This window comes from Antarctobacter aquimaris (assembly GCF_900184945.1).
GTDB classification, from domain to species: Bacteria; Pseudomonadota; Alphaproteobacteria; order Rhodobacterales; family Rhodobacteraceae; genus Maliponia; species Maliponia aquimaris.
On sequence record NZ_FXYF01000001.1, the window covers coordinates 56,680 to 113,740 of the forward strand.

Here is a 57,061-nt window from a genome sequence, read left to right on the forward strand (position 1 = left end):
CAGAAAACCCCGGCGCGGCCCGCTCTGCAAGTCCGGCAACCCCCCGGTCAGTTGCTCAGGAACTTGCGGCTGATGTAGCCCGTGGTCCCGTTCTGACCGATGATCTCGTACCAGAGCATGTTTTCATCGACGCAGCCCTGTGCCTCGTCCGCGACGCCAGCGGCCGACGGGCTCTCGGTCAGCACCTCGCAGATCGACAGGCAGGTCCGGGCGCGGTCATTGTCGCGCAGCGGCAGCAGGCGACCGGTGTCGGGCACCTGGACCCGCTCGGCCAGCCGCACCTGGCCGACCACCGGCGCCCGCAGGCCCGGCGCCGCGCGGATGTTGACGAATTCGTTGACGTTGACGATCCGCGCATCCGCCCCGATCAGGCGGCACGAGTTGAACCCGCCGACCTGGCCCGCCGCCCCCGGCGACCGCGCCGCCCGGAAAAACGCCTGCGCCTGCGCCCGATCACCCGCCTGCGCAACTGGCAGCGACGCGATCTTCTGATCGGTGGGATACAGCATGTAGGGGTAGATCAAACCGCTGACGTCCTGATCGGTGGCGCCGCCGGTATACTGCGCGCCTCCCGAGGCCACGACCGGGCTGTAGTCGTTGAAGCTGCCCGATGCGTAAAGCCGCACCTCGCATTGCGCCGAGCCTTCGTAACGGAAATCCCGCGTGCTGAAGGCGGTCAGACCCTCGTCGGTGATTTCCTCGAAGCTGAACTCCAACGGCGGACTGTCGAAATAGGGCGCATAATCCAGCAAGCCCGAGTCGACGTGCCGGCAGGCATTGGTCAGCGCCTGCTTCACGTCGATCTTCGGCATCTCGACCGGCGCCACGTCGATCTGCCAGCGCGCGGCCTGGCCCACCGTTTCGACATAGGACATCTCGAACGGCGGGGTGCCCAGCAGCTTCAGGAACAGCGAATCCGGGATCGCCGTGCCCCAGTTCGCCCGGTGTTCCAGGATCCCGGCCATGCTGACCAGAGCGATGGCATAGGCCGTGTCGACCTCTGACCGGGAATAGCTGCGGTCGCCCAGCAGCAGCGAGGGCGCGTGGAACCCCAGCTTGCCCCGCGGGTGCAACAGCCGGTCGGTGCCAAAGGCGCCGCCGGCCTCGGGGTTGTTGAAGCGTCCGGCCATGAATGCCACGGCGCAGGCACTCTCACACGCGGCACCGTCGGCGATGGCGGTGCCGTAGTTCCATTCGGCGATCAGGTCGGCAAGCAGCAGGCCCTCGCTCAGCAAGCCGCCGGGCGAATCCAGGCAGATGCGGCGCCCGATGGGCGAATAGCCGGTGGGATAGCCCAGTTGTTCGAACAGCGCCCGCAGCGTGTCGGTGTCTCCGGCGGCGATCTGGCCCGTGATCTCGATGCGGCAGCCCATCTCCTCGGAGCCGCCCAGCCGGATCTCGGCCGCCTCCGAACCGGCGGCGAGGGTGGAAAAAATCAGGCTCAGGGCCACCAGGATGGCGCGCGGAAAAACGGGCATGTCATGTCTCTTTCTGAAAATGTCCGGGCCAAGGCTAACATGGCCGCCCGCCTCGACAAAGGCGGATCGGCCGCCAGGGCCTTTTCCGGTGCGGACCGTGGCGTACGCCGGAAAGCGCCCTCACTCGTCCAGGAACTGGCGGCTGATGTAACCCGCCTGCCCGCTGCCGTCGCGGATCTCGTACCAGAAGACGTTGTCCTCGATGCAGGCGTTGACCTGCGCGCGCAGGCCTTCGTTCGCGGTGTCGAGCGCGAGGTCGTTGCACGCCTTGAGGCAGGTGCGTGCCCTGTCGCCGCCCTCGGGGGTCTGAAGGTCCTGCGTGGCGATCACGCGGACGCGTTCGCCCAGCGGCACCTGCCGCACCACCGACGAGCCAAAGCCGGGACCGTCGCGCAGGTTGACGTATTCCCGGACGTTGACGATCCGTGCCTCGGGCGAGAGCAGCCAGCAGGACCGGATCTCGACCTCGGACAGTTCGCGCCGCGCGGCCGCCTGGATCGCGGCAAAGAACGGTTTTTCGCCGATGGCGGCGGGGCTGTCGGCGACCGGCAGCGCCTCCAGCGGCAGGCGGGGGTCGTGGAACTGGTAGGCGTAGACCTCGCTGCGGGTGTCCTCGTTGGCGAGACCGCCCTCGATGGTCAGGTAGCCGATCGGTCCCAGCGGGTCGCCCGTGGCGGCCAGGGTCAGCTCGCATTCGGCCGCGGCCTCGGCCCGGAACCCGCCCAGCGAGGTGGCCTGCGCGCGGTCCGGGCCAAGGTTGGCATAGGAAAACGGCAGGTTGGCCGAGCCGTACAGGTAGGTGTCCGAGGGCCGCTGATCCAGCATCCCGCCATCTGCGTTCAGGCAGGCGTAGCGCAGCGCGGACTCGATATCGACGGCGGTCAGGGCCACCGGCGCGACCTCGATCTGCCATTGCGCGGCCTGCTCGACGGTCTCGACGTAGGTCATGTCGTTGGCCGGGGTGTTGAGCATGGTCAGCAGCAGCGAATCCGCGATCTGCGTCCCGGTTTCGGACCGCATCCTCAGCACCTCGCCCAGGGTCGACAGGGCCAGGGAATGGGCGGTGTTCACCTCTTCGCGGGCATAGGGGCGGTCCTCGGTCACCAGCGCGGGGGAATGAAAGCCCAGCGTGCCGCGCGGGTGCAGCAGGCGGTCCGGCAGGACGGCGGTTTCACCGACGATGTGGCTGAAGCGTCCGGCCAGGAACAGCACCGCGCAGGCGCTTTCGCAGGTGGCACCCTCGGGCACGGCGGTGCCGAGCGAACGGCGCGTGATCTCGTCGGCCATGCGCACCGCTTCGGCCAGGGTGCCGCCGATGCTGTCCAGGCAGATGCGGCGGCCGACCGGGCTGGCGGGATCGGGTTCGGGCAGTTCGGCCAGCAGCGCGGTGAAGGCGCGCGCATCCCACAGCCCGATCGGGCCGTCGATGCGGGCAAAGCACCCCATGCCCTGCCCGTCCGAACCGGTGATGGTGGCCGCCTGCGCGGCGCCTGCCAGTGTCCAAAGGGTGGCGGCCATCGCCAGCCGCCCAAGCACCTGTTTCATGTCCTTCTCCGTCTGCCCGGGCCTTTTGAGCAAAGACTAGCACGGCAAAACCGGTTTGTGGGCGGGGAAATGCCCTTCCGGGCGCTGCGGCGCGTGATTGCCGAATCGGGTGGCGGCCGGGGATGAAACCGCCGCGACGGCAGGCTGCGGCGTACGGGTCAGGCACGTTCCGGGAAGGTGTAGACCTGCGCGTTCCTGCCCAGGATGCCCAGCGCCGTGGCGCGGATGTGTTCCACCGTAAGGCCGGCGTCGGCATACATCTCGTCCGGGCTGGCCTGGTGGATGAAACGGTCCGGCAAGGTCATCGGCCGCACGGCCAGGCCCCGGTCCAGCAGCCCCTCGCGCGCCAGCGCGTGCAGCACGACCGACCCGAACCCGCCCTCCGCCCCCGGCTCCAGCGTGATCAGCCCGCGATGGTGCCGCGCCAGCTGGCGGACCAGGTCGAGGTCCAGCGGCTTGGCAAAGCGGGCATCGGCGACGGTGACGCTGTGGCCTTCGGCCTCCAGCAGGGCGGCTGCCTCCAGCGCCTGCGGCAACAGGCTGCCATAGCTGAGAATGGCGAGGTCGCTGCCTTCGCGGATCACCCGACCCTTGCCCAGCGGCAGCACCTCCCCGCGCTCGGGCAGTTGCACCCCGATGCCGTTGCCGCGCGGATAGCGGAAGGCGATCGGGCCTTCGTCATGCGCGGCGGCGGTGGCGACCATGTGGACCAGTTCCGCCTCGTCCGCCGCTGCCATGACGGTAAAGCCCGGCAGGTTGGACAGGTAGGCGATGTCGAAGGACCCGGCATGGGTGGCGCCATCTGCCCCCACCAGCCCGGCCCGGTCGATGGCAAAGCGCACCGGCAGGCGTTGCAGCGCCACGTCGTGCACGATCTGGTCATAGCCGCGTTGCAGGAAGGTCGAATAGATCGCGCAGAAGGGCCGCAGCCCACTGGCCGCCATGCCGGCGGCAAAGGTCACGCCGTGCTGTTCGGCGATGCCCACGTCAAAGACGCGCTTGGGGAACCGCTGCGCCATCAGGTTGACGCCGGTGCCTTCGGGCATGGCCGCTGTGACGGCGACGACCCGCGGATCGCGCGCCGCCTCTTCGGTCAGCGCCCTGCCAAAGACCGAGGTGTAGCTGGGGGCGTTGGGCCTGGACTTGGCCTGTGCGCCCGTCTCGAGGTTGAACTTGGACACGCCGTGGTACTTGTCGGCGCTGTTCTCGGCCGGGGCATAGCCCTTGCCCTTGACCGTGCAGCAATGGATCAGCACCGGCCCGTTGGCCAGCGTCTGCGCCGCGCGCAGCACGGTCAGCAGCTGGTGCATGTCATGGCCGTTGATTGGCCCCATGTAGTCGAAACCCAGCTCGTCGAACAGGGTCGAAGACCCGCCCTGCCCCGTCACCAGCTGGCGCGCACGGCGCGCGCCTTCGCGCATCGGCGGCGGCATCAGTTTCTCAAAGCTGTCGGCCAGGGTCTTCATCTGCGCCATGGGCTCCGAGGCGTAGAGGCGGGAGAGATAGGTCGACATGGCGCCCACCGGGGGCGCGATGCTCATCTCGTTGTCGTTGAGGATGACGATCAGGCGGCGGCCCTCTGCACCGGCGTTGTTCAGCGCCTCGTAGGCCATGCCCGCGCTGATGCTGCCGTCCCCGATGACGGCGATGGCGTCGCCCGTCGGGCGACCCATGTCGCGACCCACCGCAAAGCCCAGCGCCGCGCTGATCGAGGTCGAGGAATGCGCCGCGCCGAAGGGATCGTATTCGCTCTCGTCACGCCTGGTAAAGCCGGACAGGCCGTCCTTCTGGCGCAGCGTGCGGATGCGGTCGCGCCTGCCGGTCAGCACCTTGTGCGGATAGCACTGGTGGCCCACGTCCCAGATCAGCTTGTCCATCGGCGTGTTGAACACCGCGTGGATGGCGACGGTCAGTTCGACCACGCCCAGCGAGGACCCGAGATGCCCGCCGGTTTCCGACACCGCCGAGATCACCTCGGCGCGCAATTCGCGCGCCACCTGGGCCAGCTCGCGGTCGCTGAGGCCCTTGAGGTCGGAGGGGCCGGCGATGCGGTCCAGCAGCGGGGTGTCGGGGCGGGTCATGACGGGTCCTCCATGGGGGTGGGGCGATTGGCGCCACGCTCTTTGGGAGGGAACCCTGGGAACGTGGCGCCAGGTTCCTGTCGCCAACAGGAAGGGACGGGGATGTTGGGCCCCGCTTCCCGTCCGCTCATGGGACCAAGCGGACGGGAACTTGGCGCGTCGGGGGGCGGCGCACAGCGGCGCCGCCCGCCCGCGTCATTGCGTCGGAGCCTCGTAGACCGGGGCGCCGGTGGTGGCGAGTTCCGGGTAATCCCGGATCACGTTGGTGCCCTGCAACGGCTGCTGATAGCCCTTGTGGCAGGTGCGGCAGGCGGCCTTGGGCGCATCGCCGTGGATCGGGCCCAGGCGGTTTGCCGGGTAGACGTCCGCCAATGGCACGAGGTAGTCGTTGTTCAGCTCCTGCACCATGGCGATGCCCAGGGTGGCGGTCGCCCATTGCGGCGTGACCTGCCCGCCGTCGTAGAAGGCGCGGCTGTTGTGGCAGAACACGCAGTTCACGCCCAGCGAGTTGGCCACGTAGTTCATCAGCGAATAGGTCCGCTCGGCGTCCTGGATCGCCGGCACGTCGGGGTCGCTGACCCGCTCCGAAACGCGGCTTTCCAGGTTGTGGACACCGATGCGGTTGTAGTCGAGCAGGTAGTGCTCCAGCGCATCGGCGGGCAGCGAGGTGTACTGCGACCGCAGCGTCGCCCGGTTCTGGATGGCTGACCAGCCTTCGGCCGCCATGTTGACCGGCGCGATCTTGAACCAGATGTCAGACGGCACGTTCTGGCCGCGGTGGCAGGTGAAACAGGTCACGCCCACCTGCTTGTTGGCGTTGACGTGGCCGTCCCAGCTTTCGTTGATGTTCTGGGTCATCTCGATCATCCGCCGCGCGACGACCTTGGTATAGAGGTCATCGGCGCCGTAGGTTTCGACATCGCCATCGCCGTGGCAGTAGGCGCAGCCCTGCTCGGGTGACACCCAGAGCGTCATGGCGTTCATGACGCGCAGAAAGTTCGCCTCGGTCAGGTCGCCCAGCACCTCGACGTTCTGGTAGATGTCCCTGGCCAGCGCCTCGCCCGCCTCGGGGATCAGCGGCGGATCCTCATAGACCTCGGCGATGTCCGGATCGGGCACCGCCAGGTCCGCGACGAACTCCGGCACGCTCATGCCGGTGCCGCGCGGGCCGGTCTGAAGGCTGTCGGTGGCATAGGGCTGGCCCAGGCTGACCAGCGCCGCCGCCACGAGGACCGCCGCCCCCAGCGCCCCCACCAGGATGGCGGGGCCGTAGATATCGACCGGGTTCTTGCTGTTCCAGTCGTTGAACCACTTGGGTAGCATGGGCCTCACTCCTGTCCGATGAAGGCTTCGTAGGACCCGAAGGCCTCGTAGCCGTAGCTGCCGTCATACATGGGCGCGAAGTGGTGCTCCTGGGCCCAGATGAACCAGTTGTCGACGACGGTGCCGGTCAGCAGGATGCCGATGCCGCCGGTGATCGGCGTCAGCACGGCGAACCACCAGGCCCAGCGGTGGATGCCCTCCATCGTGGCGTTGAACCCCATGGTCCAGCGCCAGAACAGCGCGGCGCGTTCCGTGGCGGTGCCGCGGTCCACGATCTGTTCCAGCTCGCGGTCGCCGCCATAGCGGGTCACGGCCAGGATTGTCGCGCCGTGCATGGCGAACAGCAGGACCGAACCGTATAGGAACACGATCGAAAGGCAGTGGAACGGGTTGTAGTAGAGGTTGCCGTAGCGGATGCTGAACGCCGTGGTCCAGTCGAGGTGCGGGAAGATGCCATAGGGCACCGCCTCGGACCAGGATCCCATCAGTATCGGCCGGAACAGGCCCAGCACCAGGAACAGCCAGATCGCCGCGCCGAAGGCCCAGAAGACGTGCTTGCCCATCTTCTGTTCCGCCGCCAGCTGCCAGCTACGGTACCACCAGGCCATGACCGAAAACAGCAGGAAAAAGCTGGCGATGATGTACCAGCCGCCGTCCTGCAAGGGCGGCATGCGCAGCCCGTATTCCGGGCTGGGCGGCTCCAGCGCCAGCCAGAACAGCTGCCGCAGGAATTCCGGGATCGACCAGTCGACCTGCGCCAGCATGTTGATGCCGATGATGTTGAGCCAGATGATGCCGCTGGCGATGGACACGACACCGGCCATGCCGATGTTGATCGGTCCGATCTGCGCGTTGCCCAGCCAGCCGGCCAGGTTCAGGAACCAGGGCTTGCCGGCGCGATCCGCCATCAGGGTGCCGTGGTCGTCGGTGCCCATCTCGGGCTCGCCGCGGACCTGCACCTGGGTAAAGATGTTCTGATATTCGATGCTAAACATGGATCACATCCCCAGGTTGGAGCCCCAGATGGGCAGTTCGAGCCACCAGTTCCACCATTCCGGCCATCCCTTGGTCCAGACCGGCCCCGAGATGATGATGCAAACCGCCGAGAAGAAGACCGCGTTGATCGCCAGCAGAAAGCCGAGCCGATGGATGCCCAGCGTGCCGACCGAGTAGCCGATGAAGTCGCGAAAGAAGGTGTCCTCGTGGTCGGGCGTGAGCATGATCTCGCCCTTCTCGGGGTTCGCCGCCGACAGGATCAGGCCACCGTGCAGCGACAGCGCCAGCGTGGTGGTGAAGAACAGCGTCACCGCCAGCATGTGCGCCGGGTTGTAGTGGAAGTGCAGGTAGGCGTAGCCGGTGTTGCTGACCCAGTCGAGGTGGCTGAAGATGCCGTAGGGGAATCCGTGCCCCCAGGCGCCCATCAGCAGCGGCCGGAAGATCACCAGCGTGACATAGGCCAGGATCGCAAAGCTGAAGGCGAAGGGCACATGATAGCCCATGCCAAGCTTGCGGCAGATTTCGACCTCGCGCAGCGCCCAGCTGACGAACGAGGCGGTGGCGCAGATCGTGATGAACTGCCACAGCCCGCCCTCGTTCAGCGGCGCGATGCCCAGCCCGTAGGACAGGTCGGGCGGCGCGATATTGATGAGCCAGGGGTTGAAGGTGCCCTGCTGGGCCGCTCCCCAGAAAATCAGGATTGTGCCCAATGAGGCAAAAAAGGCGGTCGTGACCCCGAAAAAGCCCACGTAGAAAGGGCCCACCCAGAAGTCGAACAGATCGCCGCCGATCAGCGTCCCCCCGCGGACGCGATACTTTTTTTCGAAGCTGAGCAACGCCATCTTCTTGTCTCTCCGCGTTTGGCGGCTCGTTCGGCGGTGGGTGCGTGACCCTGGTCCTCAAGCCGTCGTGTCAGTTGGATTTGCCGCGGGCGAAACGGGCCGCCCGCAGCAGTCTTTGTGAAAGAGCGTGAGGCCCGTGGCTCAATCGGATGCTGCGGCGCGTGCCGCGGCGGCGTTCTCGAACCAGTTCACACCGTTCGAGAGCACCACCAGGTGGATCATCACTGCGAGCAGGAAGAGGAAGACACCCTGTGCCACGAACACACGGCGCGGATCGAATACGAGCCAAATCTTGTAGAATTTTGCCATATCCGTCTCCTCAGAACCACGGTGCCCAGATGTAGGTTGCCAGGTGGGCAACCACTGCGACCGCCGAGAACAGCCAGAGGCCGCTCATGTAGACGGAATGCAGTTCCTGGGCCTGCTCATCGGTAAGACCTGTGAAGGACAGGTCACCATTATCAGACATGTACTTTCCTCCGGAACGTGTCGTCTGACGCCGCACCCCCTGCGGCCGGGGTCGACAGGCATGCGCCCGCCGGTCTGTCCGCCACGGGGGCGGGCAGGTCGTGTCGGTCCGATCGGCCTGCGATCAGAGCGAAAACAGAAGCGGCGTGATCCGGTCGGCCTCGGCCCAGGCGCGGGCCAGCGGGCCGCGCAGGTTCAGCGTGTGCCGCCGGGCGATCTCGAGGATCCAGTCGACCGCCGCAAAGGGCAGCGCCGCGATGAAGATCAGCGCGAAATAGGTGTAGAACTCGGCCCCCCGCCGGCGCGGTGCGTGGTGGTGGGGACGCGGGGTGTTCGACGTGACGTCGGCCATGGATCAGACCTCCTCTGGTGAACTGTGTGCGCCGGTGCGGGCCGGCGTCGGTTTCCTTGGGGCGCTGTTCAGCGCCTGGACCGTCTCGACGACGACCCGGTCCGCCCCCTGTTCAAGGGCGACTTTCTCGGCGGCATCGCGCAACTGCTTGGCCGCCGAGATGCGGGTGAGAACGGGGTGCTGCGAGACGATGCGGTCCAGTTCCATCTGCGCGTCGGCGTCCCAGGGCATGTCGCGGCGCAGGCGCGTCGGCGTGGCCGAGGCCGCGTCCATCTGGGTGCCCAGCGGCAGGATGTGGAACAGCGCGTCGAAGAGGCCGTTGCAGACCTCCTGAAGGATGTAGGTGGCGCCGCCGTAGCCCATGAAGGGCGTGCCGGTGTGGCGGCGGATCGTGGCGCCCGGAAAGCTGGCCGGGATGAAGGCCGGCGCCGGGCCGTGACCGGCCTTGAGCTCGGCCAGGTACATCTTTTCGTTGATCGACCCCATGACGATCAGCGGTCGGTGTTCGGCCATCAGCGCGCGGGTGCGGTCGTTGTCGGTCTTGGCCCCGGCGCATCGCGCCACGGCAAAGGCGCAGGGCAGGCCCAGGTCGCCCTCAAGATAGTGCCGCACGCCACGGGCATAGGTCTCGTTCGCGACGATGCCGAAACTGGCGGTGGCAAAAAAGTCCTGCGTGACCGAACGCCAGAGGTCCCAGACCGGCTTGATGGTCGAATGCTTCTCGCGCGCGATGAAGGGCTCGGGGTCCAGCCCCAGCATCTCGCCCAGCTTGCGCAGGAACCTGGTGGTCGAGTCGATGCCGATGGGCGCTTGCAGGTAGGGCTTGCCCAGCACCTCGGCGAGGCCGCGTCCGAACTCGCGGTACATGCAGATGTTGACGTCCGCATCGACCAGGTGGCGCATCTCGTTCAGGTGCGCGCCCAGCGGCATCACCATGTTGACCTCGGCGCCGATCCCTTCGACCAGGCGGCGGATCTCGGCCAGGTCCGAGGGCATGTTGAACACGCCGTACATCGGCCCCAGGATGTTGACGCGCGGCCTGGCGTCGTCGGGGCGCCTGGTCTCCTTGGGCATCCGGCCCTTGGTCATGCCGAACTCGGTGAAGATCCAGGTCATGGCGCGGTCCGCCGCTTCCCACTGGTCCTCGTCGATGGTCCGCGGCAGGAAACGCTGGATGTTGGTGCCCTGCGGCGTGACACCCCCGCCGATCATCTCGGCAATGGAGCCGGTGACGACAACGGCGGGCAGCGCCGGGTCCAGCGACTTCCACGCGCGGGCCATCGCGTCTTCGGTGCCCTTGCCCATTTCCTCTTCGCCAAGGCCGGTCACGACGATCGGAAGCTCGTGCGGCGGCAGCGCGTCGGTGTAGTGCAGCACCGAGGTCACCGGCAGGTTCTCGCAGCCCACCGGGCCGTCGATCACCACTTGCAGGCCCTTCACGGCGGTGAAGGCATAGATGGCGCCCCAATAGCCGCCGGCGCGGTCATGATCCTGGATCAGCATGAGGCGCCCCCTCTGGTCCGGGTGCCAGAAAGGGCTTTGGAAAGCCCTTTCCAAGGCGCTTCAAAGCGCCTTGTTCCGCGGGGTGTCACCGGAAGCGCCCTCATATCATCCGCTCCGCTTGGGCCGCGCGCGCCTGCTTTTCCAGTTTCTTGAGGTAGCGGGCGCGGAACTCCGGCTGGCGGTTCGGTTCACCTTCCCAGATGCCGGCGGTCTCGCCTTCGCCGACGCCCTCGAAAAAGGCCTTCATGCCCTCCATCCGGCCCTTGTTGCCGATGGCCGCATTGACCACCTGCGCAAGGCTCCCGGCCCCGGCGGGGCCCATCAGCGGCCGGGCCGAGATCAGGTTGGTGAAATACAGGCCGGGCAGGCCCAGCGTCTTGGCCTTCTGCACCACGGGCGTGGTGCCGATGGCGAGGTCAGGCTTGATCGCCTCCATCGCGGCGCAATCATCCTCGAGCGAGGCGCGGTACTTCACCTTGACGCCATGCGCCTCCAGCCAGGCGGCGTCATGCGCATTGTACGGCGTCCTGGGGCAGGCCGTGCCGACGTAGGGCACCTGCGCGCCGCTTTCGATCAGCAGCCGCGCGACCAGAAGCTCGGAGCCTTCGTAGCCCGACAGGGTGATCGTGCCGTCGATCCGCGCACCTGCCAGCGCGCCCTTGATGGCGGGCAGGAAGGCGTTCTGCGCCGCGGCCACCCGTTCGGCCGCGATGCCGAAGGTCTCGCCGATGCCTGCCAGCCAGTCGGCGGTGCCGTCCACCCCCACGGGGGCCGAACCGACGACCGGGCGGCCAGCGGCTTTGAACTCGCGGATCGCGGCGGTGTAGAACGGGTGGATCGCCGCCACGGCGCCGCAATCGAGCGCGGCATAAAGCTCGCGCCATTCGCGGCAGGGCACGACAGGCCCGGCGGCCAGGCCCATGGGCGCCAGCATCGCGCCGATCATCATCGGGTCGGCCGGGAACATCTCGCCCAGCAGGGTCACGGTGGGCCGGTCGGACCGCCCGCCTTCGGGGGCGGCGACGGGGCCGGCCTCGATCTCCTTGCGGGCGTAGTTCAGCATCGCCCCGGCCAGCACGTCCTTGGCCTCCGCATGGGTCGGCACGCCGAAACCGGGCACGTCGATGCCGACGATGCGCACGCCGTCGATCTCGTCCGGCAACAGCCGCAGCGGCACGCCCGAGGCGGTCGGCACGCAGAGGTTGGTGACGACGATGGCGTCGTACTTGTCGGGGTCGGCCAGCTGGTGGACAGCCTCGCGGATGTCCTCGAAGAGCTTGCCGGTGACCAGCGTCTCGGAGTTGAAGGGCACGTAACCCACCGACCGGCGCGCGCCGTAGAAATGCGACACGAAGGTCAGGCCGTAGACGCAGCAGGCCGAACCCGAGAGCACGGTCGCCACGCGGCGCATCCTGAGACCCACGCGCAAAGAGCCGAAGGCCGGGCACATGCTTTGCGGCTTGTCGTGCGGGCCTTGCGGGTAGTCGCGCGCGAACTGGTCCAGCAGTTCGGACTGGCCGGCCATGCGGGCCGCCTGTTCCATCTCCGATCCGGAATGACAGCCGAGGCCGGGCGCCTCTTCCGTGGCGGGCAGCGGGTCGGCGCGGCCCTCCGCTTTCAGAACCTCCACTTCGCCCGCATCGTCGTAGACCTGTTCGCTCATGTCGCTGTCCGCCCGTCGTCCCTGGAGTTCTTGCTATCCTCGAGAAGACGCCGCAGCGGGTCGGGCGTCGCCCGGTCCAGCATCCTGCGGATCTCTCGCCGGGGGGTGTCAGGCGTCGTCATAGACAACCTCCAGGCTTTCCTTCGACTTGGCGTACTTGCCGCGCATGTCGGTGTCGGTCGCCGGTTCCAGCACCACACCCGCGCCGGTGTCGGAGCCGTCGAACAACCCCAGCAACCCGTCCTGATCCAGCGGGCGCGGCCGCACCGGTGGTGCTGCGGCGGCGTTCATGCCCAGTTCGGCGAACAGCGCGCCCCACTTGCTCTGCGCGGTGCCGACAATCTGGTAGTTCGCCGATTTCTTGCGCAACTCGTCATCGGCGGGGATGGAGGCCAGCACCGGGATGCCAGCCGCCGCGGCAAAGGCCTGCGCCTCGCCGGAACCGTCGTCCTTGTTGATGACCAGCCCGGCGATGCCGACGTTACCGCCCAGCTTGCGGAAGTACTCCACCGCCGAGCAGACGTTGTTGGCGACATACAGCGATTGCAGGTCGTTCGAGCCGACCAGAATCACCTTCTGCGCCATGTCCCGCGCGATCGGCAGGCCAAAGCCGCCGCAAACCACGTCACCCAGGAAATCGAGCAGCACGTAGTCGAAATCCCAATCGTGAAAGCCCAGCTTTTCCAGCAGTTCAAAGCCATGGATGATGCCGCGCCCGCCGCAGCCGCGACCGACCTCCGGACCGCCCAGTTCCATCGCAAAGACGCCATTGCGCTTGAAGCAGACATCGCCGATCTGCACCTCCTCACCCGCCAGCTTCTTGCGGGTCGAGGTCTCGATGATCGTCGGGCAGGCCTTGCCGCCGAACAGCAGCGAGGTGGTGTCGGATTTCGGATCGCAGCCGATCAGCAGCACGCGCTTGCCCTGCTCGGCCATCATGCAGCTGAGGTTGGCCAGGGTGAAGGACTTGCCGATGCCACCCTTGCCGTAGATCGCGATGATCTGCGTCTTTTTCGTCGGCTCTGCGTGCTGGATGTCGGCGAGATCCGCGTGGGCCTCGTCGCGCAACCGCTGGTCGAAGGCCTTGAGGCTGGGCGCCTCCTTGCCGGTCACTTCGTCCTTCATGCGACGTTCCTCCAGTCCAGGATCATTTTCAGGCAGGTCGGGTCCTCGAAGGCCGTCGCATAGGCGGACGGCGCGTCACTGGCCCCGGCGGTGTGGGTGATGAGCCCCTTCAGCGACAGCGCGCCTGCGTCGATCAGCGCGCGGGTGGCGGCCAGGTCGCTGCGGTTCCATTCGGCGGCGATGCGAAAGCGGGCCTCCTTCATGAAGGCCGGCGGAAAGGCAAAGCTGAGCGGCTGGGTGTAGAACCCGGCCAGCACGATCTCGCCGCCCCTGGCGATGCGGGTCACGAGGTCGTTCAGCAGGCCGCCGTTGCCGGAGGCGTCGTAGATGGCGCGGTAATCGCGGCGCGTGTCGGTGTCGGGGCGGATCACCTCGTAGCCCGTCGCGCCGGACATGCGGCTGGCGTCAATCTCCCAGACGGTGGGCGCGGGTGCGCCGCTGGCCAGGGTCAGCCGTGCCAGCAGGCGGCCCAGGACACCGTGGCCGACGATCAGGTCCGGCACCGCACGGTCGATCCCGGCCATGGCGTGACGGGCGGTGGCGGCCAGCGCCAGCAGCGCGCCTTCGGCGCCCATGCCGCCGTCGACCCGGACGACCCGGCCGGCATCGGTGACCATGCCGCGGGCAGCACCACCGAACAGGCCATGCGCGCCGTCATAACAGTTGGCACCGGGGACAAAGACCGTCTCACCGACGGCAAAGCCGCTCTCGGCACCGGCCTCGACCACCTCGCCAAAGGATTCGTAGCCCGGCACCAGCGGGTAGCCCATGCCCGGAAAAGGCGGCATCTGGCCGGACCAGAACAGCTTTTCCGTGCCGGTGGAGATGCCGGAATGGCTGATCTCGACCACGAGGTCATTCGGACCGGGATCGGTCAGGAACAGGCGGTCAAGACCGAGGTCCCTGGGGCCGTTCAAGAGGACGGCTGTCGTGTCCATGTCGTCACCTCCCGGTCCTGCAACTCGAATCGTCCCCAAGCTGGGTGACGCCGCGTCGTCTGCCTCTGTAAGTCTAGCCTTACACTTCTAGTTGTCAATCAATACTGACATATCGTTACCCGATACTGTCAGGAAGACCTGACAGCCACCACCACGGCGGTCACGTAGGGGCGGCGCGCGCGGGGCTGCCGGATCTCCTGGAACCCCGCCGCCCTGCACAGCGCCGCGATCTCGGCCTGCGACCGGGTGCGCCCGGTGCGCATGGCCAGCGTGTAGAAGGCGAAATAGACATCGGTCTGTGGATCGGGGCGGGCGCCGCCGGACATCGGCTCGGACACGATCAGGCGGCCGCCCGGGGGCAGCGCGTCGTGCACCGCGCGCAGCAGCTTGACCACGGTCTCGTCGGCATGATCGTAGAGCACCCGCACCAATGAGATGGTGTCAGCCCCGCGCGGCAGAGGGTCATCGCGGAACGATCCCGGCTGGATCGTCACGCGCGCTGTCAGCCCCGCCTCGGCAAGGCGCGCCTGCGCCCCGGTGACGACAGCGGGCAGGTCGAACAGCACCAGCCGCGCCTGCGGGGCGGCGCGCGCCGCCTCGACCAAAAAGACCCCGGTGCCGCCGCCCACGTCCATCAGGCAGCAGGTGTCCTTCAGCGGCACCTGCGCCAGCGTGTCCTGCGCCACCAGGCGCTGCGACTGGGCCATCAGGTCGGAATAGGTGGCGGTGACCTCCGGGTCCACCGCCCCCGCCGCGCCAAAGACATAGGGCCAGAACGCCGCCAGTTCGGTCTGCGTCTCGCCACGCAGCAGGGCGACGGGGTCGCCCATGTCGCGGTAGAACGCGCCGTGATGGCGGATCATCGCCTCCAGCCCCGGCACCCCGGTCAGCGCGGCCCCCTGGCGGGTCAGCGCAAAACGGTCGCCGCGCTTGCGGCGCATGAGGCCCATGGCGGCGCCTGCCTGCAACAGCAGGCGCATCCGCTCTTCTGGGAGACCGCAGTAGCGCGCGAGGGCAGAGACCTCTTCGGGGCCGTTCAGCAGGCGGCGCGGCAGGTTCAGATGAACCAGCGCCAGCAGCGCCTGAGACCGGACAAACCCCTGAACCAGATCGAAAATCATCGCGCCATCGCGCCGGGCCACGCCCCGCGCGATCGGCCAGCGGCTGGCGCGGCGCTGAAAGCCGGGCGAAGCGATCAGCCGGTTCAGCCAGCCCGCCCAGCGTTTGCGCCCCAGCTCTGGCGTGGTGTCGGCCACGGGTCAGGCCCGCTGCGCGGCGGTGGGCTGCGGCATGATCTTTTTCGCGGTCAGGGTGACCATCTGCGCCAGCGACGCCTCGCCCGGACAGGACGGGATCGACGAGATCGCCCCGGCCAGGATGTTCTTCAGCCGCTCCGTCGCGCCGCCGACGCCCAGCTGCGCCACCGCGCTGGGGCGGCCATGGCGGTCGTCCTGGCCCACCGGCTTGCCCAGTTCGGCCTCGGAACACAGCGCGTCGCGCAGGTCGTCCGCCACCTGGAAGGCCTCACCGATGCGGTCGCCCAGGTCGAACCAGGGCTCGGCGTCCTGCCCGGCGGCAATCGCCCCCATCTGTGTCGCGGCGATGAACAGCGCGCCGGTCTTGGAGCGGTGATAGGCGGTGAGGTCGATCTTGGCCTCGCTCTCCCAACCCTGCCCGGCGCAGATCCCGCCCGGCATCCCGGTGCGCTGCGCCAGCGTCACGACCAGCTGCGCGGCGCGCATCGGATCGACCGCCGCCGCCCGGCCCAGCACCTCGAAGGCCAGCACGATCAGGCTGTCGCCGGTCAGCACCGCCAGCGACTCTCCGTAGGCGCGGTGGACCGAAGGCTTGCCCCGGCGAATCTCGGCGTCGTCGAAACAGGGCAGATCGTCGTGCACGAGGCTGGCGCAATGAATCAATTCCAGCGAGGCGGCAGCGGCATCGGCCACCTGCGGGCGGTCGTCGCCGCAGGCCATGGCCACCGACATCAGGATCGTCGGCCGGATTCGCGCGCCCCCCGGCGTGCAGGCATATTCCAGCGCCTCGGACAGCTGCCGCGGCGCGGCGCCCGTCCCCTGGCCCAGCGTTATGGCCCGCATCACCGCCATGTCGATCCGTTTCGTCAAGCTCATCGCCCAGGTCCTCGCCGGTTTGCGCCGTTTTGTCATCTCAACATGACGCCGTTGTGTAAATTAGACTGGACACATTTCCGGAACGAGTCAAGAATTCGGATATGAAGCCCGTGGCCCCAGCGACATTCGACAGACGGCAGGTGCTGGTGATCGGCGCCGGTGTGGGCGGGCTTGCCTGTGCGCTGCGGCTTCAGGCGGCGGGAATGCAGGTCACGGTGCTGGAGCGTCACGCGACGCCGGGCGGCAAGATGCGCACCCTGCCCTCCGCCGCCGGGCCGGTGGACGCAGGGCCGACAGTGCTGACCCTGCGGCCGGTGTTCGAGGACCTGTTCGCAGCCTGCGGCACGCGGCTGTCCGACCATGTCACGCTGATCCGGCAAGAGGTGCTTGCGCGGCACTTCTGGACCGATGGCAGCACGCTGGACCTGTATGCCGATCCGCGGCGCAGCGCGCTGGCGGTGCAGGACCTGTGCGGCAAAGGCGCGCGTGCCGAGTTCGAACGCTTCTGGACCGAGACGGAACGGCTGTTCGACACCTTCGACGGCCCGATGATCCGCGCCGCAGAGCCGTCGCAGCTGACCCTTGCGGCCGAGGTGCTGCGGCAACCCTCGCTGCTGCGCGCCATGGCGCCGCGCGCGACCCTGGCGCAACAGCTGGCGCGGCGCTTTTCCGATCCCCGGCTTGCGCAGCTGTTCGGGCGCTACGCCACCTATGTCGGCGGTTCGCCCTACGAGGCCCCGGCGCTGCTGTCGCTGATCTGGCAGGCCGAGGCGCGCGGCGTCTGGTACGTCGCCGGCGGGATGCACAGGCTGGCCGAGGCGATGGCGCGGCTGTTCACCCGGCTGGGGGGCGTGCTGCGGACCGGCTGCCATGTCGCCGGGATCACCGTCACGGATGGCGCTGTCCGTGGGGTGACGCTGGCGGACGGCACACGGATGTCGGCGCCCACCGTGGTCTTCAACGGCGACCCGCGGGCGCTGGCGACGGGGTGCCTTGGCCCCGGCGTGACGCGGGTGGCGCGTCGCACGGCCAAGGACGCACGCAGCCTGTCGGCCCATGTCTGGAGCTTTGCCGCCCGCACCTCGGGCGCGCCGCTGAAGCATCACAACGTCTTTTTCGCCGCAGATCCCCGGTCGGAATTCCGCGACCTTGCCCGGGGGAGGATGCCGGCGGAGCCCACGCTCTATGTCTGCGCCGAGGATCGCGGGGCCGAGGCCCTGCCCGGCGGCGTCGAGCGGTTCGAAATCATCCTGAACGCGGCCCCGCTGACCACGGCCCGGGCCATCGACCCCCACGAGGAGGCGATCACATGTCACCGACGGACCTTTCGGACACTGGCCCGTTTCGGCCTGCGCTTCGATCCCGAGCCGGGGCCGGAGAGCCTGACGACACCGGAGGGCTTCGACCACCTGTTCCCGGCGACGGCCGGATCCCTCTACGGGCAGAGCCCGCATGGGCTGACGGCGGGGTTGCGGCGGCCCAGGGCGCGGACGGAGGTGCGCGGTCTCTACCTTGTAGGGGGTGGGGCGCATCCGGGGGCGGGGGTGCCGATGGCCACGCTCTCCGCGCGGCACGCGGCCGAGGCGATCTCGCTGGACCTCGCTTTGACCTGAGGGTGCCGCCGAACGGCTATGCCTGGTGGTATGTCGACGGGATCTCGGACTGCGGCAGGCGGGCGGTGTCGGTCATCGCCTTCATCGGCTCGGTGTTTTCGCCCTGGTATCGCTGGTCCGGGCGCCGTGACCCGGACAACCACGTCTGCATCAACGTGGTGACTTACGGGCCGGGGGGCAGGTTCTGCATGACGGACCGGGGGCGCAGGGCGCTGCGGCAGACGCAGAACGGGTTCACTGTCGGGCCGTCGTCGTTGCGCTGGTGTGGCACGCGGCTGGAGATCGAGGTGAACGAACGCGCCGCACCGCCGCAGATCGGGCGGCTGGTGGGGCGGATCGTGGTCAAGCCAGTGGCCTTGACCGGGGTGGAGCTGCCCTTGACCGGCGACGGCGCGCATGTCTGGCGACCCTTTGCCCCGGTGGCGGACATCGACGTCGACCTGGAGGGCACTGGCTGGCAATGGTCCGGGCACGGGTATTTCGACGCAAATTTCGGGGTGCGGGCGCTTGAGGAGGATTTTTCCTACTGGACCTGGGGCCGCTATCCCCTGTCCGGTGGCGCGGCCTGTTTCTATGACGCGGTGCGGATGGACGGCAGCGTGCTGGCGCAGGCGTTACGGTTCGACCGCTCCGGCGCGGCCGAGGTCATGGACCTGCCGCCGCGTGCCCGGCTGGCGCGCAGTCTCTGGGCGGTGCGGCGCGAAACGCGGGCGGATGAAGGCTACCGGCCCCGGCAGGTGCTGGGGATGCTGGATGCGCCGTTCTACACCCGGTCCGCCGTGCAGACCTGTCTGGAGGGTGAGGAAACGGTCGGCGTGCACGAGGCGCTGGACCTGCGACGCTTTCGCTCGCCGCTGATCAAGCCGATGCTGGCGGTCCGGGTGCCCCGGCGGGCGCGCTGGACGTTCCGCGACGCGGTGCCGGTCTGACCTGATCCGGGCGTGGCAGGGGGCGCTGCCCCCGCCGCCCCTGCGGGGCGACTCCCCCGGGAGTATTTGAACAGAGAAGAAGCCTGGGCCGCGCGCGGGCAGGCTATTGCAGTTCGATCGAGACGCGGCCAGAGGCGCCCAGCGCGTCGATCACCGACAGCGTGGTAAAGCCCGGCCCGGTGACCGGGGCCAGGAATTCGGGGCGGCGCAGGCCGGTGGCGAGCACGGTGCCGTCCGCCATCACCGTATAGGACGGCACGCCGCCGCGCAGCTTGACCGGGATGCCCGCATCACTGACGGCCAGCCGCGCGCCTTCGGGCGGGAAGGTCAGGTGCAGGTCCGGCGCGCTTGCGCGCGGGCCGAAGCGTTGCAGTTGCTCGGGCAGTTGCGCGCGCGGGACCAGCAGGGTTTCGGGTGGCGGTGGCGGCAGCGGCTCCAACCGGGGTTCGGCCCGGCCCAGCGTCTCGAACAGGAGCGGCGCGGCGAGGTCGCCGCCAAAGGCGCCGGGGACAGGCGTGCCGTCCGGGCGGCCGATCCAGACACCGGCCACGTGGCGGCCCGTCCAGCCCAGCGCCCAGGCGTCGCGGTGGCCGTAGGAAGTGCCGGTCTTGTAGGCGATGCGCCCCGGCGGGCCGGCGGAGGCGGGCGGCGTCAGGCCGGACAGGATGTCGCCGACCTGCCAGGCGCTGGCCCGGCCGAGGATACGGCGCGGCGGCAGCGCGGCGTCCGATATGTCGCGGTCGGCGCGCCATTTCAGCGGGATCGCCTCGCCGCCGCGGGCGATGGCGGCGTAGACCTGCACCATCTCCTCGAGCGTCAGGCCGACCCCGCCCAGCGCCAGCGCGAGGCCGGGCGCGCCGCCCTGGATGCCCGGTTTCACCCCGGCGCTTTGCAGCGCGGCCATCAGGTGCGCGGGGCCCAGCGCCTCGGTCAGGCGCACCACGGGGATGTTCAGCGACAGTTGCAGCGCCCGGCGCACCGAGATCTCGCCGCGGAATTCGCCGTCGAAGTTCTGCGGCGCGTAGCTGCCGAACTGCACCGGCGTGTCGAGGATCAGCGTTTCGGGATGCGCGAGTCCCCGGTCGAAGGCGAGGCCGTAGACCAGCGGTTTCAGCGTCGAGCCGGGCGAGCGTTGCGCGCGGGTCATGTCGACGAAACCTTGCGCCATGGTGTCGGTGTAGTCGGGTGAGCCGACGGAGGCGAGGATCTCGCCCGTCTGGTGGTCGGCCAGCACGATGGCCAGCGACAGCCTCTCGTTTCGGCCGGCCATGTAGCGGCGGGCGAGGTCCTCGAGGCTGGCCTGAAGGGTCTTTTCCAGGGTCAGGTCGTGCCGGCCCGGCCCTTCGGCCAGGGCGCGGTCGGCCATGTGCGGGGCCAGTTGCGGCATCAGCTGGCGGCCCAGCGGGGCGGGGTCCAGTTGATCGGTGCGGGCGGAGTCCATCGGGATCACGCCGGCGTTGGCCATCCGCTCCAGCACGCGGTTGCGGGCGATGCGGGCGGCCTCGGGATAGCGGTCGGGGCGGCGGCTGGTGGGGGCCTGCGGCAGGGCCACCAGCAGCGCCGCCTCGGCCGGGGTCAGGCGGGCCGGTTCCTTGCCCAGCCAGATCAGCGTCGCGGCGCGCACGCCTTCGACGTTGCCGCCATAGGGCGCGAGCCGCAGGTACAGCGCCAGGATCTCGTCCTTGGTCAGGCGGCGTTCCAGTGCCAGGGCCAGCCGCATCTGGCGCAGCTTGCCCTGCCACTGGCCGGTGGTGCCGTCCTCCAGCAGCCGCGCGACCTGCATCGTCAGCGTCGAGGCGCCCGACACGACCTCGCCATGCCGCAGGGCCTGGGCCACGGCGCGCAGGGTGGCGCGCAGGTCGACGCCGTGGTGGCTGTAGAACCGCTTGTCCTCGTAGGCGATCAGCATGCGAAAGAACAGCGGGTCCACCTGGTCGGGCGAGACCGCCATGCGCCAGATGCCATCGTCGATGGTGTAGGCGCGCAGCAGGTCGCCGTTGCGGTCGCGCACCTCGGAGGAGGTGGTGTGGACCAGCACCGGGATTTCGGTCGCGTCGATGAAGGCGTCAAAGCGGTCACGCGAAAAGGCGGCGGCCCAGAGCACCACCACCAGGCCGAGCAGGCGTTTCACGGCGCCGCTTCCCAAAGGCCGGGGTACAGCGTGACAAAGCCGTTGGTGTCCACGGCCAGGTGCGTTTCGTAGCCGGTTTCGACGGCGGTGTAGCGCACCAGCCCGCCCCGTTCGCGCGTGTAGGTCTGCCGCAGCGGCGTCACGTCGGGGCCGGGAAAGCGCAGCCAGGCCGATGTCGTCTCCATCCGGCCGACCTCGGGCAGGCGATTGATCGGCAGCAGGTTGGTGGCCGGGGTAAAGCCCAGGTCGATGTCCTCGGCGCCGTCCAGGTCCGGACGGGCGGCGCCATTCAGCGTCCAGCCCTCGGCGCCGCGTGCAAGGCGCAACGCCACCGGCGCGCCGGCGTGTTCGCCGGTGATGTCGGCGCTGGAGGTGCGCCAGTCAGCGCCGGTGCGAATGACGTAGTCCAGCGCGGCCCAGCCCTGCGCATCGCGGAACCGGGCGTGCCCGACCAGCATCCAGCCTGCGCCGATCCGGGCGAGACGGCACTTGTCCTCGCCGTCCCGGTCCAGCGCACGCCAGTGAATCGTCGCGACTGTCTCTCCCGTCATGGCAGGATCGTCACGCTGCCCGACGCGGTGTTCGCCCGGTATTCGGGACGATACATGTCCTCGACCAGCGCCGCCGGGTGGTGGAATGTCCCCGGCGAGACGGCGCGCACGATGTAGGCCAGTTGCAGGCTGCCCTGGTCCCCCCGGTCGAGCGCCGCAAGGAAGCGGTCCGAGCGGAACTCGGTATGGGTGGCATCGGCCAGGGTCAGCCAGTCCAGCGCCCGGACATCGCCCGCGCGCAGCAGGTTCGGGTTGTCGATCTCAAAGCCCGCCGGCAGCGCATCGTCGACGATCAGCCGCGCGTTTTCCTTGTCCGAGGGCAGGACCGTCAGCACCGTGACCAGCCGGTCACCGGCGCGGATCTCGGTCACCGGGTCGCCCGTCAGCGTGTAGTAGTCGCGCGTCAGGGCGTAGCCGTAGCCGGTCGCCTCGGTCGCGCCCGACGGCTTGCCCAGGGTGGTCAGCGTGATGTCGGTCGGCTTGTCCGAGGTGTTGGTCAGCGTGACCGGGTCGGTCAGGTCGGCGGCCCCCATCCGGCGCACGAAGGGCCCGCTGAGCGCCTCGCCGTTCAGCGCCAGGCCCGAGACGGTGGGATCCTGCACCATGGCGTGCGCCGCCAGCAGGGCCCAGGCCTTTTCCTGCGTCGACAGCGGGCGCGAGACGGCCGAGATGCGGCGCACGATGTCGTTGCGGTCCAGCCGGTCCGAGCGTGCCTCGACCGCCAGCGCCAGCATCCCGGCGGCGTCGCGCAGGGTGCTGCCGTAGTCCTCGCGGTAGCCGTCGACCTGCGACGCCGGGATCGCCGCAAGGCGGGCGGCGGCGCGGCCGAACATCGCGTCGGCGCGCGGCTGGTCGCCGTAGCTGGCCAGCGCCGCGCCCAGTTGCGCCTGCGCCAGCGGGGTGGCAAAGGCTTCGGCCCGTTCGTCGGCGTAGTAGCGCAGGTCGCCCATGGCTGCCGCGCCCTCGCGGGCCAGCACCATCAGCGCATAGGCGATGTCCTCACCGCCCTTGTCGAAATCGGGCGCATACGCGATCCGGTTGCGCAGGTTGTCCAGCGCGTTACGCCAGGCAATCTCCGGCACTTCGTGGCCCGCCGCCCGGGCGCGGCCCAGGAAGTCGGTGACATAGGCGTCCAGCCAGAAGTCGCCCGACCACGCCCCCCACAGCCCGAAGGCACCGTTGGAGGCCTGCCGTGTCAGCACCTGGGTGATCGACTGTTCGATCCGCAGGTCGATGCGGTCCTTGCCGCCCAGGCCCAGCGGTTCGGCGATGGCCGACAGGTACAGAAGCGGCAGCGCCTTGGAGGTCACCTGTTCGGTGCAACCGTAAGGATAGGCGTCAAGCGAGGCCATCATCCCCGGCACGTCAAAGCGCGCCAGCGGCCCGGCCGAGACCAGCGCCGAGGCACTTTCGGCCCGCAGCCCGGCAAACACCTCGGTGTCGAGGGTAAAGGTCTGCCCGGCGGCCAGTTCCAGACGGCGGGTGGTGCCGATGTCGGGATCGTTGGCCCGCACGCCCAGGGTCAGCGTCTTGGTCAGGCGCTGGCCGTCGGGCGCGGTCAGCGCAATCTCGATCTTGTGGTCGCCGACCGTGTCGGCGGTCAGCGGCAGCTCCAGCGCCTGTTTCTCGCCCTTGGCCAGGGTCACGGCGGCGGGCAGGATCGCGGTGTCGAGGGTCACGCCATCGGTGGTCACCTCCAGCGGCATCGCGCCGGCGTCGCCCTTGACGTGGGTGAATTCCAGCAGCAGGCGGCTCTGGTCCCCGGGGGCCAGGAAACGCGGCAAGGAGGCCGAGATCACCACCGGGTCGCGCACCAGCACATCCGCCTCGGCCGAGCCGACGCCCTTGGGCGACCAGGCCACGGCCATCAGCCGCACGGTGCCGTTGAAGTCGGGGATGTCGAACGACACCTCGGCGCTGCCGTCCTCGCCCACGGGCACGAGGCCCGAGAAGAAGGCGACCATGGCCTCGGTCGGCGGGGGCGATTGCAGGCGCATGCCGGCGTCGCCGTCACCGCCCGACCGGATGGACCCCATCGCGCCGTTCATGCCGTCGATCAGGCGGCCATAGATGTCGCGCATCTCGACACCCAGCCGGCGCTGGCCAAAGTAGTAGCCCGCCGGGTCCGGCGTGTCGAAGCCGGTCAGGTTCAGGATGCCCAGGTCCACGGCGGCGACCGTGACATAGGCGGTTTCGCCCGGGGCGACGTTGTCGATCATCACCTTGGCGGTCAGCGGGCTGCGCGGTGCGATTTCCTCGGGCGCGTCGAAGGCGACGTTCAGCTTTGCGTCGCCCGGATCGACGGCGGCATGGGTCAGGCCCAGCGCACGGGCCGGGTTCTGCCCGGCATTCACGTCCATCGGGCGGATCACCTGCGCGGTCACGTAGACCCCCGCGCCCCAGTCCGCCGTCACCGGCAGGGCCAGCGTGGTCTCGCCCTCGGTCACGTCGACGGCCTGCATCGAGATCACGCGGTCGGCCAGCACCGTCACCAGCGCCTTGCCGGCGTAGCGCGGCACCATGCGCAGGGTTGCCGTCTCGCCCTCGGCATAGGCGGGCTTGTCCAGCGACATTTCCAGCATGTCGGGCGCATCGGCGGCATCCGCCGGGGCGTACCAACCGGCCGAGAAGGCCATCGAGGACGACAGGTAGGCGCCGTCCTTGCGTTCGACCACCACCTCGTAGCTGCCCCAGTCCACGTCGGCGGCGATCACGAAGGGGTCGACCCCCAGCGTGCCGTCGCCACGCGCCACGGTTTCGCGGCTGGTCACCGGCTCCCAGTACCAACTGCCGTAGCTCTGATACCACTGGTAGCGGGTGTTCACGCGGTTGACCTGCCAGGCGATCTCCATCTCCTGCGCCTTGAGGTCCGGCCCCACGGCGATCACGCTGAACCGCGCCTCGGCCCCTTCGGCGAAATCCTCGGCCGCGGGCTTGATGCCGATCATTGGCGTCGGCGAGGCGACCGGCCGGACGATCTGGCGTTCCACCGGGCGGCCCGAGGCTTCGGACAGGCGCAGGGTAATGGCGGCCTCCATCGGGCGGCCGTTCGGGTCGATGTCGGGCATCGGCAGGGCCAGCTGCGCGTTGCCGGTGACATCGGTGGTCAGGTCGGGCGGAAAGCTTTCGATCCGCACGTCGCTGTCGTCGTCATGGCGGCCAAAGCGGTAGCCGGGGAAGGTGTCGATCACAGTCCGGGTGGCCAGCCGCAGCTCGCCCTCGATCCGCAGGTCCGCGCCCGGCGCACCGAACAGGTAGCGCGCATCGACGTTCAGCAGCGGCGGCGACAGCGGGTTGATCGGACCATCCGGCAGGTCGAGCGCAAAGTCGATCCTCTCGGGCACGAAGTCCTCGACCAGCACGGTTTCCGAGCTCAGCGCCGCGCCCTTGGGGTCGGCGTAGACGGCCACGCGCCAGGTGCCGCGCGGCACCGAGGGCGCCAGCGGCAGGGTGAACACATGCCCGCCCGAGGTGCCGCCGTCCGAGATGTGGCGCGAGTATTCCACGCCATCGGGCCGGGTCAGCACCACGGTCAGCGGCACGTCCGTCACGGCATCGGCGCGGGCGTCGCGCAGCAGGGCGGTGACGTTGATCTCTTCGCCGGCGCGATAGGCGCCGCGGTCGGTGGCGATGAAGGCATCCAGCGGACCGGCGGGCGCGCGGCCGGCGACGCCCCGGTCGGACAGGTCAAAGGCCGGGTCCTTGAGCGACAGAAAGGCAAGGTCCTCCTCGCCGCGCTTGGCCATGACCAGCGCGGGGGCGGTGCCCGCGGTGCCGCGCAGCAGGCCCGGCGCAAAGCGCGCCACGCCCTCGGCATCGGTGGTCACCGTCTCGAGGATGCGGTTGGCCGAGGCCAGCAGCGACACCTCCAGCCCCGCCATCGGCGTGGCATCGCCCAGGTTGCGGGCAAAGACGGTCAGCCCGTCGGTGCCCTGGAGCGTGGTCAGGCCGATGTCGGACAGGATGAACCACTGCGTCGCGCGGTCGTCGTCGCCGTTCTTCGGGTCCGGCACGGCGGCGGTCAGCGCATAGATCCCGGCGGGCAGGTCGCCCAGCGCCTCGCCCAGCGGCAGGCGGGTCAGCATGTCGGCGTTCAGGCGGTTCTCGACGACGCCGGTGCCGCGCCAGACCTCTTCGGCCAGCGTCTCGGCAAAGTAATCCTCGTCGTAGCGGCCCAGCGGGCGGCCGAAATAATCGTCGCGGATCGCCGCCACCAGATTGCGGTCGGTGACGCGGCGCAGCACCAGGTCGACCTCTTCGAGGTTGACCGTCTCGATCGGCAGGCCCGCATCGGCGGTGCGCGGCAGCACGTAGGCGCGGCCCGGAAAGCTGACCCTGGGGGTGCGGTCGCTGACATAGGCGGTGATCGGAATGTCGCGCACCATTTCCTCGCCCGACTGCGCGGGCAGGCCCGAGCGGAAGGTGATGGTATAGCGCGACCCGTGTTCGACCCCGGTCACGCAAAGCCGCTGGCTTTCCTGCACCACGGCCAGGCGGGCATCGGGCAGCTTGACGTAGGGCGCGTAGTCCTGCCCCGCCCGCACCAGCGGTTCGTTGAAGGTGGCACAGATGCGCGGCGCGGCGGTGTCGGCCTCGACCACGTGTTCCTCGACGCGAAAGCCGTATTTGCCCACCGCGTCGTCCAGCAGTTCGGTCACGTCGGCACGGCCGCCCAGCGTCTCGGCCAGGCGCAGGGCCGGGATCATGTCGCGGCCGCGGTTCTCGATCTCCAGCGCAAGGGCCAGATCGTACAGCGCGGTGATGCGCAACGCGTCATCCTCGGCGCGCAGGTAGCCGTTGATCGCCGCCAGCATCGCCCGGGTTTCCGAGCGGGCCTTGTCCGCGCCCTGCTCGCGCTTGGCGTACAGGGCGTTCCACTGGCCATACTGCACCCACAGCGCCGGGTCGTCGTTCTGCGCCAGCGCGGAGCCGGTCCAGTGGATGGCATCGCGCAGGTTGCCCGATTCGCGCGCCTGCGTCGCGGCATCCAGCAGCGCGGCCACCGTGTAGCGGCCGCCGGCGTGGCGGATGGCGATGTCCATCGCTTCCTTGCGGGCCAGTGCGATGTCGTCGTCGGACAGGAAATCCAGCTCGGCCCGCCGGGTCTGCGCCAGGTCGCGCAGCGTCTGTGGCACGTCCACCGCCCGCCCCGAGATCGCGCCTTCGTAGGCAGCGCGGTCCGTCACGGCTGACTTCGGGAAACAGGCATTGGTCCGGCTGTTGAAGGTGAAGGCGATGCAGTCGGGCCGGTTCAGGCAGGTCTGCTGACAGGCATCGTAGGAGCTGTCAAAAAGGCTTTGCAGGTCATTCCCGGTGTAATCGATGTCACGGGTCACCACGAAACGCCTGTCGGGCACCGCTTCCTCGGCATGAACGGAAGACAGACCGACAATGGCCAGTGCAAGGCCCAGAGCAAAACGACGCATCAAAAGCTCCCTTCGGATCAATGCCTCCCATCTTGTCATGCGACATGTCGCAAAACAACGATTCGGCAGGTCCGGGATACCCGACCCCGCCCCAGCGTCGCATGGGAGGGATTTACAGGATGTTCACCTTGACGCTGCAAGAGTCGGACGAGTCTGACGGAGGGCTTTGAATGAACCTGGCCGAACGCCTGGCAGAGGAGCGGCGCGCGCGCCTCGCCGCGGAACGTTTGCTGGAGCAGAAACAGGCCGAGCTCTTCGAGGCGAACCGCAAGCTGGGCCGTCATGCGATGCAGCTGCGCAACGAGATCCAGGAGACCCGCACCGAGGTCAAGGTCGTCCGCGACGAGAACCAGCGCGTCATGCACCAGCTGGGCGAAGCCACGCAAAAGATCGAGGTGGTGACCGAACAGCTGTGGAGCGCGCTGGAAACCATCCGCGACGGCTTTGCCATGTGGGATGAGCAGTACAATCTCGAACTGGCGAACCCGGCCTACCTGCATGTCTTCGAGGGGGTCGAGACCATCGCGCCCGGCGCGTCGTACCGCCACGTGCTCGAAATCCTGGTCCAGGAGGGGATCGTCGATCTCCAGGGCGAGGCGCCCAACGCCTGGATTTCGCGCATGCTGAACCGCTGGGAGCTGGACCCGATCCCGCACGAGACCCTGCGCCTGTGGAACAACCGCTTTGTCAAGCTGCGCGACCGCCGCCTGCCCGACGGCGGCATCGTCAGCCTGGGTGTCGACATCACCGACCTGATGCGCATGTGGGCCGCGGTCGAGGAAATGCCCGACGGCTTTGTCATGTACGATGCCGACGACCGCCTGCTGATGTGCAACCAGCAGTACCGCGACGTCTACAAGGCCAGCGCGCCAGCCCTGGAACAGGGCAATACCTTCGAGCAGATCCTGCGCTACGGGCTGGCGCACGGGCAGTACGCCGAAGCCGTGGGCCGAGAGGAGGAGTGGCTCGAGGAACGGCTGGAGGCGCACCGCCGGACCGAGACCGAGCTGGAGCAGCAGCTGGAGGACGGTCGCTGGCTGCGGGTCTACGAGAGGGCCACCCGCGACGGCGGGCGGGTCGGCCTGCGTGTCGACATCACCCAGATCAAGGAGGACCAGAAGCGCCTGAAAGAGGCGATGATCCGCGCCGAGGCGGCGAACCGGGCCAAGTCGTCCTTCCTGGCCAACATGAGCCACGAGATCCGCACGCCGATGAACGGCGTCGTCGGCATGGCCGACCTGCTGATGGACACCCAGCTGTCCGAGGAACAGCAGCTGTATGCGGACACCATCCGCAGTTCCGGCGAGGCGCTGCTGGTCATCATCAACGACATCCTCGACTACTCCAAGATCGAGGCCGACAAGCTCAAGCTGCACCCCGAGCCTTTCGACCTCGAACGCGCGATCCACGAGGTGGTCATGCTGTTGCAGCCGACCGCGCGGGACAAGGACATCTCGCTGCTGATCGACTACGACATGTTCCTGCCGACGCGGTTCATCGGCGACGCCGGCCGGGTCCGGCAGATCTTGACCAATCTCCTGGGCAACGCGGTGAAATTCACCGTGCAGGGGCATGTGCTGGTGCGCGTGGTGGGGATCCCCGAGGGCGAGAATTCCTCGGCCATCCACATCACCGTCGAGGACACCGGCATCGGCATCCCCGAGGACAAGGTCCAGGACATCTTCGGCGAATTCAACCAGGTCGAGGACGAACGCAACCGCAAGTTCGAGGGCACCGGGCTTGGCCTTGCCATCACCCGCAAGCTGGTCGAGCTGATGGGCGGCGAGGTCTGGGTCGATTCGGAGCTGGGCAAGGGCAGCTGTTTCGGCATGCGCATCCTGCTTCCGGCCGAGGAACCGGCGGTGTTCGAGACCGCGCAGCTGCCGCCGCACCTCAAGAACGTGCTGGTGGTGGACGACCACAGCGCCAACCGCGCGATCCTGTCCAAGCAGCTGGAGATCCTCGGGCTGAAGGCCGGTTTCTGCAAGACCGGGTCGGAGGCGATCGACCGCATCTGCGATCGCCCGGACCTGCTGATCATCGAATGCGATCTGCCCGACATGACCGGCCAGGACCTTGCCGCGCAGGTCGGCAGCGGCACGCAGAGCATTCCGGTGATCCTGTTGGCCGACAACCCCGCGCAGGTGCGCCCGCGCCCGGATGTCGCCATCGCCGCGGTGTTGCAAAAACCGGTGCCGCGGCGGGCGCTGTTCGCCGCGCTGGAAAAGGTCGGCGCGGCCTACTACGGCGCGACGCCCGCCATTCCCGCCCCGGCCGACCCCGTCGATGCCCCCGCCCCGGCGGAGGCAGAGCCGCCCGTGCCGATCGACCCGAATGCCCCGCTGGACGTGCTGGTGGCCGAGGACAACAAGACCAACCAGCTAGTGTTCCGCAAGATGGCCAAGGATTTCAACGTCACGCTGCGGTTTGCCAACAACGGGCTGGAGGCGGTGGCCGAGTTCCAGAAGAAACGCCCCGAGATGATCTTCATGGACATCTCGATGCCGCAGATGGACGGCAAACAGGCCACGCGCGAGATCCGCGCGCTGGAGGCGGGCGGCCCGCCGGTGCCGATTATCGCCGTCACCGCGCACGCCATGTCCGGCGACCGCGAAAGCATCCTGGAGGCCGGGCTGACGGACTACCTGACAAAACCGCTGCGCAAGGCATCGCTGGCCGAAAAGATCGACCTCTACAACCGCCGGACGGCCGGGCAGGCCGCCGAATGACGGGGCGCTTGGTGGATCAGGCCGACAGCGCCTGTGCCTCGGCCGGACGCAGAAAGGCGGGACGGTCGGGCTCGGACAGGTCAGGCTCAAAGCGGTAGCCGCCCAGGTCGAACTCCAGCAGGCCCGCCGGGTCGGTCAGACGACGCTGGACGATGTAGCGCGCCATGGCGCCCCGCGCCCGCTTGGCGAAAAAGCTGACGATCTTCGGACCGGCCGGCTTGTCCTCCATGAACTGCGGCGTGATCACCCGCAGCTTCAGCGCCTTGTCCGGCACCGCGCCGAAATATTCCTGGCTGGCGCAGTTCACCAGCACGCCGCTGCCCAGCGCCTGCCCCTGCGCGTTCAGCGCCTTGGCGATCTGGTCGCGCCAGTAGTCATAGAGGCTCGCCCCCCGCCGCGTCTTCAGCCGCGATCCCATCTCCAGCCGGTAGGCCTGGATCGCGTCCAGCGGTCGCAACAGGCCATAGAGGCCCGACAGGATCCGCAGGTGATCCTGCGCCCAGGCCATCTCGTCCGCGTCCAGCGACCCGGCCTCCAGCCCCATGTAGGTGTCGCCGGCAAAGGCCAGCGCGGCGGGGCGCAGGTCCTCAGGGCCGGGCGTGTCCGAAAAGGCGCGGAACCTGTCGCGGTTCAGGCGGGCAAGGTCATCCGAGAGGTCCATCAGCCCCTTGAGGTCCGTCAGGGTCAGGTTGCGCGCGGTCCTGGCCAGCCGCTGCGCGTCCGCCTCGAACTCCGGCGCGGTCATCTCGACCTGCCGCTCCTGCCAATCCAGCCGCTTGGCCGGGGAAATCACCACCAGCATGGGTTGCCTCCGCTTGTCCTCTTGCCACCCGATCTAGGGCCGGACAGGGCCAAGGTCCACCCGCCTCAGCCCTGTGCCGCCTCGCGCAGCACCTCGTGGAAGGCCGCGCCAAAGCGTTCGGCGCGCCGGTCGCCCAGGACCCGGTCCAGGTCTTCGCGGTCCACGGGCGGGCGTTCGGCCAGTTTCGCCAGCATGGCCGCCGTGCAGGACAGCGGTTTTTCCGTGCCGTCCGCGCCGCGCACCAGCGCCGCCTGCGCTTCCAGCAGGGCATCGTAGACCGCGCCGGTGCCACTGGCCGCCAGCTTGCGGCGGCGCGGGTGCATCTCCTCGGCGCTGCCGTTCAACACTTCGAGAAAGGCGCGGCCATACCCTTCCAGCTTTTTCGCGCCGACGCCGTTGATCCGCGCCATGTCGTCCAGCGTGGCAGGTCGCCGTTCCGCCATCTCGATCAACGTCTTGTCGTTGAAGATCATGTAGGGCGGCAGCCGGGCCTCCTTGGCCAGCGAAGTGCGCAGCGCCTTGAGGGCCGAGAACATCGGCGCATGTTCCTCGCTGACCAGCGCCTTGACCGCCGGGCGCCGCTCGGTCGCGTTGGTCATCGCGTCGCGGCGCAGCGCGATCTCCTGCTCGCCGCGCAGGATCGGCAGGGCGCGGTCGGTCATGACCAGCGCGCCGTGCCGCTCGGAATCCGGGCGCATCAGGTCATGGCCCATCATCTGCCGGAACACCGCCTGCCACTGGCCCTTCTTCAGGTCCTTGCCGACGCCGAAGGTGGGCAGCTTGTCATGGCCACGGCTCAGCACCTTGTCGGTCTCGTTGCCCAGCAGGATGTCGATCAGGTGCCCCATGCCAAAGCTTTCGTCGGTGCGCAGCGCCGCCGACAGCGCCTTGCGCACCGCCTCGGTCCCGTCGAACAGCTCTGGCGGCGCGTCGCAGAGATCGCAGTTGCCGCAATTGCCCGCCGCTTCGCCAAAATAGGCCAGCAGCGCCTTGCGCCGGCAGCCCTGCGCCTCGGCCAGCCCCAGCAGCGCGTTCAGCCGCCCGTGATCGGCGGCGCGGCGTTCCGGCGGCGCCAGCCCCTCGTCGATCTGCGACCGGCGCAGGCGGATGTCCTCGGCGCCGTACAGGGTCAGCGTCTCGGCGGGCGCACCGTCGCGCCCGGCGCGGCCGATCTCCTGGTAATAGGACTCGATCGACTTGGGCAGGTCGGCATGGGCGACCCAGCGGATGTCGGGCTTGTCCACCCCCATGCCAAAGGCCACCGTCGCCACCACGATCAGCCCGTCCTCGGTGGCAAAGCGTTCCTCGACATGACGGCGGTCGTCCGCCTCCATCCCGCCGTGGTAGTGGCAGGCGGAATGCCCCTCCTCGCGCAGCGCCCGCGCGATGCCCTCGGTCTTGGCCCGGGTGCCGCAATAGACGATGCCGGACTGCCCGCGCCGCGCCGCGGCAAAGCTGAGGATCTGCGCGCGCGGCCCGTCCTTGGGCTGAAAGGCCAGGTGGATGTTCGGCCGGTCAAACCCGCGCAGGAAGGTCGTCGGCACCACGCCGTCGAACAGCCGCGTCACCATCTCCTCGCGGGTTTCCTCGTCCGCCGTCGCGGTAAAGGCCGCCAGCGGCACGCCCAGCGCGCGCCGCAGCTCGCCGATGCGCAGGTAGTCGGGGCGGAAATCATGCCCCCACTGGCTGACGCAATGCGCCTCGTCCACCGCGATCAGCGAGACACCGGCCTGCGCCAGCATCCGCTGCGTGCCGGCGTTGGCCAGCCGCTCGGGCGCGAGGTAGAGCAGCTTCAGCGCGCCGGAATGCAGCATGTCCCAGACGGCGTCGGTCTCTTCGGGCGTATTGCCCGAGGTCAGCGCGCCGGCCGCCACCCCGGCCTCGCGCAAGCCGCGCACTTGGTCGCGCATAAGGGCGATCAGCGGCGAAATCACCACCGTCACCCCCTCCCGGATCAGCGCAGGCAGCTGGAAACACAGGGATTTGCCACCGCCAGTGGGCATGATGGCCAGCACGTTCTCACCCGCCGCCACGGCCTCGACGATCTCGCCCTGGCCGGGGCGAAAGGTCTCGAAACCAAAGATTTCCTGCAAAAGCGCCTCGGCGCCCCCGGCATCGCGCGGCATGGGTCTGTCCTGTCGGATCTGTCTGGACTGCTCTTGACGTGACAGTCTCATACCCGGATTCGGTTGATCAAGCCCTCATGACCACAAAATATGCGATCAACGCCCTGTTTCAGGCGAAACCGGCCCCGGGCAAAGCCGCGTCAGAAGCCGTAGAAGAAACCGGCGTTGTTGCGAAGGATGATCTGCAAGGCATAGACCCCGATCAGCGCGACCAGCGGCGCCAGGTCCAGCCCGCCCATCGCCGGCAGCAGGCGGCGGATGCGCGAATACAGCGGATCCAGCAACCGGTTCAGCCCGTGCCAGATCTGCGCCACCAGCGGCTGGCGCAGGTTCAGCACCTGGAAGTTGATCAGCCAGCTCATGATCACATGCGCGACGATGACAAAGACCACGATGCTGAGGATCATGTTCAGGATCTGAAAGAGCGACACCATGGCCAGGAACCTTTTTCTGCGACGACCGGACCAGACCTATGCGCTTGCGCCGGCAAGGACAAGTGTGCCGCAAGGTCGTGATTGACGCTGGCCGCCCGCGCGCACATCACGGCCCGCAAAGGAGCCCCCGATGTACCCCTTCCTGCGTCTTGCCAACAACATGCGCGCCGCCCGCCGCGCGCCCAGGCTCGGCCTGTTCGAAACCCATGTCTCGGACCACCTGTGCCTGCCCTGGGATCTCGACCTGTGGATGGAGCTCAACAACGGCCGCACCCTGACGCTCTATGACCTGGGCCGCATCCCGCTGGCCCAGCGCACCGGCCTGATCGACCTCATGCGCCGCCGCCGCTGGGGCCTGACCATCGCCGGCTCGGTGGTGCGCTACCGTCGCCGCGTGCGGATGTGGGACAGGATCCGGATCCACTCGCGCGTGCTGGGCTGGGACCGCCGCTTTTTCTACATAGACCAGTCGATGTGGCGGCCGGACGGCACCTGCACCAGCCAGGCGGTGTTCCGCGCCGCCCTGACCGACGATGCCGGAATCGTGACCACGGACCGGATCGCCGCCGCCATGAGTGTCGCGCCGGACAGCCCGCCGCTGCCGGCCTGGGTTCAGGCCTGGTCGGATGCCGAGGACCTGCGCCCCTGGCCCCCGGAACGGCACGGCTGACGGACCCCAGGTTTCTTCTGGCCGCAAATATCTCGGGGGAGTCGACCGCAGGGAGACGGGGGCAGAGCCCCCTTTTTTCCGGCAAGGCCGCAATCGCCGTGCATCCCCCTTGCCACCGCACCACCCGGCCTGTTCTATCGCGCCATTCCGCAAAGGGGCAGCCATGTCACATCCAACCAAGAGACAGCGCATCTGGGGCTGGATGTTCTTTGACTGGGCGCAACAGCCCTATGCGACGCTGGGCCTGACCTTCATCTTCAGCCCCTATTTCGCCGCCGTCGCGGCGGGGTATTTCGTGGCGCAGGGCGTGCCGCTGGACGGCGCCAAGGCCAATGCGCAAAGCCTGTGGTCCTCGGCGCAGACCGTCGCCGGGCTGGCCATCGCCTTTTCGGCGCCGCTGCTGGGCGCCTGGGCCGACGCCACCGGGCGCAAACGGCCCTGGTTCTGGCTGTTCACGATCCTCGCCATCCTCTGCGCCTTTTCGCTGTGGTTCCTGGAACCGGACGGCACGGGGCTGATCGCGGTGCTGGCGCTGTTCTGGATCGGCTTCGTCGCCTCGGAATCCGCCTTCAACCTGAACAACGCGATCCTGCCCAGCCTCGGCACGCAGGAAGAGGTGGGCCGCATCTCGGGCACCGCCACCGCCTTTGGCTATTGGGGCGGGGTTCTGGCGCTGTTCCTGATGCTGCTGTTCTTCGCCGAGAACGAGACCGGCAAGACGCTGATCGGCCTCGACCCGGCCTTCGGGCTGGACCCGGACGCGCGCGAGGGCACGCGTTTTGTCGGCCCCTTCATCGCGCTCTGGTTCGGGATCTTCCTGGTGCCCTTCTTCCTGTGGAACCGCGACGATCCGCTGGAGCGCAAGAAGCCCGAAAGCGTGACCCGCGTGCTGTCCGATCTCTGGGCCTCCATCGTCCGCGTGTCGCACCGCAAGTCCTGCCGCAATTTCCTGCTGGCCTCGCTGTTCTACCGCGACGCGCTGACCGCGCTTTATGCCTATGGCGGCATCTATGCCACGCTGGTGCTGGATTGGCAGGTGACGCAGATCGGCGTCTTCGGCATCATCGCCGCTGTCGCCGCCGCCGTGCTGTCCTGGGCCGGGGGGATCGCGGATGAACGGCTGGGGCCAAAGCCGGTGATCGTCTTCTGCATCTGGGTGCTGATCGTCGTCGGCTGCATCATCATCGGCATGTCGCGCGAAAGCCTGTTCGGCCAGCCCCTGGCCCCCGGCTCGGTGCTCCCGGACCTGATCTTCTACGCCTGCGGTGCGGCGATCGGCGGCGCGGGCGGCGCGCTCTATTCTGCCTCGCGCTCGATGATGGTACGGCACTGCAACCCTGCCCGCCCGGCCGAAGGGTTCGGCCTGTTCGCGCTGGCGGGCAAGGCGACGGCTTTCCTTGCCCCGGCGCTGATCACCCTGTTCACGATCGTGACACAGTCGAACCAGCTGGGCTTTCTTCCGGTGATCGGCCTTTTCGCCGCCGGGCTGGTTCTGCTAGTCTGGGTCAACCCGATGGGAGACCGCGTTTCATGATCCGTTTGCTGATTGCCCTTGCCCTGGGCCTGACCCTTGCCGCCTGCAACACCGGCAGCCGCGACATCTCGGGGGACCGCAGCGCCCCGGCGCGGCCGCTGGATCCGGTGCTGTCGTCGAAACAGGCCAAGCAGCTGTTCGGCGCCAAGGACGCGCCCTCCACCGCCCCGGCCCAGTCCTATGGCAGCTACGCCAAGGGGTGCATGGCCGGAGGTGTGCAGCTGGCCGAGACCGGGCCGACCTGGCAGGCGATGCGCCTGTCGCGCAACCGCAACTGGGGCCACCCGGAGTTGATCGACTACGTGCAGACCCTCAGCCGCAAGGCCGCGCAGCAACCGGGCTGGAAGGGGCTGTACTTCGGCGATTTCAGCCAGCCGCGCGGCGGTCCGATGCTGACCGGCCACGCCAGCCACCAGATCGGCCTCGATGCCGACATCTGGCTGCTGCCCGCCGACAACCTCAGCCTGAGCGTCCAGGCGCGCGAGAACATCTCGTCGATCTCGATGCAGCGCGCCTCGGGCGCTTATGTCAACGACAAGTGGACCCGCGCCCACCACGAGATCCTCAAGGCCGCCGCCAGCGACCCGCGCGTCGCGCGCATCTTCATCTTTGCCGGGGCCAAGGTGCAGATGTGCAAGGATGAAAAGGGCGACCGTGCCTGGCTGTCCAAGGTGCGCCCGTGGTACGGCCACCACTACCATTTCCACGTCCGGCTGAGCTGCCCCAAGGGCGCCAGGGACTGCGTCGACCAGGCCGCCCCGCCCGCCGGCGACGGCTGCAAGGAGGCCGAGGAATGGGTCGCCCGCATCCTCAACCCGCCGCCGCCGGACCCCAACGCCAAGCCCGCGCCGCCCAAGCGCGAGCTGACGCTGGGCGACCTGCCCCGGCAATGCGCCGACGTGCTGGCCGCGAACTGACCCGCCTGGCATGATCGTCTGCCTGAAACGCCTGCGCGCGGGCCTTGCCGCCTGCGCGGCGATGGTCGCGCTTGGCGCCTGCGCCGCCGAGGTCGCGCCCCGTGCCGACTTCGTGGGCCGGATCGACTGGCCGCGCTCGGCGCATCACCTGGGCGGTTTTTCCGGGCTCGAAGTCTCGGCCGACGGCACCGCCTTTGTCGCGATCTCGGATCGCGGCGGGCTGGTGCGCGGACAGCTGCTGCGCGACGGCGACACCCTGGTCGGCGTGACCCAGGACCCGCCGCTGGTGCTGCCCGATGACCTGACCCGGCCAAAGGAAGGCGACTGGGCCGACGTGGACGTGTTTCCGATGGATGCCGAAGGGCTGGCGATGGATGCCGACGGCCGGCTCTACATCTCGTTCGAGGGGTTCCACCGCGTCACCGCCTATGACACGGCGCTGCACGCCGCCGATCTGGTGCGCGCCACCGCCTTTGACCGGATGATCGGCAATTCCGGATTCGAGGCGCTGGCCATCGACCCGCAGGGGCGGCTGGTCACCCTGCCGGAACGCTCGGGCCGGCTGACCCGCCCGTTTCCGGTCTGGCGCTACGATCGCGGGTCCTGGACCCAACCGTTCTCGATCTCGCGCAGCGGGGGGTTCCTGCCGGTGGGCTCGGATTTCGGCCCGGACGGGCTTTTCTACCTGCTGGAGCGGGAGTTCACCGGATTTGCCTTCCGCACGCGCATCCGCCGCTTTGACCTGGGCGAAGACCGCGTGCTGTCCGAGGAAACCCTGCTGGAAACGCCCGCGCACCGTCACGGCAACCTCGAAGGCATCGCCGCCTGGCGCGACAGCGCCGGGGCGATCCGGCTGACCCTGCTGTCGGACGACAATTTCCGCGGTTTCCAGCGCAGCGAGTTCGTCGAGTACCGCGTGGCGGACTGACGCGGGTTCGCGCTTGACGCCGCAACGCAGGCTGCACTATGCCCCCGCCATCCGGCCTGACCGGATCAAGTCCCCGCAACCTTGGAAAAAACGGGTCCACACATGTCACGCGCCCATCTTCCCGGCATCCTTGCCATGGCGGCCATCGTTCTGGCCTCCAACATCCTCGTCCAGTTCCTGTTCGGCCAGTGGCTGACCTGGGGTGCCTTCACCTATCCGCTGGCCTTTCTGGTCACCGACCTGATGAACCGGATCTACGGTCCGGGCCCCGCCCGCCAGGTGGTCTTTGCCGGCTTTGTCGTGGGCGTCTTCTGTTCGCTGATCGGCACGCAGATCATGCTGCAGGGCGACGGCTACACCTATCCGGCGGTCACGGTGCGCATCGCGCTGGGCTCGGGCGTCGCCTTCCTCACCGCGCAGCTGGTCGACGTGGCGATCTTTGACCGGCTGCGTCAGGGCCGCTGGTGGCGCGCGCCGCTGGCCTCCACGCTGGTCGGCTCCACGCTGGACACCGCGCTGTTCTTTTCCATCGCCTTCTCGGCGCAGCTCAGCTGGCTGGAGGCCGGAAACGACGTGTCCTGGGCCAACGAAGGGCTGCCCTTCCTGGGCTTCGGCCCCGATGCTGCACTCTGGGTCTCATTGGCCGTCGCGGACTGGAGCGTGAAGCTGGGATTGGCCCTGCTGGCCCTCGTTCCCTTCCGCCTGATCGTTTCCTGGGCAACGCCAAACCAAAAAACAGCCTGAGACGCAAAAAAGACTTTGTGGTTCCACATGGGCGTGGCACCATCATCTTGCGTTTTCAACAGCTGAAAGGAGGTGATCCAGTGTCGAGAGAAGCATTGGAGAGAGGTGTCGGAACAGTTCGGGAGGTCGCAGCCCGGGGCAAACCCTAGGGCCTGTTCATCCCGAATTGGCGCAGCCCTAACCGGCCCCGCCTCCTGATTCTCGAAGGGTCGCCAGCCTGTCTGGCGGCCCTTTTCATTGTCCGGTAGAGTTCGCCCCATGCTGCGCATCACCGATCATATCGCAATCGAGGACTGGGAACTGACCGAACAGTTCGTCCGCTCCTCCGGCCCCGGCGGCCAGAACGTGAACAAGGTGTCGACGGCGGTCGAACTGCGGTTCGAGGCGGAACGCTCGCCGAACCTGCCCGCGCCGGTCAAGACCCGCCTGCGCAAGCTGGCCGGGCGGCGCTGGACCAAGGACGGTGCGGTGGTGATCCAGGTCGAGGACACCCGCAGCCAGGCCCGCAACCGCGAGATCGCCCGCGCCCGGCTGGCCGAGCTGATCGTCAAGGCGCTGGAAAAGCCCAAGCGGCGGGTGCCGACGCGGCCGACGCTGGGGTCGAAACGGCGGCGGCTGGAGGGCAAGAAGCAGCGCGGCGAGGTCAAGTCGCTGCGCGGCAAGGTCGATCCGGACTGATTTTCAGACCTGACTTGGACGCCTGCGCGACGCAACGCGCTTGGAAGCGCGTTGAAAGGGCTTTCCAAAGCCCTTTCCAGCGCCCGCCTCAGAGGTTGCCGCGCGCGGCCAACTCAGCCTGCTGACCCACGCAGCCCGGCTTCAGAACCGTTCGAGCAGACGATCCAGGTACTGCCGCTCTTCCTCGGGCCGGTCCAGCTCGCCCGACCGCTTGCGCAGCTCGCCCAGCAATTCCTCGGCGCGGCGATAGACGTCTTCGCCCTGCAACATGCCCTCGTCGGTGCCGACGCGGCCGGTGTTGCCGGCGTTGCGGCCCAGCGGATCGCGCTGCTCGCGCGGGTCGCCGCCCTCGGCAAAACCCTGTTCGCCGCCGCGTTGCTGCTGCTGTTGTGCCAGCGCTTCGCCCAGGTTGCGCATGCCTTCGCGCAGCGCTTCCATGGCGCGCGACTGCTGGTCGATCGCCTCGGCCAGGTCACCCTCGCGCAGCGCGCGCTCGGCCCCGTCCATCGACCGTTCCGCGTCGCGCAGCGCCTCGGCGGCGCGTTCGCCCGGCTCCGTCCCCTGCCCCGGCAGCGCCTGGCGCTGGCGGTTCAACTCGTTCCGCAGGGCACGCTGCCGCTCGGCCAGGTCGCCGGCCAGGTCGCCGCTGTCGCCCTGTCCGGGCTCGCGCCCCTGCTGGCCCGGCTGCTGGCCGGGGTCGTTCTGACCCTGCTGGCCCTGCCCCGGCTGGCGCGGCTGACCCTGCTGGCCCGGCTGCCCCTGGTTCAGGTCGCGGAACGCCTCGTCCGACAGCTCCTGCTGCTCGCGCAGCGTGTCGGCCAGCCCTTCCATCGCCTGTTCGCCCGGCGACTGGCCGCCCTGGCCCTGACCCTGGGTGACCTGCATGTTCTCCAGCATCTCCTGGAGCTGGCGCATGGCTTCCTGCGCCTCGGCCATGCGGCCCTGCTCCATCAGCTCCTGGATGCGGTCCATCATGCGCTGGATGTCGTCCTGCGACATCTGCATCATGTCCTGCGGGTTGCCCTGCTGCTGGCCATCGGGATTCTGCTGCGCCTGCTGCTGCGCCAGCTGGCGCAGATAATCCTGCGTCGCCTCGCGCAACTCCTGCATCAGCTCGGCGATCTCCTGGTCCGAGGCGCCGTTCTTCATCGCCTCTTCCAGCCGCTCCTGAGCGCGCTGCAGTCGCTCCAGCGCGTCCTGCAAGTCGCCCTCTTCCATCGCCAGCGCCAGATCCCACATCGCCTGCGCGATCTCGTCCTGCTTGTCGTCGCTGATCGCACCGTAAGTGGCCAGCACCTCGATCCGGTCGGTCAACCGGCGCAGGCGCTGGTATTCCACCTGCTTGCGGAACAGGTCATCGGGTTCGTTCATCACCGCCTTCAGCACCTGCACGATCATCGCCGCATTGTCGCGGTTCCACAGCAGCGACTGGCGCTGCTCGATCAGCGCCGCGGCCACCGGGTCGAAAAAGCGCCGCCCCGGCAGGACCAGCGCCTCGGGCTGGGACAGGCCGCGCTGGCCGCGCCCGTCCTCGACCTCAAGCTCCAGCTTCACCGGCAGGTTCGCCCAGGGGTGCAACGAGAAGTTGGCCACCAGCGCCTCCTTGAAGGCATCGCGGCTTCCGGCCACCGGCATCGGCAGCGGCACCTCGATGGTGGCGCGCGCCTCGGGCTCGATGGCGCGGCCATAGCGGCGGTCGACCGCGGCCAGGTCCAAAGTGACGCGCGCCTTGCCCATCACGACGCCGTGGTCGTCGCTGGCGGTGTAGGGAATGGTCGCCTCGCCCTCGTAGGTCACGTCGATGTCGCCGGCGCGGGCGACATCGGGCGCGGCATCGGGGATCATGGCGATCTGCCAGACCCGGCCGCCCGGCCCGTCCACCGCCAGCTCACCCGAGCGCAGAACGGCAAAGTCCTGCGCCGTCTCCTGCGCCGCCTCAGGCGTCAGCTCGCGCCCCGACACATTTTCGCGGATGCTGAGCGCGCCCACCTCGCCGTACATGCGCAGGGTGATCTCGGCCCCCTCCGGCGCCTCGATTCCTTCGGCGGTGATGTCGTTGAGGTAGACCGATGGCAGGCGGGTATAGGCGGGCGGTTGCATCCAGCCTTCCCAGGCCGGTCCCTGCGCCAGGTCAGGGCCGCCGGCGCCCATGCCGGTGACCGACTGCACCCGGACGAAGGAGCCGAACAGCAGCGCCACCGACAGCGCCAGCAGCGCGACGTAGCGCAGCGCCATGGGATCGTTGCGCGACACCCGCAGGTCAGGCTCGACCGCGCGCGCCGTGGCCAGGCGGTCCCGCATCCGCGCCTGGTGCGCGCGCCAGACCGCCAGCGAAGCGGGATCGCCCGCGCCGATCGCCTGGGTGTCCAGCGCCGCCTGGATCGGGTTGCCCTTCAGCGTCCCGTCCAGCCGCAGGATCGCCGCCTCGCGGCTGGGCCAGCGGAATCGCCGCGCGCCGAACCACAGTGCCCAGACCGCCCCCGCGCCCAGAACCGCGCCCGCGGCCCAGACCCATTCCACCGCCACCTCGTCCTGCACCCCCAGCATCAACAGTGCCAGAGTGAAGATCGCGATGGACCAGAGCGGCCAGAAGGCGCGCGCCACGCGCTCGGCCGCCATCCCGAAACGGGTCAGGGCCAGCGGCCAGCGCAGGGTGCGGAATATCTCGGGGATGTCGGACCGGTTGGGGGCCATGTCGCTCCTCGCAGCGTCGTACTGCAAGGAGGATACCCTACAGCCATTCCGGAATGGTATCGCGATTTATCATGTCGTCAAAGGAAGGCCGTGCCCGGATGACAGCGAATTGATCGCCCTTCACCAGCACTTCGGGCACCAGCGGGCGGCTGTTGTACTCGCTCGCCATCACCGCGCCATAGGCCCCGGCCGAGCGGAACGCCACCAGGTCACCGGAGTCCAGCGGCGGCATCAGCCGGCCCTTGGCAAAGGTGTCGCCGGTTTCACACACCGGGCCGACAATGTCATGCGGGTGCAACTCGGCCGCCGCCTCTGCCTCTTTCACTGGCACGATCTCGTGGTGCGCGTCGTACATGGCCGGGCGGATGAGGTCGTTCATCGCCGCATCCAGAATCAGGAAGTCGCGCCCCTCGCCATGCTTGAGGTAGATCACCTCGCTGACCAGCAGCCCGGCATTGCCGATGATCAGGCGGCCCGGCTCGATCTCGACCTCGCAGCCCAGGTGGCCAAGGGTGCGCTGGATCAACGCGCCGTAGTCCGACGGCAGCGGCGGCGCCTCGTTCGAGCGGGTGTAGGGAATGCCCAGGCCCCCGCCCAGATCCAGCCGCGTGATCTCGTGTCCGTCGGCGCGCAGGACCTCCGTCAGGTCCGCGACCTTGAGATAGGCCTGTTCGAACGGTTCGAGCTGCGTCAGCTGCGAGCCGATGTGCACGTCGATGCCGACGACCTTCAGCCCGGGCAGCGCCGCCGCCTCGGCATAGACCTCGCGCGCCCGCGCGATGGGAATGCCGAACTTGTTCTCCGACTTGCCGGTGGCGATCTTGGCGTGGGTCCTGGCGTCGACGTCGGGATTGACCCGAATGGTGATCGGCGCGACAACGCCCATGGCCGACGCCACCTCCGAGATCACCCGCATCTCGGGCTCGCTCTCGACGTTGAACTGGCGAATCCCGCCCTCCAGCGCCGCGCGCACCTCGGCCCGCGTCTTGCCGACGCCGGAAAACACGATCCGCTCACCCGGCACGCCTGCTGCCCTGGCGCGCGCGTATTCGCCGCCCGACACCACGTCCATGCCCGCACCCTCGGCCGCCAGCGTGCGCAGGATCGCCTGGTTGGACGCCGCTTTCATGGCGTAGCACACCAGGTGCGGCCCCCAGGACAGCGCCTCGTCGAACAGCCGGTAGTGCCGGACGAGGGTCGCCGAGGAATAGACATAGAACGGCGTGCCCACGGCGGCCGCGATCTCGGCAACCGGAACATCTTCGGCATAGAGCTGCCCGTCGCGATACACAAAATGATCCATGTGCGCGCTTTAGCCCACGGCGCGAAAGGGGGCCAGCCCCCTCTTGGTCCCGGACCAGGTCCGGACCCAATTCACCCCCGGAGTATTTGACCAAAGGAGAAACAAGGGCGCGCGCCCCTGGCTTCTTCTCTGTCCAAATACTCCCGGGGGAGTCGACCGAAGGGAGACGGGGGCAGCGCCCCCTCTTGCACCTATGGCGCAGGCGCCCCTAGTCTTGCCGGGAGCATCGAAGAGGGGGAGAGGCCATGCACCAGACCATCAAGCCGGGCAATGTCGCGGTGATCACCGGCGGCGCCTCGGGCATCGGGCACGAGATGGCGCGGCGGTTGGCGGCCGAGGGGATGCGGGTCTGCATCGCCGATCTGCCGGGCGAGACGCTGGAACGGGCCGTAATGGATACAGGTGCGGCGCTGGGGGTGGCGACGGACGTGTCCGACACCGACCAGCTGCACCGCCTGAAACGCGAGGTCACGGAGATGCTTGGCCCCGTCGATCTGCTGATGAACAACGCCGGGATCCAGCCCGGCAGCTCGATCTTCGACACCGAGGGCACCTGGGAGCGGGTCATCGCCGTCAATCTCTGGGGGGTGGTGCGCGCCTCGCAGATCTTTGCGCCCGACATGGCGGCCTCCGGGCGGCCCGGGCTGATCGTCAACACCGGGTCCAAGCAGGGCATCACCACGCCGCCGGGCGATCCGGCCTACAACGTGTCCAAGACCGGGGTAAAGGCCTTTACCGAGGCCTTGCAGCACGAACTGCGCAGCATCGACGGCTGCCGGACCGAGGCGCGGCTGTTCATTCCCGGCTGGGTGCACACACCGCTGACCGCGCGCGGGCGCAGCGAGAAACCGGAAGGCGCCTGGACGCCGGAACAGGTGGTGGATTACCTGCTGACCGCCCTTGGACGCGACGATTTCTACATCCTGTGTCCCGACAACGACGTCGACCGGGCGACCGACGCCAAGCGCATTCTCTGGGCCGCGCAGGACATCACCGAGAACCGCGCGCCGCTGTCGCGCTGGCATCCGGACTATGCCAAGGCCTTTGCCGAATGGCTGAAGTCCTGACCGCTCAGACCCATTTCGCCAGCGGCGGCAGGCTCATCAGCACCGCGTTGGCATCGTGCCCGGTGGCCAGGCCGAACTTTGTCCCCCGGTCGTAGACCAGGTTGTATTCGGCATAGAGACCGCGGTGCACCAGTTGCGCGTCCTTCTCGGCCGGGCCGAAGGGCATCACACGCCGCTTTTCCACCAGTGGCACGAAGGCCGGCAGGAAGGCGCGGCCGATGTCCTGGGTCAGGGCAAAGTCAGCCTCCCAGTCGCCGCTGTTGCGGTCATCCATGAAGATGCCGCCGACGCCGCGCGCCCGGTTGCGGTGCGGGATGTAGAAATACTCGTCCGCCCAGGCCTTCAACTCGGGGTAGAGGGTCTCACCATGCGGATCGAGCTGCGATTTCTGCGTCGCGTGGAAATGCGCGGTGTCCGCGTCGTACTCCAGGCAGGGGTTCAGGTCCGAGCCGCCGCCGAACCACCAGGCCCCCGGGGTCCAGAACATCCGCGTGTTCATGTGCACCGCCGGGCAATGCGGGTTCTGCATGTGCGCCACGAGGCTGATGCCCGAGGCCCAGAAGCGTGGGGCGCTGTCCATTCCGGGCACACCGCGCGCGGCCATCGCCTTTTGCGCTGCGGCGCCCAGCGTGCCGTAGACGGTCGAGACGTTCACGCCGACCTTTTCGAACACCCGTCCGCCGCGCATCACGCTCATCAGCCCGCCGCCCGCATCAGAGCCGTCGTCCGAGGCGCGCTTCGTCTCGGTCACCTCAAAGCGGCCGGGCGCGGCCTCGGCAAAGGGGCCCTGCGCATGGCTGTCCTCCAGCCCTTCGAAGGCGGCGACGATCTCGTCGCGCAGGGCGCGGAACCAGGCGCTGGCCCGGGTCTTTTCGGCGTCCATCGTCTGCTGCTGTCCGTCCATGATCCCCTCTCCTCTGCCGCCAATCTGTCCAGTCCGGTTGACACTCAGGCACAAGAACGGCAGGCGCGCAAGGCCCCTGCCGTGGCTTGCGTCAATGCGCCGGGGCGGCCGCCGGGTCCAGCAGGGTGCGCCCGCCGTCGACCGTCATGACCTGCCCGGTGACAAACCCCGCCCCGTCGCTGGCCAGGAACTGCACCGCCTCGGCCAGCTCGCCCGGCGCGGCGATGCGGCCCAGCGGGGTGTGGTGTTCGATTTCCGAGCGGTAGTCGCGGTTTTCCTTGAGGCTGTCCGCCAGACTGGCCGACATCACCGATCCAAAGGCCACCGCGTTCACCCGGATGCGGTGCGGCGCCAGCGCGACCGCCATCGACCGGGTCATCTGGTCCAGCGCGGCACAGGACACCGAGTAGCCCAGCAGGTCGGGATGGGTGCGGCGCGCGGCGATGGACGACAGGTTGATGATCGCGCCGACCTGGCCTTCGGCCTGGTCCTCGGCCTGCTTGATCATCCGCCGCGCCGCCAGTTGCGACATGCGGTAGGCGGTCGTCAGGTTCTGCGACAGCAGCTGTTCGACCGAGTCGTCCTCCAGGTCCAGCGGGTCCGTGGTCAGCAGCTGGCGCGAGCCATTGACCAGGATATCGACCCGGTCAAAGGCATCCAGCGTGGCCGAGATCAGGTTGGCCATGGTCAGCCGTTCGCGCAGATCGCCGGCAAAGTAGCGCAGCGTGCTTTCGTCGGAGGTGTCGCCGCATTCCTTGACCAGCTTGGGTTCGTCCATGTCGGCCAGCATGACATTGGCGCCCTTGTTGGCGAAATGCCGGGCGATGGCGAGACCCACGCCATTGGCGGCGCCCGTGACGATGGCCGTCTTGCCTTCGATGGAAAAGCTCATGTGAGACCTCTTGGCGGTGTCGGCGCAGCCTAGCGCCTCTCAGCGCCGGTGACGAGTTGGACGTGCGGCGTGCAGGATCTTGAACCGCGAATCGCCCCCCGCCTCGGTCAGCTGGCGAAAGCTGTCGGTCAGCGCGGATTCGTAGGGCAGGTGGCGGTTGGCGACCAGCCAGAGCTGGCCGTGCGGGGCAAGGACGCGGGCGGCGGCGGCGATGAAGGCGCGGCCGATCTGCGGATCGGCCTTGCGCCCGGCGTGGAACGGCGGATTCATCACCACCCCGTCCAGCGCGGCGGGCGGAGTCCAGTCGGTGGCGTCCGCCCAGTGAAAGACGGCGCGCGGGTCGGTGACGTTGCGGCGCGCGCAGTCCAGCGCGGTGTCGTCGGCCTCGACCAGGTGCAGCTGCGTCACGCCCTCGCGGCGCAGCACCTCGCGCCCCAGCCAGCCCCAGCCGGCGCCAAGGTCGGCAAAGCGGCCCTTCAGCGAAACCGGCAGCGCCGCGGCCAGCGCCTGCGACGCCGGGTCCGGCGCATCGGCCGAAAAGACGCCCGGCGCGGTCACGTCGCCCGATGCCAGCGTGGAGGGTTCGCGCCGCCAGTCGGACAGGTCGGCCCCGCCGGCGAACCAGAACACCTTGCCATGCGCCTTGGACACCTGCCCGTCCAGAGTCACGCGCCCGCGCAGGGCCTTGAGCAGGCTGTCGACCCCGTCGGTCTTGGCCCCGTCGACCACCACCAGTCCGGCCTGCACGCTGGCCCGGGCGATGCGGTCCTCGGCCAGGTCGCGGGCGCGGGGCAGCGTGACGATGGCGGCGGCATAGGCGCCGTCCAGCACCGTCTTCACGGCCAGGCCGCGGCGGTCCCAGGTCGCGTGGTCGGGATAGAAGGTCTGGATGACCTCGCAGCGCGCCGGGTCAAGCCCGCCGAGGTCCATGTCCCCGGGCGCGCCGACCAGCGCAATGCAACCCTCTGCGGGCAGCATCAGACCCCCGGCGGTCAGAGCGTGGTTCAGGCGGTCCTGGGACATCGGGCGGAAGGGCGCGCGCGCCTATTCCTTCTCCATCGTGCATTGCAGCGGGTGCTGGTGGCGGCGGGCAAAGTCCATCACCTGGCCCACCTTTGTCTCGGCGATCTCGTGGCTGAACACGCCGACCACGGCGACCCCCTTCTTGTGGACGGTCAGCATGACCTCGAAGGCCTGCGCGTGGCTCATGCCGAAAAACCGTTCCAGCACGTGCACGACGAACTCCATCGGCGTGTAGTCATCGTTCAGCAGCAGGACCTTGTAGAGCGGGGGGCGCTTGGTCTTCGGCTTGGTCTGCACCGCGATGCCGGTTTCGCCACGCCCGTCCTTGGGCGGCGTGTCGGTCATCGTCCATGTGAAGAGAGCGTCCGTCATCGAGGCTTTCGCGCATTGGGTTTCAGGCATTGGCAGCATTATATAGGCTCACGGTCCCTGCCGAAAAGGGACGATTGGGGGGCTGCATACAGGATGACCGGAAATCTTCAAACCATCGGTTTCGACGCGGACGACACCCTGTGGCACAACGAACGCTTTTTTGTCCTGACACAAGAGCGATTTACCGACCTTCTGCGCGACCATGCGAACCGCGACCACCTCTCCGAACGGCTGTTCGCGGCCGAGCGGCGCAACATCGGGCACTACGGCTTTGGCGTAAAGGGCTTTGTCCTGTCGATGATCGAAACCGCCATCGAGGTGACAGAGGGCCGGGTGCCGGCCCCGGTCATCGCCGAGCTGATCGCGGCGGGGCGGGACATGCTGGCCCACCCGATCGAACTGCTGCCCCATGCGCGCGCGGCGGTCGAGGCCGCCGCCGACCGGCACCGCGTCGTCCTGATCACCAAGGGCGACCTGCTGCACCAGGAACGCAAGCTGGCGCAGTCCGGGCTGGGCGAGCTGTTCCACGCGGTCGAGATCGTGTCCGACAAGACGCCCCTCACCTACGGGCGGATCTTCGGCGCCTTTCCCGGGGGGGCCGAGGCGGCGATGATGATCGGCAACTCGATGAAGTCCGACGTCGTGCCCGCCATCGAGGTCGGCGCCTGGGGCGTGCACGTGCCGCAGGATCTGGCCTGGGCGCTGGAACACGCCGAGACCCCGGACGCGCCGCGATTCCGCGAGCTGGCGGACCTTGGCGACCTGCCCGGTCTGATCGCCGACATCGGCTGATTTCGGCGCCCGGATTCGCCACAATTCGGCCACAATCCGCCTTGTTCCCGCCACATTGGCCGGTCTAGGGGCCCGTTTTGGCCGAACCCCAAGATGTTGCGCGAAATTCTCCACAAAAACCATTGCATTTCAGTAGATTGGAGGCTTCTCCTGATCCTTTGATCATGTTAGCATTGTATTAACCACGGCGCGCGAACAATGGTGCCGGGACAAGGCAGTACCCTAACCGAAAAATCGGGGGGAATGAGGCAGAAAGGCAGTGTATCGTGACGGGACGTCGCAGGCAGTCGGGCCGTTTGGGCCTGTATCTCTTCATGTTCATCTGGCTGGTGGTGTTCTTGCCGCTCAGCGTGTCCGCCGCTCCGCAGGCCGAGCTGGTGATGGACGCGCGCAACGGCAAGGTGATCCATTCCGACAACGCCGACACCCGGCTGCATCCGGCCTCGCTGACCAAGATGATGACGCTCTACATCGCCTTCGAGGCGGTGCAGAACGGCGAGATCAGCATGGATTCGCTGGTCACGATCTCGGCCAAGGCCGCGAACGAGGAACCCTCGCGGCTGGGCCTGAAGCCGGGCCAGAAAATCGCGCTGCGCTACCTGGTGCGCGCGGCGGCGGTCAAATCGGCCAATGACGCGGCCACCGCCATCGGCGAGGCGATCGAGGGATCGGAGGCGGCCTTTGCCCGCCGGATGAACCGCACCGCCAAGGCGATGGGCATGACCCGCACCACCTTCAAGAACGCGCATGGCCTCACCGAAGAGGGCCACCTGTCCACCGCCCGCGACATGACCATCCTGGGCTGGCACCTGATCTACGACTACCCGCAGTACTACAACCTGTTCTCGCGCAAGACGGCGGATGCCGGGGTGCGCACGGTCAACCACACCAATTCGCGGCTGCTGTCGTCCTACCAGGGCGCGGACGGCATCAAGACCGGCTACACCCGCGCGGCGGGCTTCAACCTTGTCGCCTCGGCCGAGCGCGGCGGCGAACGGGTCATCGCCACGGTGTTCGGCGGCCGGTCCGGCGCGGCGCGCAACGCCCGCGTGGCGGAACTCCTGGACCTCGGGTTCAGGGAATCGCCGTCCTGGGTGAGCGCCCGCAAGCCCAAGGCGCCGCCCTACATGGGCAAGGGTCCGGGCGCGGTCGATGTCCTGGTGGCCAGCACGTCGGACCCGATGCCGGGCACGCGGGCCAAGTCGATTCGCGTCGCCTCGGGTGCGGTCACGCGCAGCCTGCGCCCGGTCGCCCGCCCGAATTCCACCGCCGATCCGGCGCTGGTCGCGCCGATCGTGGCCTCGGTCAGCGACGACATCGTCAGGGAATTGCAGGAGGTGGCGCAGATCTCGGATACCGCGGCGGCCTCGCTGGTGCCAAAGGCGGCGCCGGACCCGGCGCCCGCTGCGGCTCCGGCGCCCGTCAGGATCGCGGCCGCGGTGCCCGAAGCGCCGGCCGCCCCTGCCGTTTCGGCCAAGCCGGTCATCCGGCCCGCCGCCATTGCCGAAGCCACCATCGCCTTCAAGGACACGCCCAGCCCCGCGCGCGAGGCCGAGGTGGTGACGCGGCTGTCGACCTCGGGCGGCAAGCATTGGGGCATCAACATCGGCCGCTTCCCGTCCGAATACGCCGCGCAGAAAGCCCTGCTGAAGGTCGCGCTGGCCGAGGATGCCACGCTGAACGGCGCCAACCGCAAGATCGTCAAGAGCAAGAGCGGCTTTGACGCCACCTTCATGGGCATGAACCGCGACAGCGCCGAACTGGCCTGCCGCCGGTTGCAGGCGCGTCAGATCAACTGCTTCATGGTCGGGCCGGGCTGACCCGGCCCTGACCCTGCCGCCCGGCGCCTCAGCGCCTGAGCGCGGCGAACATCAGGTCCAGCACGCTCAGCACCCGTTCGACCCGGCTTTGATCGCCCAGCAGGTCGATCACCAGCGAACGGATCTCGTCATCGGTGCGCAGGTGCCTGGTCTGGGCGTTCGACAGCACGCCGATCAGGTCGTTCGACGGGCAGACCCCCTCGCGGTAGACAAAGGCGGTGGTCGCCCCCGCCGCACTCGGCTGCAACCCGCAGCGGTTCTGCGGCGGCACGTCCTGCCAGAACAGCGTCATCATGTCGACCAGCGCCGAACTGTCGTTCGAAAAGTAGTTGTGCGCCAGCATGTCGTCGCCCAGCGAGGACATGTCGATGCTGTCAAAGCTGTCGCTGACCAGCAGGATGTCACCCCCCAGCCCGGCGCGCGGCGCCGATCCGTGCAGCTTTTGCGAGGACACCAGCGCCCAGTCGTTCGACGAGGCGTACAGCGTCATGCGGCGCGCCAGCGGCGCAAAGGTCCGGGCCATGGCGGCGAACAGCTCGGCGTCCACGTCCGGCGCGGCGAACATCACCTGGTCCAGGATCGGCGCGTCGCCGGGCCGTGCATCCCGCTTCAGCGCCAGGATCTCCAGCGCGTCGGTCAGCGCCTGGTTGCCCATGGAATGCGCCACCACGTTGATCGACTGCGCGCCCGAGCGCAGCACGAGGTCCTCGATGAACCGCGCCAGCCGGCGACCCGACAGCCGCACCACGGCGGCGTCGGCGTTGTAGCCCACGGTGCTGTCGCGCGACGGCCAGGAGAACAGCACCGGCACGGTGCCGTTGCCCATGTCGTGCACGATCTGCGCGGCGCGCTGCGAGGCGTATTCGAAGCTGTGGTTGTAGCCGTGGATATACAGCAGCAGGTCGCGCCCCGGATCGTCGGCGAACTCGCCCTGCAAGCGGCCGAAATAGGTCTCCGGGTCCATCGGTTCGACCGATTTCAGCAGGACGTGCTTGGATTCGCTGGCGCGGAACTCCAGCCGCCAGATCGACGGCTGCTCGACCCGCCCGGCGACGTGGGTGTTGGGAATCGTGACGGTCGCGACGCCCAGTTCCAGCCGCGCGCCCCGGTCGCTGCCGTAAAAGCGCGCGGGATGCGTGGCGCCGGTGCGGGCGCGGTCGGTGGCGTAATAGACCTCGACCGCGTGAAAGCCTTCTCCGGCCGGCACGGCAAGCGTCTCAAAGGCCGTCGCGCCCAGCGCCGAGGCCGCCGCCTGCGCGGTCTCGGCGGCCTCTGTGTCGCCCATCTTGGTGGCCAGGCGGGCAAGCTCGGCGTAGAGGTCGCGCAGCGTGTCGTCGTCGCGCCCGGTCTCCGTCTCGGCGGTGATGGCGGCCTCGATCATGGTGCGGGCCGAGGTCAGCGCGCCCTGCGCCTCGTAGATCTCGGCGGCCTTGAGGAAGGCCGGCACCGGGTCTTCGCCCAGCTCGGCGCGGGCAAAGGCGCGGGTGCGGGCCAGATCGGCCCAGGCGTCGCTGGCCTGCACGTAGCCCAGCGCCTCCAGCAGGTCGGCGCGCATCTGCATCAGGTCGGTCAGGATGCGCATTTCGGGCGGGGTGCCCAGCACGCGCGGATCGCGCAGCGCGATGTCGACCTGTTGCAGCGCCTGGAACGGATCACTCGCGGCCAGCGTGTCCAGCGCGATGACACGGCTGATGTCCTGCGCCTGCCCGGCCTGGGGCAGCGCGGTCAGGGCCATGCCGATGACCATGACCAGGGATCGGTGAATGATCGTCATGGAATCCTCGCTTCAAACACTTTTTCAACTGTCTGATTATGCGCGCTCCCACGGCGCGGGCAAGGTGGGGTATTCCGGGGGATGACAGGCGCGGCGTTGCGCCCCATGCAAAACGACCCCCGAGGCCGGGCCGCGGGGGTCGCATGTCTCGCTGTGCGTTCGGTTGCTTACAGCATGCCTTCGCGCTGGGCCTTCTTGCGCGCCAGCTTGCGGGCGCGGCGAATCGCCTCGGCCTTTTCGCGGGCTTTCTTCTCGGACGGTTTCTCGAAATGCTGCTTGAGCTTCATTTCACGGAACACGCCTTCGCGCTGCAGCTTTTTCTTCAGGGCACGAAGCGCCTGATCGACGTTGTTGTCGCGAACACTAACCTGCATGTGGTTTTCACCACCTTTCTAAGTTTGAGTTGCAAGGAAGTTTGCAGGAAGTGGCCCTATAGCAAGGGTCGGACTATTTGTCTAGGCTGTTGCCAGACCGAAAGGACCCCCCCGATGACCGAGACCGCAGACAAGATCCTGGACGCCGCGCTGATGCATGTGCCGTTTGACGGCTGGTCGGAAACGAGCTTTCGCGCCGCCGTGGCCGAGGCCGGGGTGGACCCGGTGGTGGCCCGCGGGCTGTACCCGCGCGGCGCGGTCGACCTGGCCGTCGCCTACCACCGGCGCGGCGATGCCGAGATGCTGGACCGCCTCGCCAGGGCCGACCTGTCGGAGATGCGGTTCCGCGACCGCGTCGCCTTTGCCGTGCGGGCGCGGATCGAGGCGGCGGAGGACCGCGAGGCGGTGCGGCGCGGCACCACGCTGTTTGCCCTGCCGATCTACGCACCCGATGGCGCCCGGCTGATCTGGGACACCGCCGACGCGATCTGGACCGCGCTGGGCGACACCTCGCGAGATATCAACTGGTACACCAAGCGGGCGACGCTGTCGGGGGTCTACTCGGCCACCGTGCTGTACTGGCTGGGCGACGATTCGCCCGGCAACGAGGCGACCTGGGCCTTTCTCGACCGGCGGATCGAGGACGTGATGCGGATCGAGAAGGTCAAGGCGCAGGTGCGCGACAACCGTCTGCTGAGCGGGCTGCTGGCCGGGCCGGCGCACCTGCTGAGCCGGGTGAAGGCGCCAGCGCACGCGGACGACCTGCCGGGCAGCCAGACCACCCCGCGCTGACGACAGGAGCGGTTTCGCCGTGACGGTGTCAAGGCGACCGGCCGGGGGCACTGCCCCCGGACCCCAGGGATATTTGACCGACCAAAGATGACAAGCGGCGCGCCCTGCCGGGATGGGCCGGGGAAAACCGCTTTGCCCTTGCCGCGCCGCTTGATACCACGTGCCGGACATCACAGGGAGGACCCGTCATGCCGGACACCATGCGCGCCGTCGAGATCAGCGAACCGGGGGGACCGGAGGTCCTGAAGCCGACAACTCGCCCGGTGCCGCAACCCGGTGCCGGGCAGGTGGTGCTGAAGGTCGCCTATGCCGGGGTGAACCGCCCCGACGCGTTGCAGCGCGCGGGCAGCTACGCGCCGCCCGCCGGTGCCTCGGACCTGCCGGGGCTGGAGGCCTCGGGCGAGGTCGTGGCGCTGGGCGCGGGGGTCGACGGGCTGAAACTGGGTGACAGGGTCTGCGCCCTGCTGCCGGGCGGCGGGTATGCGGAATACGTGGCGACCCCGGCGGCGCACTGCCTGCCGGTGCCCCGGGGCATGGGCCTGAGAGAGGCCGCCTGCCTGCCGGAGACCTTTTTCACCGTCTGGTCCAACGTGTTCCAACGTGGCGGACTGGAGGCAGGCGAGCGGTTCCTGGTGCATGGCGGCTCCAGCGGCATCGGCACCACGGCGATCCAGCTGGCGGCGCATTTCGGCGCGCGGGTCTTTGTCACCGCCGGGTCCGATGACAAGTGCGCGGCCTGCCTTTCGCTGGGCGCGGAGCGTGCGATCAACTACCGCGAGGAGGATTTCGTCGAGGTGATGAAGTCCGAGGGCGGCGCGCACCTGATCCTGGACATGGTGGGTGGCGACTACCTGCCGCGCAACGTGAAGGCGCTGGCCAACGACGGGCGGCTGGTGCAGATCGCCTTTCTGCAGGGGCCCAAGGTGACGCTGAACTTTGCCGAGGTCATGATGCGCCGGCTGACCATCACCGGCAGCACGCTGCGGCCGCAGAGCGACCTGGCCAAGGCGCGCATCGCCGATGCCCTGCGTGCGCAGGTTTGGCCGTTGCTGGACGCGGGCAAGATCGCCCCGGTGATGGATTCGGAATACCCGCTGGAAGAGGCCGAGGTCGCCCATGCGCGCATGGAAAGCTCGGGCCATATCGGCAAGATCGTCCTGAAGGTGGCCTGAAGGGGCTGGCGGGCTCAGACCCTGCCCTACATGACGCGACACACACACGAGGGGAGTGGACCATGGTCAAGACCATCATCATCGAGCAACACGGCGGGCCCGAACAGTTCAAGCTGGTCGACCGCGAGGTGGGCGGCCCGGGACCGGGCCAGGTCCGCATCCGGCACCACGCCTGCGGGCTGAACTTCATCGACGTCTACCAGCGGTCGGGCCTCTACCCGATGCAGCTGCCGCACGCGATGGGCATGGAGGGCGCCGGCGTGATCGAGGCCGTGGGCGAAGGGGTAAAGCATCTGAAGCCGGGCGACCGCGCCGCCTATGCCTCGATGCCGCCGGGCGCCTATTGCGAGGCGCGGGTGATGCCCGCCGCGCAGGTCTGCCCGCTGCCCGATGGACTCAGCTTTGAGCAGGGCGCGGCGATGATGCTCAAGGGGATGACGGTGGAGTACCTGTTTCACCGCACCACGCCGATCCAGAAGGGCGATTCTGTCCTGTTCCACGCCGCCGCCGGCGGGGTCGGGCTGATGGCCTGCCAGTGGGCGCGCTCCGAAGGCATCCGCCTGATCGGCACCGCCGGGTCGGATGAAAAGTGCCAGCTGGCGCTGGATCACGGCGCCGAGGCCTGCATCAACTACCGCTCGCCCGACTGGGTGGCGCAGGTGCGCGCGCTGACCGGGGGCAAGGGGGTGGACGTGGTGATGGACGCCGTGGGCAAGGACACCTTTGACGGCTCGCTGGACTGCCTGCGGCCGCTGGGGATGCTGATTTCCTTTGGCAATGCCTCGGGTCCGGTGCCGCCGTTCAACCTGGCGACGCTGGCCGCCAAGGGCTCGCTCAAGGTGACGCGGCCGACACTGTTCACCCACATCGCCGACCACGAGACCTGCCAGGCGATGGCCAGGCACCTGTTCGACAAGGTGTCGTCCGGCGCGGTCGAAATCACCATCGAACAGAAGTTCCCGCTGGCGCAGGTGGCCGATGCGCACCGCGCGCTGGAGGGCCGCAAGACCACCGGCCAGACCGTCATCACGGTCGGCTAATGGATCGCCGGGCGGGAGACATCCTCCGCCCGGCAGACCGCGTCAGATTACGGCGCGGCGATACAGGTGCCAGGTGGCGTGGCCCAGCACCGGCAGCACGATCACCAGGCCCAGCAGGAACGGCAGGCTGCCCAGCACCAGCCCGCAGGCCACGATCAGGCCCCAGGTCAGGATCACCTGCGGATTTTCCCGCGTCACCCGGACCGAGGTCAGGACCGCCACCGGCAGGCCGACGCGCCGGTCCAGCAGCAGCGGGAACGACACGACCGAAGTCGCCAGCACCGCCAGGGCAAAGACAAAGCCGATGGCGCAGCCCAGCACGATCATCACCCAGCCGGCGGAGGTGGTCAGCGCCGCGTCGACAAAGGCGCCGATCGAGACGGGCGCCTCCGGCCCCAGCGTCGCGCCGTAGAGATGGCCCGCGACCACCAGCCAGAGACAGAACACCGTCGCCAGGTACAGGCCCATCACCACGATGGCGGCAAAGCGCGGCCGCTCCACCACCTTGAGCGCCGAAAGCCAGTTGGCCGGCTCCCCGGCCTCGCGGCGGCGGCTGATCTCGTAGACGCCCACCGCCGTGACCGGCCCCAGCAGGGCAAATCCGGCGATCATCGGAAAGATCAGCGGCAGAAACGACGTGTGGAGCGCGCCGACAGCCAGCGCGATGCCGATGATCGGGTACAGCAGCACGATGAACATCACGTCCGTCCGGCAGGCCTTGAAATCCTCCCAACCGGCGTCCAGCGCCTCGCGCAGGTCGTCGGTGGTCAGCTTGCGGGTCCGGGGCGGGGCTTCGTCCACCTCGCCGCCGAGTCGCTGGGCCGAATCCGCCACGTGACGGCCGGTCAGGCCGATGGCCTCGGCCAGCCATGTTCCGGGGTTTCCGATGGTTCGGGGCATGTGTGTGGTCCTCCTGGCAAGGGGACGCGCCAACCGGCCCGGATGTGGCGTCAGGACGGCCGGGCCGGTCAGACGCGTTATGCGTCAAAAGGTAGCACAAAAACGCAGGTTTGGCTATCACGCTGCCGCGAGGCGGTTTTTTCCGGCGCGCATCACGCCTTGTGGGCCAGGAACCCCGGTCCGGCACGGCCCAGCAGATCCGCCGCCAGCCTTCGGCCCAGGTCCGCGCCTTCGGCCACCGGGCCGCGGATCTCGCCGGCAAAGGCGGCGGAGCCATCGGTCTTGAGGATCTCGCCGCGCAGACGCAACTGGTCGCCGTCGATCTCGGCCAGGCCGGCGATGGGCGTCTCGCAGGAGCCGTCCAGCGCGGCAAGAAAGGCGCGCTCGGCGGCCAGGCGGTCGCCGGTGGGCGCATCGTGGACTGACGCCAGCATCCTCTGCGTGCGCGCGTCGTCGCTGCGCCGCTCGATCCCGATGGCGCCCTGCGCCACGGCGGGCAGCATGTCCTCGGTCGCGATCGGCGCGGCGGGCACCTCGGTCATGCCCAGGCGGTTCAACCCGGCGCAGGCCAGGAACGTCGCCGCCGCCACCCCGTCACCCAGCTTTTTCAGTCGGGTTTGCAGGTTGCCGCGGAACTCGACGACCTTGAGGTCGGGACGCCGGTGCAGCAGTTGCGCCCGCCGCCGCAGCGACGAGGTGCCGACAACCGCGCCCTGCGGCAGGTCGTGCAGGCTGCGATACGCCGGGCAGATGAAGGCATCGCGCACATCCTCGCGCGGCAGGTTGCAGTCCAGGATCAGCCCCTCGGGCTGAAAGGTCGGCATGTCCTTCATCGAGTGCACCGCGATGTCGATGCGCCCCTCCAGCAAGGCTTCCTCGATCTCCTTGGTGAACAGGCCCTTGTTGCCGATCTCCTTCAGCGGGCGGTCCGCGTCGATCAGGCTGCGGTCGTCGCCGGTGGTCTTGATGACACAGATCTCGAACGCCGCCTCGGGCAGGTCGAAGGCGGCGGACAGCCGGGCACGGGTCTCATGCGCCTGGGCGAGGGCCAGCGGCGACCCACGGGTGCCGATCTTCAACGGGGCGGAGGGCGAGGGCATGTCTGTCATGGGCACCGGCATAGCGTTGTGTTCTGGCAAAGGGAATCCGAATTCTGTGCGCCGACAATGCGTCAACTCAACTTGACAGTCCATGATGACTTGACACCAGGGTCGGGGCGTCCGATCCCTCGGGCAAGACAAGGAGGAAGACATCCCCATGACCAAGACGATCCTGCGCGCCCTTGCGGGCGAGGTGCTTCCGACGCCGCCGATCTGGATGATGCGTCAGGCCGGGCGCTACCTGCCTGAGTATCGCGCGACGCGGGGCGAGGCCGGGGACTTCCTGTCGCTGTGCTACAACCCGGAGCTTGCGACCGAGGTGACCTTGCAGCCGATCCGGCGCTACGGCTTTGATGCCGCGATCCTGTTCGCCGACATCCTGCT

The 57,061-nt window shown here is 68.5% G+C and carries 47 protein-coding genes (1 of these 47 cut by a window edge); 16 read left to right on the top strand and 31 right to left on the bottom strand.

Annotation, left to right across the window (positions count from 1 at the left end):
* Positions 1–47: 47 nt before the first annotated feature.
* The 15 genes from MAA8898_RS00255 to MAA8898_RS00325 all read right to left on the bottom strand — a co-directional run bounded on the left by MAA8898_RS00255 (position 48) and on the right by MAA8898_RS00325 (position 16,446).
* Positions 48–1,478 (bottom strand): SH3 domain-containing protein, encoded by a 1,431-nt coding sequence (locus MAA8898_RS00255; RefSeq protein WP_094018968.1) that lies wholly within the window; start codon positions 1,476–1,478, stop codon positions 48–50.
* A gap of 120 nt (positions 1,479–1,598) precedes the next feature.
* Complete coding sequence (locus MAA8898_RS00260) at positions 1,599–3,023, bottom strand: SH3 domain-containing protein (RefSeq protein ID WP_094018969.1); 1,425 nt, start codon at positions 3,021–3,023, stop codon at positions 1,599–1,601.
* A gap of 158 nt (positions 3,024–3,181) precedes the next feature.
* Positions 3,182–5,104: a 1-deoxy-D-xylulose-5-phosphate synthase gene (gene dxs / locus MAA8898_RS00265; RefSeq protein ID WP_094018970.1), complete on the bottom strand. Its 1,923-nt coding sequence runs from the start codon at positions 5,102–5,104 to the stop codon at positions 3,182–3,184.
* A gap of 195 nt (positions 5,105–5,299) precedes the next feature.
* Complete coding sequence (pufC, locus tag MAA8898_RS00270) at positions 5,300–6,427, bottom strand: photosynthetic reaction center cytochrome PufC (RefSeq protein WP_094018971.1); 1,128 nt, start codon at positions 6,425–6,427, stop codon at positions 5,300–5,302.
* Between the two features lie 5 nt (positions 6,428–6,432).
* Entirely contained in the window at positions 6,433–7,422 is a 990-nt protein-coding gene (gene pufM, locus MAA8898_RS00275) for a photosynthetic reaction center subunit M (RefSeq protein WP_094018972.1), read from the bottom strand.
* A 3-nt stretch (positions 7,423–7,425) separates the two neighbouring features.
* A complete protein-coding gene (gene pufL, locus MAA8898_RS00280; protein ID WP_094018973.1) occupies positions 7,426–8,265 on the bottom strand; it encodes a photosynthetic reaction center subunit L in 840 nt (279 codons plus the stop codon).
* A 141-nt stretch (positions 8,266–8,406) separates the two neighbouring features.
* Positions 8,407–8,574, bottom strand: coding sequence for a light-harvesting antenna LH1, alpha subunit (gene pufA / locus MAA8898_RS00285; RefSeq protein ID WP_094018974.1), 168 nt, complete (start codon positions 8,572–8,574; stop codon positions 8,407–8,409).
* Between the two features lie 10 nt (positions 8,575–8,584).
* The gene (pufB, locus tag MAA8898_RS00290) at positions 8,585–8,734 is read right to left on the bottom strand and encodes a light-harvesting antenna LH1, beta subunit (protein WP_094018975.1); all 150 of its coding nucleotides are present in this window, start codon (positions 8,732–8,734) and stop codon (positions 8,585–8,587) included.
* A 123-nt stretch (positions 8,735–8,857) separates the two neighbouring features.
* Positions 8,858–9,085 (bottom strand): cytochrome PufQ, encoded by a 228-nt coding sequence (gene pufQ / locus MAA8898_RS00295; protein WP_094018976.1) that lies wholly within the window; start codon positions 9,083–9,085, stop codon positions 8,858–8,860.
* Between the two features lie 3 nt (positions 9,086–9,088).
* Positions 9,089–10,588, bottom strand: coding sequence for a chlorophyllide a reductase subunit Z (gene bchZ, locus MAA8898_RS00300; protein ID WP_094018977.1), 1,500 nt, complete (start codon positions 10,586–10,588; stop codon positions 9,089–9,091).
* Between the two features lie 100 nt (positions 10,589–10,688).
* Positions 10,689–12,251 carry a chlorophyllide a reductase subunit Y gene (bchY, locus tag MAA8898_RS00305; RefSeq protein ID WP_094018978.1) on the bottom strand — a complete coding sequence of 521 codons (1,563 nt, stop codon included), beginning with the start codon at positions 12,249–12,251 and terminating at the stop codon, positions 10,689–10,691.
* 108 nt (positions 12,252–12,359) lie between these two features.
* A complete protein-coding gene (locus MAA8898_RS00310; RefSeq protein ID WP_094018979.1) occupies positions 12,360–13,376 on the bottom strand; it encodes a chlorophyllide a reductase iron protein subunit X in 1,017 nt (338 codons plus the stop codon).
* Complete coding sequence (bchC, locus tag MAA8898_RS00315; RefSeq protein ID WP_094018980.1) at positions 13,373–14,314, bottom strand: chlorophyll synthesis pathway protein BchC; 942 nt, start codon at positions 14,312–14,314, stop codon at positions 13,373–13,375. Before bchC ends, MAA8898_RS00310 begins: the two co-directional genes overlap by 4 nt.
* A 128-nt stretch (positions 14,315–14,442) precedes the next feature.
* Positions 14,443–15,570 (bottom strand): methyltransferase, encoded by a 1,128-nt coding sequence (locus MAA8898_RS00320; protein ID WP_094018981.1) that lies wholly within the window; start codon positions 15,568–15,570, stop codon positions 14,443–14,445.
* A gap of 3 nt (positions 15,571–15,573) precedes the next feature.
* Positions 15,574–16,446 carry a polyprenyl synthetase family protein gene (locus tag MAA8898_RS00325; RefSeq protein ID WP_094018982.1) on the bottom strand — a complete coding sequence of 291 codons (873 nt, stop codon included), beginning with the start codon at positions 16,444–16,446 and terminating at the stop codon, positions 15,574–15,576.
* Positions 16,447–16,547: 101 nt separating this feature from the next.
* Here MAA8898_RS00325 and crtD point away from each other — a divergent pair, with 101 nt between their 5' ends.
* Both crtD and crtC read left to right on the top strand, forming a co-directional pair.
* Entirely contained in the window at positions 16,548–18,059 is a 1,512-nt protein-coding gene (gene crtD / locus MAA8898_RS00330; protein ID WP_094018983.1) for a 1-hydroxycarotenoid 3,4-desaturase CrtD, read from the top strand.
* A 2-nt stretch (positions 18,060–18,061) separates the two neighbouring features.
* Complete coding sequence (crtC, locus tag MAA8898_RS00335) at positions 18,062–18,988, top strand: carotenoid 1,2-hydratase (RefSeq protein ID WP_503100493.1); 927 nt, start codon at positions 18,062–18,064, stop codon at positions 18,986–18,988.
* A gap of 103 nt (positions 18,989–19,091) precedes the next feature.
* Here the strand turns inward: crtC and pbpC are convergent, their stop codons facing one another.
* Genes pbpC through MAA8898_RS00350 form a run of 3 tightly spaced genes read right to left on the bottom strand, consistent with a single transcriptional unit; the run spans position 19,092 to position 27,096 of the window.
* Entirely contained in the window at positions 19,092–21,119 is a 2,028-nt protein-coding gene (gene pbpC, locus MAA8898_RS00340; RefSeq protein WP_094019435.1) for a penicillin-binding protein 1C, read from the bottom strand.
* Complete coding sequence (locus tag MAA8898_RS00345) at positions 21,116–21,670, bottom strand: putative glycolipid-binding domain-containing protein (RefSeq protein ID WP_094018984.1); 555 nt, start codon at positions 21,668–21,670, stop codon at positions 21,116–21,118. Before MAA8898_RS00345 ends, pbpC begins: the two co-directional genes overlap by 4 nt.
* Entirely contained in the window at positions 21,667–27,096 is a 5,430-nt protein-coding gene (locus MAA8898_RS00350) for an alpha-2-macroglobulin family protein (RefSeq protein ID WP_094018985.1), read from the bottom strand. The genes MAA8898_RS00345 and MAA8898_RS00350 overlap by 4 nt, the downstream gene beginning before the upstream one ends.
* Positions 27,097–27,266: 170 nt before the next feature.
* Here MAA8898_RS00350 and MAA8898_RS00355 point away from each other — a divergent pair, with 170 nt between their 5' ends.
* A complete protein-coding gene (locus tag MAA8898_RS00355; RefSeq protein WP_094018986.1) occupies positions 27,267–29,825 on the top strand; it encodes a response regulator in 2,559 nt (852 codons plus the stop codon).
* Between the two features lie 16 nt (positions 29,826–29,841).
* Here the strand turns inward: MAA8898_RS00355 and yaaA are convergent, their stop codons facing one another.
* The 3 genes from yaaA to MAA8898_RS00370 form a co-directional block, all read right to left on the bottom strand.
* Positions 29,842–30,627 carry a peroxide stress protein YaaA gene (gene yaaA, locus MAA8898_RS00360; RefSeq protein WP_094018987.1) on the bottom strand — a complete coding sequence of 262 codons (786 nt, stop codon included), beginning with the start codon at positions 30,625–30,627 and terminating at the stop codon, positions 29,842–29,844.
* 65 nt (positions 30,628–30,692) lie between these two features.
* Positions 30,693–32,753 carry a DNA helicase RecQ gene (gene recQ / locus MAA8898_RS00365; RefSeq protein WP_094018988.1) on the bottom strand — a complete coding sequence of 687 codons (2,061 nt, stop codon included), beginning with the start codon at positions 32,751–32,753 and terminating at the stop codon, positions 30,693–30,695.
* 140 nt (positions 32,754–32,893) lie between these two features.
* Entirely contained in the window at positions 32,894–33,187 is a 294-nt protein-coding gene (locus MAA8898_RS00370) for a YggT family protein (RefSeq protein ID WP_094018989.1), read from the bottom strand.
* A gap of 130 nt (positions 33,188–33,317) precedes the next feature.
* Between MAA8898_RS00370 and MAA8898_RS00375 the strand changes: the two genes are divergently transcribed.
* From MAA8898_RS00375 to arfB, 6 genes are all read left to right on the top strand, one after another.
* Positions 33,318–33,857: an acyl-CoA thioesterase gene (locus tag MAA8898_RS00375; protein ID WP_094018990.1), complete on the top strand. Its 540-nt coding sequence runs from the start codon at positions 33,318–33,320 to the stop codon at positions 33,855–33,857.
* A gap of 163 nt (positions 33,858–34,020) precedes the next feature.
* Complete coding sequence (locus MAA8898_RS00380; RefSeq protein WP_094018991.1) at positions 34,021–35,391, top strand: MFS transporter; 1,371 nt, start codon at positions 34,021–34,023, stop codon at positions 35,389–35,391.
* A complete protein-coding gene (gene mepA / locus MAA8898_RS00385) occupies positions 35,388–36,308 on the top strand; it encodes a penicillin-insensitive murein endopeptidase (protein WP_094018992.1) in 921 nt (306 codons plus the stop codon). Before MAA8898_RS00380 ends, mepA begins: the two co-directional genes overlap by 4 nt.
* A gap of 10 nt (positions 36,309–36,318) precedes the next feature.
* Positions 36,319–37,236: an esterase-like activity of phytase family protein gene (locus MAA8898_RS00390; protein WP_245853201.1), complete on the top strand. Its 918-nt coding sequence runs from the start codon at positions 36,319–36,321 to the stop codon at positions 37,234–37,236.
* A 102-nt stretch (positions 37,237–37,338) separates the two neighbouring features.
* Positions 37,339–37,980, top strand: coding sequence for a queuosine precursor transporter (locus tag MAA8898_RS00395; RefSeq protein ID WP_094018993.1), 642 nt, complete (start codon positions 37,339–37,341; stop codon positions 37,978–37,980).
* 258 nt (positions 37,981–38,238) lie between these two features.
* On the top strand, positions 38,239–38,658 hold the full coding sequence (arfB, locus tag MAA8898_RS00400; RefSeq protein ID WP_094018994.1) for an alternative ribosome rescue aminoacyl-tRNA hydrolase ArfB: 420 nt from the start codon (positions 38,239–38,241) through the stop codon (positions 38,656–38,658).
* Between the two features lie 141 nt (positions 38,659–38,799).
* Here the strand turns inward: arfB and MAA8898_RS00405 are convergent, their stop codons facing one another.
* On the bottom strand, positions 38,800–41,352 hold the full coding sequence (locus tag MAA8898_RS00405; RefSeq protein WP_094018995.1) for a DUF4175 domain-containing protein: 2,553 nt from the start codon (positions 41,350–41,352) through the stop codon (positions 38,800–38,802).
* A 37-nt stretch (positions 41,353–41,389) separates the two neighbouring features.
* Entirely contained in the window at positions 41,390–42,655 is a 1,266-nt protein-coding gene (gene lysA / locus MAA8898_RS00410; protein WP_094018996.1) for a diaminopimelate decarboxylase, read from the bottom strand.
* Positions 42,656–42,900: 245 nt separating this feature from the next.
* On the opposite strand from lysA, the gene MAA8898_RS00415 reads away from it, so the two are divergent.
* Positions 42,901–43,722, top strand: coding sequence for an SDR family NAD(P)-dependent oxidoreductase (locus MAA8898_RS00415; protein ID WP_094018997.1), 822 nt, complete (start codon positions 42,901–42,903; stop codon positions 43,720–43,722).
* 4 nt (positions 43,723–43,726) lie between these two features.
* On the opposite strand, the gene hemF is transcribed toward MAA8898_RS00415, so the two are convergent.
* The 4 genes from hemF to clpS all read right to left on the bottom strand — a co-directional run bounded on the left by hemF (position 43,727) and on the right by clpS (position 46,886).
* Entirely contained in the window at positions 43,727–44,626 is a 900-nt protein-coding gene (gene hemF / locus MAA8898_RS00420; protein ID WP_176445023.1) for an oxygen-dependent coproporphyrinogen oxidase, read from the bottom strand.
* A 91-nt stretch (positions 44,627–44,717) separates the two neighbouring features.
* On the bottom strand, positions 44,718–45,518 hold the full coding sequence (locus MAA8898_RS00425; protein ID WP_094018998.1) for an SDR family NAD(P)-dependent oxidoreductase: 801 nt from the start codon (positions 45,516–45,518) through the stop codon (positions 44,718–44,720).
* A gap of 39 nt (positions 45,519–45,557) precedes the next feature.
* Positions 45,558–46,541, bottom strand: coding sequence for a class I SAM-dependent methyltransferase (locus MAA8898_RS00430; protein ID WP_094018999.1), 984 nt, complete (start codon positions 46,539–46,541; stop codon positions 45,558–45,560).
* Between the two features lie 21 nt (positions 46,542–46,562).
* Positions 46,563–46,886 (bottom strand): ATP-dependent Clp protease adapter ClpS, encoded by a 324-nt coding sequence (gene clpS / locus MAA8898_RS00435; RefSeq protein WP_094019000.1) that lies wholly within the window; start codon positions 46,884–46,886, stop codon positions 46,563–46,565.
* 120 nt (positions 46,887–47,006) lie between these two features.
* Between clpS and MAA8898_RS00440 the strand changes: the two genes are divergently transcribed.
* The gene (locus tag MAA8898_RS00440; protein WP_094019001.1) at positions 47,007–47,705 is read left to right on the top strand and encodes an HAD family hydrolase; all 699 of its coding nucleotides are present in this window, start codon (positions 47,007–47,009) and stop codon (positions 47,703–47,705) included.
* Between the two features lie 314 nt (positions 47,706–48,019).
* Positions 48,020–49,525, top strand: a complete 1,506-nt coding sequence (locus tag MAA8898_RS00445; protein WP_094019438.1) for a D-alanyl-D-alanine carboxypeptidase family protein — start codon at positions 48,020–48,022, stop codon at positions 49,523–49,525.
* A 28-nt stretch (positions 49,526–49,553) separates the two neighbouring features.
* Here the strand turns inward: MAA8898_RS00445 and MAA8898_RS00450 are convergent, their stop codons facing one another.
* The gene (locus MAA8898_RS00450; RefSeq protein ID WP_094019002.1) at positions 49,554–51,299 is read right to left on the bottom strand and encodes an alpha/beta hydrolase; all 1,746 of its coding nucleotides are present in this window, start codon (positions 51,297–51,299) and stop codon (positions 49,554–49,556) included.
* 167 nt (positions 51,300–51,466) lie between these two features.
* Positions 51,467–51,673 (bottom strand): 30S ribosomal protein S21, encoded by a 207-nt coding sequence (gene rpsU / locus MAA8898_RS00455; RefSeq protein ID WP_008207378.1) that lies wholly within the window; start codon positions 51,671–51,673, stop codon positions 51,467–51,469.
* Positions 51,674–51,787: 114 nt separating this feature from the next.
* Here rpsU and MAA8898_RS00460 point away from each other — a divergent pair, with 114 nt between their 5' ends.
* The 3 genes from MAA8898_RS00460 (at position 51,788) to MAA8898_RS00470 (ending at position 54,677) form a co-directional block, all read left to right on the top strand.
* A complete protein-coding gene (locus tag MAA8898_RS00460) occupies positions 51,788–52,465 on the top strand; it encodes a COQ9 family protein (RefSeq protein WP_094019003.1) in 678 nt (225 codons plus the stop codon).
* Between the two features lie 188 nt (positions 52,466–52,653).
* Complete coding sequence (locus MAA8898_RS00465; protein WP_094019004.1) at positions 52,654–53,637, top strand: NAD(P)H-quinone oxidoreductase; 984 nt, start codon at positions 52,654–52,656, stop codon at positions 53,635–53,637.
* A 62-nt stretch (positions 53,638–53,699) separates the two neighbouring features.
* Positions 53,700–54,677, top strand: coding sequence for a quinone oxidoreductase family protein (locus MAA8898_RS00470; RefSeq protein ID WP_094019005.1), 978 nt, complete (start codon positions 53,700–53,702; stop codon positions 54,675–54,677).
* A 42-nt stretch (positions 54,678–54,719) separates the two neighbouring features.
* Here the strand turns inward: MAA8898_RS00470 and MAA8898_RS00475 are convergent, their stop codons facing one another.
* Together MAA8898_RS00475 and hemC are read right to left on the bottom strand one after the other, a co-directional pair.
* Positions 54,720–55,577: a DUF2189 domain-containing protein gene (locus MAA8898_RS00475; protein WP_094019006.1), complete on the bottom strand. Its 858-nt coding sequence runs from the start codon at positions 55,575–55,577 to the stop codon at positions 54,720–54,722.
* Between the two features lie 152 nt (positions 55,578–55,729).
* Positions 55,730–56,686 (bottom strand): hydroxymethylbilane synthase, encoded by a 957-nt coding sequence (gene hemC / locus MAA8898_RS00480; RefSeq protein WP_176445025.1) that lies wholly within the window; start codon positions 56,684–56,686, stop codon positions 55,730–55,732.
* A gap of 148 nt (positions 56,687–56,834) precedes the next feature.
* Here hemC and hemE point away from each other — a divergent pair, with 148 nt between their 5' ends.
* Positions 56,835–57,061: the beginning of a uroporphyrinogen decarboxylase gene (gene hemE / locus MAA8898_RS00485; protein WP_094019007.1), read on the top strand. Its footprint extends 802 nt past the window's final position; 227 of the gene's 1,029 nt are visible here — the first part of the coding sequence; the start codon lies at positions 56,835–56,837; its stop codon lies beyond the right edge, outside the window.

What these genes read in the sequence shown, in the direction of transcription:
- MAA8898_RS00395 (WP_094018993.1), top strand. Translation starts at nt 37,339, where the DNA reads ATGTCACGCGCCCATCTTCCCGGCATCCTTGCCATGGCGGCCATCGTT.
- bchZ (WP_094018977.1), bottom strand. Translation starts at nt 10,588, where the DNA reads ATGCTGATCCAGGATCATGACCGCGCCGGCGGCTATTGGGGCGCCATC.
- MAA8898_RS00380 (WP_094018991.1), top strand. Translation starts at nt 34,021, where the DNA reads ATGTCACATCCAACCAAGAGACAGCGCATCTGGGGCTGGATGTTCTTT.
- MAA8898_RS00325 (WP_094018982.1), bottom strand. Translation starts at nt 16,446, where the DNA reads ATGAGCTTGACGAAACGGATCGACATGGCGGTGATGCGGGCCATAACG.
- pufA (WP_094018974.1), bottom strand. Translation starts at nt 8,574, where the DNA reads ATGGCAAAATTCTACAAGATTTGGCTCGTATTCGATCCGCGCCGTGTG.
- arfB (WP_094018994.1), top strand. Translation starts at nt 38,239, where the DNA reads ATGCTGCGCATCACCGATCATATCGCAATCGAGGACTGGGAACTGACC.
- MAA8898_RS00345 (WP_094018984.1), bottom strand. Translation starts at nt 21,670, where the DNA reads ATGACGGGAGAGACAGTCGCGACGATTCACTGGCGTGCGCTGGACCGG.
- MAA8898_RS00355 (WP_094018986.1), top strand. Translation starts at nt 27,267, where the DNA reads ATGAACCTGGCCGAACGCCTGGCAGAGGAGCGGCGCGCGCGCCTCGCC.
- MAA8898_RS00440 (WP_094019001.1), top strand. Translation starts at nt 47,007, where the DNA reads ATGACCGGAAATCTTCAAACCATCGGTTTCGACGCGGACGACACCCTG.
- hemF (WP_176445023.1), bottom strand. Translation starts at nt 44,626, where the DNA reads ATGGACGGACAGCAGCAGACGATGGACGCCGAAAAGACCCGGGCCAGC.
- clpS (WP_094019000.1), bottom strand. Translation starts at nt 46,886, where the DNA reads ATGACCGACACGCCGCCCAAGGACGGGCGTGGCGAAACCGGCATCGCG.
- dxs (WP_094018970.1), bottom strand. Translation starts at nt 5,104, where the DNA reads ATGACCCGCCCCGACACCCCGCTGCTGGACCGCATCGCCGGCCCCTCC.
- pufC (WP_094018971.1), bottom strand. Translation starts at nt 6,427, where the DNA reads ATGCTACCCAAGTGGTTCAACGACTGGAACAGCAAGAACCCGGTCGAT.
- MAA8898_RS00405 (WP_094018995.1), bottom strand. Translation starts at nt 41,352, where the DNA reads ATGGCCCCCAACCGGTCCGACATCCCCGAGATATTCCGCACCCTGCGC.
- MAA8898_RS00415 (WP_094018997.1), top strand. Translation starts at nt 42,901, where the DNA reads ATGCACCAGACCATCAAGCCGGGCAATGTCGCGGTGATCACCGGCGGC.
- bchY (WP_094018978.1), bottom strand. Translation starts at nt 12,251, where the DNA reads ATGAGCGAACAGGTCTACGACGATGCGGGCGAAGTGGAGGTTCTGAAA.
- MAA8898_RS00390 (WP_245853201.1), top strand. Translation starts at nt 36,319, where the DNA reads ATGATCGTCTGCCTGAAACGCCTGCGCGCGGGCCTTGCCGCCTGCGCG.
- pufB (WP_094018975.1), bottom strand. Translation starts at nt 8,734, where the DNA reads ATGTCTGATAATGGTGACCTGTCCTTCACAGGTCTTACCGATGAGCAG.
- MAA8898_RS00255 (WP_094018968.1), bottom strand. Translation starts at nt 1,478, where the DNA reads ATGCCCGTTTTTCCGCGCGCCATCCTGGTGGCCCTGAGCCTGATTTTT.
- MAA8898_RS00260 (WP_094018969.1), bottom strand. Translation starts at nt 3,023, where the DNA reads ATGAAACAGGTGCTTGGGCGGCTGGCGATGGCCGCCACCCTTTGGACA.
- bchC (WP_094018980.1), bottom strand. Translation starts at nt 14,314, where the DNA reads ATGGACACGACAGCCGTCCTCTTGAACGGCCCCAGGGACCTCGGTCTT.
- MAA8898_RS00310 (WP_094018979.1), bottom strand. Translation starts at nt 13,376, where the DNA reads ATGAAGGACGAAGTGACCGGCAAGGAGGCGCCCAGCCTCAAGGCCTTC.
- mepA (WP_094018992.1), top strand. Translation starts at nt 35,388, where the DNA reads ATGATCCGTTTGCTGATTGCCCTTGCCCTGGGCCTGACCCTTGCCGCC.
- MAA8898_RS00375 (WP_094018990.1), top strand. Translation starts at nt 33,318, where the DNA reads ATGTACCCCTTCCTGCGTCTTGCCAACAACATGCGCGCCGCCCGCCGC.
- MAA8898_RS00450 (WP_094019002.1), bottom strand. Translation starts at nt 51,299, where the DNA reads ATGACGATCATTCACCGATCCCTGGTCATGGTCATCGGCATGGCCCTG.
- hemC (WP_176445025.1), bottom strand. Translation starts at nt 56,686, where the DNA reads ATGACAGACATGCCCTCGCCCTCCGCCCCGTTGAAGATCGGCACCCGT.
- MAA8898_RS00445 (WP_094019438.1), top strand. Translation starts at nt 48,020, where the DNA reads ATGTTCATCTGGCTGGTGGTGTTCTTGCCGCTCAGCGTGTCCGCCGCT.
- crtD (WP_094018983.1), top strand. Translation starts at nt 16,548, where the DNA reads ATGAAGCCCGTGGCCCCAGCGACATTCGACAGACGGCAGGTGCTGGTG.
- MAA8898_RS00460 (WP_094019003.1), top strand. Translation starts at nt 51,788, where the DNA reads ATGACCGAGACCGCAGACAAGATCCTGGACGCCGCGCTGATGCATGTG.
- lysA (WP_094018996.1), bottom strand. Translation starts at nt 42,655, where the DNA reads ATGGATCATTTTGTGTATCGCGACGGGCAGCTCTATGCCGAAGATGTT.
- MAA8898_RS00430 (WP_094018999.1), bottom strand. Translation starts at nt 46,541, where the DNA reads ATGTCCCAGGACCGCCTGAACCACGCTCTGACCGCCGGGGGTCTGATG.
- yaaA (WP_094018987.1), bottom strand. Translation starts at nt 30,627, where the DNA reads ATGCTGGTGGTGATTTCCCCGGCCAAGCGGCTGGATTGGCAGGAGCGG.
- rpsU (WP_008207378.1), bottom strand. Translation starts at nt 51,673, where the DNA reads ATGCAGGTTAGTGTTCGCGACAACAACGTCGATCAGGCGCTTCGTGCC.
- MAA8898_RS00470 (WP_094019005.1), top strand. Translation starts at nt 53,700, where the DNA reads ATGGTCAAGACCATCATCATCGAGCAACACGGCGGGCCCGAACAGTTC.
- MAA8898_RS00370 (WP_094018989.1), bottom strand. Translation starts at nt 33,187, where the DNA reads ATGGTGTCGCTCTTTCAGATCCTGAACATGATCCTCAGCATCGTGGTC.
- pufQ (WP_094018976.1), bottom strand. Translation starts at nt 9,085, where the DNA reads ATGGCCGACGTCACGTCGAACACCCCGCGTCCCCACCACCACGCACCG.
- pufM (WP_094018972.1), bottom strand. Translation starts at nt 7,422, where the DNA reads ATGTTTAGCATCGAATATCAGAACATCTTTACCCAGGTGCAGGTCCGC.
- MAA8898_RS00425 (WP_094018998.1), bottom strand. Translation starts at nt 45,518, where the DNA reads ATGAGCTTTTCCATCGAAGGCAAGACGGCCATCGTCACGGGCGCCGCC.
- recQ (WP_094018988.1), bottom strand. Translation starts at nt 32,753, where the DNA reads ATGCCGCGCGATGCCGGGGGCGCCGAGGCGCTTTTGCAGGAAATCTTT.
- MAA8898_RS00350 (WP_094018985.1), bottom strand. Translation starts at nt 27,096, where the DNA reads ATGCGTCGTTTTGCTCTGGGCCTTGCACTGGCCATTGTCGGTCTGTCT.
- MAA8898_RS00465 (WP_094019004.1), top strand. Translation starts at nt 52,654, where the DNA reads ATGCCGGACACCATGCGCGCCGTCGAGATCAGCGAACCGGGGGGACCG.
- pufL (WP_094018973.1), bottom strand. Translation starts at nt 8,265, where the DNA reads ATGGCGTTGCTCAGCTTCGAAAAAAAGTATCGCGTCCGCGGGGGGACG.
- MAA8898_RS00475 (WP_094019006.1), bottom strand. Translation starts at nt 55,577, where the DNA reads ATGCCCCGAACCATCGGAAACCCCGGAACATGGCTGGCCGAGGCCATC.